The following is a 56,581-nucleotide window of genomic DNA, read 5'->3' as shown; positions in this document are numbered from 1 at the left end:
AGGACGCCGCCGAGCCTGTGCCGCTCGAATATTGAGTTACGTGGCCTGAGCTGCGGTTAAGCGGCGTGGTGGTATTCGCTGATCATGCCTGCAACGACGGGTTTTCGGCGGACGGTTCGCTGGCCGTTGAGTTTGGTCACGTCGCGGGTGGGCTGCGTTGCGATGTCCGGGGGACGTTGGTGCCGGGACTGGTGTGGCCGGTGCCCGTTGTAGTGGATCAGGTACTCCTGGAGCACGTGTGCCAGGTGGTGTTCATTGAGGATCAGGATCCGGTCGAGGAGTTCGCGGCGCAGGGTGCCGATGACTCGCTCGCAGATGGCGTTCATCCGAGGAGTCCGCGGCGGCGTGGTGATGATCCGCAGCCCTTCAGCTGTGAAGACCGCGCTGAAGGCGGAGGTGAAGAGCGGATCGCGATCGTGGATCAAGAACCGCAGCCCAGCGATGCGGTTGCCCAGGTCCATGACCAGGTTGCGGGCCTGCTGTACCGTCCATGCTCCGGTTGGGTGCGCGCTCACTCCGGCCAGGTGTAGTCGCCGGGTGCCGTGCTCGATGAAGACCAGCACATACAGCCGTTTGAGTAGCACGGTCTCGACCACCAGGAAATCGCAGGCGATGATCGCGTGGGCTTGAGCGGTCAGGAACTGCCTCCAGGTCGGCCCGGCCCGGCGGGGCGCCGGATCGATGCCGGCGGCGTGCAGGATCTCCCACACCGTGGAGGCCGCTGTCGAGTAGCCCAGGCGCGCCAGCTCACCCTGGATTCTCCGGTGTCTCCAGGTCGGGTTCTGCTGCGCCATCCGCACGATCAGTGCCTTGACCGGCCGGCGAGTGCAAGGCCGTCCCGGGTGTCGTCTGTCGGTGAAGGTCCACTTACGCCTCACCAGGGTGCGATGCCAACGCAATATCGTCGCCGGGGTGACCGGGAACACCTCCGCCCATCGGCAGCGGCGGATCAGCCGGGACAACGCCGCGAGCCAGAGCCGGTCGACATGACCCCACTGCGGTCGACTGCCGAGTTGGCGGCGGAGCACGTGGTTCTCCTGACGGAGCACCAGCAGCTCGACATCCTTGGACAGATCAGAGCGGATCAGCGCGGTCAGCAGGCCGAACAAGCCCCTCACTAACCGGTAGACAAGCGACAACAACACCTCAAGATGGTCGCAGCCACTGCCCTGATCATGCAGCAATACCCCAGCTCACAGCACGAAACCGTATTTTCGAGCGGGACAGGCTGCGTCTCTGCCTGATCACGGTAGAGGACGATGCTCCGCTCGATCGCCGCCAGGGCTTCGCGGCGTCGCAACTGCCCGGCTAGCTGCCTGAACTGAATCGTCAACCACTCAGCCAGTTCGAGCAGGAGGAACGTCGCGGCAGATCCCCGGCGCTCTCCAGGAGCTCCTCGGGCAGCAATTGGCTGCCCTCGTCCGAGTGAGTCTCGAGTGAGGTCAGGCTGCGGGCGCGATGGAGTGCGACGTGGGTGGGGACCGCCACTACGGTGCCTATTCCCAGGACGAATACCCACCCCGTTCCGCTCAGGGCCGCGACCATCGTCGCCGCTCCGAGCAGACAAGCGCTTCCGGCGGCTACAGGGGACCACCGGCGCCTCCCGGTCATCCTTTGATGGTGGCAGAGTCACCGAGCCCTGACAATGAGGCAGTTTGTGCCTGATCAGGGACGGAGACAGGCGGCGGTCAGACGCTGCACCAGCCGCATCAGGCGTGCTTCTGCTGCCAACGCGGACGGCAGGTCGCGACTGCACAATATCGCTTGAGCGCCCGCTTCAGAGATGATCTTCGCCTATTAAAGACTTGCAGGCGAGACTGTCGGACGGGGTTTCGGCACTCGCACCCTCACCGACCGGTAGACAAGCGACAACAACACCTTGCGAATGCTCCCAGCCGCTGCCCTGACCATGCAGCAAAACCCCAGTTCAGGGCACGAAACCGTATTCTCGAGCGAGACACCCGCAGCGTGATGAGGTAGAGCAGGCGGACAAGCACAAGACGCGATCTTGCTTGCAGGGACGGTCCCGTCAAACCACAGGTCAGAGCTATCGTGTCTGGGTTGTGACGCAGCACAGGCTCCGGCCTGGGCGTGCACCGCTGGGTGCCGAAAGCACGATAGCGCTGCACTGGGTCCGCCGTCTGCGCATCCGCTAGGAGATCCGCGACGACATCCACGAAGCGTTCATGACTCTCGCCGCCGCGATCATCTGCTGGCGACGCCTCGTCCGAAGGTCCTTTGTCAGGACCTCTAAGTGCCTTCGACCTCAAGCCGTCAGCAGGTCAAGCTCTGCCGTTGCCGCCTCAACCCCTGCTAACTTGGCTCGGATTCGGCGCTCCTGCTCACCCACGCGGTTTACGCTCTGGATCACTTTGTTGAGCGCGCTCTCAAGCGCCTGCTGCAAGCCACCGGAGTCGATGGTCTCGCGTGTCCAGGTGTCGAGGAGCTTGTCACCGTCCGCAAGGGCGATCACTGCTTCCCGGTTAGCGAACCTGCGCTGTACGAACGCGTCCATCTCGTCCAGCGACGAGAAATCGGCATTTTCTACCAACTCGGCGCAGTCTGGATCGACGCACACATATGCCCACGCGCTTCGCTCTTCGGTGGCAGCCGCCACTTGCGTAAAGAGGACGAGATGTCCACTGAGGCGGAAGGTTCCCGTTAGGGGGACCTCGTACTCGTGCCACACGTCTAGGTCGGAGGCTTCGGGTCGGGGACGCCAAGGAGGATGCCCACGCTTGATCATGGAGTCTAGATTCACCGCCCTACCTCCTCTCATCCCTCTGCCTATTGAAGCATTGGATGAAGCGTTCCGTCACGTCGAGATCCCACGGGATGTCCTGTCTCTGCACAGGGTCGTCTGCAGGCCAGATCACCGAGACGTGACTCAGCTTACCGTCGCAAGCTGCGGAAATGCGGCCTGGGGTATGCAGGATCGCGAAGTCGGCCTTCCTTAGGTCTCGCGCCGTTGTATATCGTACGCTGGCCCGCTCGATATCTCTGGGAAATACCGCCTTGAGCACGTAGCGGGCAGCCTGCTCGATCGTGAGCATGCCGGTTAATAAAGATATCTCCCGCTCTCGATCGTATCGCGGCTCATTCAGGTATTTGTCCGCTTTGCGTGCAAATTGGGTGAGCACTGTTTCGTCGCCTATGCACAGCCATGGTGTCTTGGTCGCGCGACAGGCGCGACTTCGCACATAGGACGAATCAGGCTCCGACATAGCTGCCGAGCCTATATAGGTACGTGCCAATTGTCACGTAGGGTTCAAATGTTTCGACGCGCCGCTTATTGTTGACGCCCTCTTAGGGTGATAGCGGACGTCCAAATAGGTAGTTCCTGTAGCGGGATAGTCCGAGGGGGTGTGTCATTGGCTGATCGCCAGTAGGGGTGACCTGCCCGGATCGCCGCAGCGAGCCTTGCACGAGCAGAGTGTCGGTGCTGGCGAGGCGAACGGGCATCCGTGCATGGCCGGCCTTCGCCGTGTCCCCGCATCGGTGGGTCCCTCGTGGCGGGCCGGCGAAGCGAAGGGTCTCGACACTGTCCTGCGAAGGACACAGTCTTCCCTCAACGGCGGCAGGAATCTCGACGTCGAGAAATCATCGTGCGGTGTGCGTTGTGTGGTGTCAGAACGCGTGCATACGCACTTGTCGGTCGACTCGCACTTGTAGGGCTTCATCGCGGGAGGGGCAAAGTGGTGTGCCGGAAGCCGATGTGTCGGAACGCAACATAAGAAATCGAGTGCAGCGTGCTGCTGACCTGCTAGGTGGCAGGCATGGCCTGGTCAGTGGCGTTACCAGATATCGGATCCATCTCAATCGCGTGGGAGAGATAGGAAGCTGGACATACGGGACATAAGCCCCGAAGGGTGTCAGAATTAGGACAAAGGCGCTGACCTGCGCATTCATGATGGCACCGTGTTCGCAGTGTGCCTGCCGAAACTCAGTGCGGACCAGTACTGTCAGCAAGCCGAACAAGCACCGCACCAACCGGTAGGCAACGACAACAACACCTCGCGATGGTCGCAGCCGCCACTCTGATCATGCAGCAAAACACCAGCTCACAGCACGAAAACCGTGTTTCCGAGCGGGACAGCGTACACCATTGCCAAGATCACGAACGTGATCCCAGGTGACCCAGACCAGCCATTCGTCGCCCCAGAACCCCTCCTTCCACCGGCCGAAGGGCTCTGCACTCGAAGTACGCGAGTTCTTGGGCCTCACACCCGCTCCCAGGCCAACCGAATGGCTCTCACTGGAACCGGCTGGCAACCCCATACCCGGTGCCGGAAGCGATCCGACCGTGCCAGAGTGATCCACATGATCCCCGCACACGTCCCTGACGAGCCGCCGCTCACCTACGCCGACAGCTTCGACGTGCCGGTCCTTTTCCGTAACGGGCCTGCGAGGAAGCCCAGGAGGCAGTGGCGGACGGCCGTGCTCAAGCCGTGGGCGGGGTCGGGCGGGTTCCCGGCGGCCGACGGCTGGTACGTCTCGACCACCACCTGGCGGGAGATCATCAAGGCCGCCATTGAGGTCGGCCGCGACGTCACCCCGCACTTGCGGAATCAGCCGCGGTATGCGCACGGGGAGCTCGTCGCCCGGGTTGCGCCGCTGTACGCCTATCTCGGCATGCACCCCTTCATGTCTCCGTTCCTCGTACCAGGCATCAAGGGCCGGCGCCTGACCCTGAACCCGGTGTACGCGTACGGCACCGAGCGCAGCGCGAAGAACGCAGCCGGCTACCGGCTGGGTATGACGATGGCCGAGTGGGCCTGCCGCGCACTGCTGGGCCTCGGTCAGACCGAGCACCTCGAACTGGGTGGCCCGATCTCCGCCCTGCGCAACACGTTCAAGGATCCGAAAGAGAAGCTGCCCGACCTGTGGGGGCAGCACCAGGCAGAAAATCTGTACTGGCTGATCGAGGCCAAGGGGGGCGACGTGGGTCTCGGCACACTCCGCAAGGGGTGGGAGCAACTGGCCGCCGGCAGCAAGATTCTCGGCTCGTACTCCCACCGCACCGTCCTGGTCGGAGCGTGTGTGCGGCCCGGTGACGACCTCTTCCTCACCATCGACCACGGCCTGCACTTCGGACAGCCGCCGCTCACCGCAGCCGGATTCGACATCGACGACGAGTCAGCGGGCGGCCCGGGCAATCTCGAAGACCGTCTCGGCGACAGCGACGACGCGCTCATCGGTGCGGCCCGCGCCCAGATGCTCGCCTACCTGGCGCTGCGCTCCGCTCCTGCCTCGCAGCTCCGCACCGTGCTCGTTTCCGCCGACCGCGCGTCCCGTCGTCGGCGCTCCGGGCTTACCACGCCCCTGGAAGGCGACGACTTCACCCGCGCCATGAGGGCCGAAGCCCGCGGAGTAGCGCCCTACACCGAGCGGCACACGCTGCGCGCCAGGGTCCGTTCCTGGGGCCTTGACGACTTCCTCACCTGCCGGATCCCCGGAACCGAGGTTCACCTCGGCATGTCCCGGAAGCTGTACGCCGCCTGCGAGCGCCTCCACGAGGAAGACCTGGCCATCGCTCAGCGCACCTTGGGGCTGCGCGCCGAGGACCTGCGGGCCGATGACCAGGAACTCAGCGACGACGCTCAGGAAGAACAGCGACTCATCCAGCGGCGGATCTTCCGCGAGCAGCAGGAGGAAGCCCGCCCCCGGCTGCGCCCTCGGCTCCGCGACGCCTTCGAGCGGGGAGCGACAAGCGACTGGAGTGATCTGCTGCGCCGTCCTCAGGAGCCAGAACTCGACCTGGAAGGCGACGAGGGGCTTCTCGAAGCGGCGACGCCGGAGACGTACCTGGCCGTCAGCCGCTACGGTCTGCCTCCAGCACGCGCCTAGCTATCAGGGGCCCATTCGATCAGGTGACCTCAGGTATCCGGGCTACAGGGGAAGCTCATCCGACGTGGATGACATGGCTACGTGTGCTACAGGCCTTGATGAGCGGCTGAGGAACTCATGCGTGTGAAGGCGTCCGGCGTGACGATGGGGATGCCATAGGCGCGAGCCTTACGTGCCTTTCCCGACATCGAGTCAGGGTCGGCGGCGACCAGCAACCGGACGCGTTTGGTGATACCGATGTGGGGGACATAGCCAAGCTGGCGCGCCTGCTCCTCCCATATTTCTCGCCCGCCCGCCATTTCTCCGGTGAAGACGACGAGATCACCAGGCTGGAGACGGAAGCCGCCGGCGGCGGAGAGATGGTGGGGTACGTGGCTCGATGCCAGCGCGGCTTCGACCGCTGCCGATGGGAGATCGAGCAGGGCGGCGACGAGGTCGAGCTCGTGGCGTTCGGTGGGTGTGACGATGCCATCGGCCTTGGCGGCTTGGGCCAGCGCGTTCAAGTACTCGTGGTGCAGGCGGATGGCTTCTGTACGGCTGAGATCCAGCTGGGCGGCCAAGGCGGTCAATGCGTCGGCTTCGGTGGCCGAGATGTGGTGGTCGAGCAGAACTTGGTCGAGCAGCGCGAAGTAGGGGTCGGCGCGGACGGTGTCGGAGGCGCGCGGTAGCCGGTCCAGGATCCGGGCGAGGAAATGGGTGTCGCGTTCGGCGGACACGCCTCGCCGGACGGGGGTGGAGCCGGTGCGTGGAATGGCTGGCCAGGGGAGTGCGGTGGCGTTGCGAAGGAGGTGGGTCCATGGTGAGTCGGGGCGGGCGAGGCTGAGGTAGTGGCGTAACAGCGCGGCAGTGGCTCGGGCGTCGATGAGCGCGTCGTGGTGACCGTCGAGCGAGATGTCAGCGACGGCGCAACAGCCGGCGAGGGTGCGGGGGGCGGCAGGCAGGAAGCGGACAGCCTCGGTCATCGTGCAGATGCCGATAGCGTCGAGATTGGGGATCGGGGCCCCGGTCCGGCCGAATTCGTACTGCAGGAACCCAAGGTCGAAGCGGAGGTTGTGGGCCACGGGGACGCGGCCCTGCAGCAGGCCGGTGAGTGTGCCCGCGATGTCCTTGAAGGCGGGCGCGTGTCGGACGTCGGCGGCGGTGATGCCGTGGATGTGTTGTGGTCCCAGGTCGCGTTCAGGGTTGACCAGGGTGCTCCATTCGGCGGTGACGTGTCCGATCGGGTCGAGCAGGACGACGGCGACCTCGATGATCCGGTCGTGCCACGACGGACGCAGGCCGGTGGTTTCCACGTCGATGACGGCGTATCCCAGTTGGGTGCTGTTCATCTCCTTGCCTGCGGGTGCCGATTAATCATCCGGCCAGGTCCAGCCGCATGCCGATACTCCTTCAGGATGCCTCCAAGCCGATCACGTCGATGGATGTCGAGCGCCGTGATCTGGGCTGGTGCGGCGTTGGGAATGGGAAGCGGTCGGAGCGGAGCTGCCTGGCGGAGAGCCCGATGCGGCCGGTGTTCGTTGTAGAAGGTTTCGAACTCGCGCAGAGCGTGCAGAAGGTGGTGCTGGTTCCAGATCAACGTCCGGTCCAGCAGTTCGCGTCGGCAGGTCTGGATCCAGCGCTCCATGATGGAGTTCATTCGCGGTAGCCGGACACCGCTCTTGACGATGCGTATTCCGGCATCGGCCAGCACCGCGTCGAAGGCCGCGGCGAACTTGGCGTCCCGGTCACGGATGAGGAACTTGGCCGAGCTACCCACATCTTGCAGGTCCATGGCGAGGTTGCGGCCGAGTTGGGTGACCCACTGGCCGGTGGGGTGGGCGGTGACGCCGAGGACGCGGATGCGGCGGGTGGCGTGCTCGATGACCGCCAGAACGTACAGGCGGGCGCCGGTGAGGGTGCGGACTTCGAAGAAGTCGCACGCCAGCAAGGCATTTGCCTGGCTGCGCAGGAAGGTGGCCCAGGTTGTGGCGGTCCGTTCGGGAGCCGGGTCGATGCCGTGTGCTTTGAGGATCTCCCACACGGTGGAGGCAGCGACCTTGATGCTGAGCGCGGCCAGCTCACCGTGAATGCGCCGGTAGCCCCACGAGGCGTTCTCCCGTGCCAGTCGCAACACCAGCAACTGTATGGGCCGGATGGTACGCGGACGTCCGCGCCCGCGAGGTGCGCTGGCTGCGGCGTGACGGCGCCGCAGCAGATCGCGGTGCCAGCGCAGGACGGTGTCCGGGCGGACCAGCAACACAAGGTGCCGGAGTCTCTCCGTGGGCAGGCGGTGAAGCAGCCCAGCGAGGAGGTACCGATCAGTCGGCGTGAAAGCGGGCTTGGTCACCTGCCGCTGCAGCACCATCAACTGGTGCCGTAACACCAGGATTTCGATCTCTTTGTCCCGGTCGGTTCGGGGGAGCAGCCCCAGGAACGAGAAGGTGGTCGTCACCGTGAGGTAGGCCAAGCGCAATAGCACGATCGACCATCATGCCGTGCGGGGCGCGCGCGACGGGAGCGGGGGAGAACGCATCACCTCCATGACCTGCACGGATGAATACTCGGCACCCGCAGCCCACGGCGCGGCTTCCGGCGTCCTACTAACCCACGGCCTCCAGCGGACCATAGAGGAACGACGTCGGCGGGCAACCACCCCGATTTTCAGCCCGGAACGGGCCTCCCGTCAGGGAGATCGGTTACTAACCCCGAGGCCGAGTACTTCACCTCGGATGCGCCGGTGCCCCCATCGTGGGTTCTGCCGGGCCAGCCGGAGCACCAGATCCCGTAGTTCGTCCGGGACCGGCGGGCGCCCGACTGTGCTCGGGTAACTCCAGTGCTGGGTGACCAGCCGGCGATGCCGGGCCAGCAAGGTGCCCGGCGTCACGATCCGATGGAGCCGAAGCCGCTTGGGCAACAGCCGTGCCAGCGCCGTCAGCAGCGCCCGGTCGGCCCAGTCCGGTCGCGGCCGGGCGACCTGACGATGCAGGACGGCGACCTCGTGCCGCAGCACCAAAATCTCCACATCCTTGGAGGCATCGCTTCGCACGAGGAGGCTCAACCAGCCGAACAACCGGACCATCAGCAGGTACAGGAGGCGTAGAAACACGAACGCTGAGCATAGAAGACCAGGTCAGATGCCGTGGACGAGTTATGGCACCGCACAGGCGTCTTCAGCACCGTAATGCCGATGGCGGCGAAGATCTCATTGAAGACGGTGGTGAATTTGGCGTCTCGGTCGCGGATGAGGAAGCGGAACGAGCCTGCTCGCTCGCCGAGGTCGATCAGGAGATTGCGGGCCTGCTGAGCGGTCCATGCGCCGGTCGGATGGCAAGTGACGCCCAGGACGTATACGTGTCGCGTGTGGACCTCCATCACGAACAACACGTACAGGCGCTTCAGAAAGATCGTGTCAACGTGGAAGAAGTCGCAGGCCAGGGGGCCTTTGGCTGTGAACGTAAGAAGGTCCGCCAGGAGGTGTCGAGATGTCGGGGCGCCGGTCCGAAGCGGCTCGAGCGCAGGATGCGCCGCACGGTCGCCGCGCTGACCTGGAAGCCGAGTCGCACCACCTCGAGGTGCACCCGTCGATTGCCCCACCCGGGATTCTCCCTCGCCAAGCGGAGGATCAGGTCACGAATCTCCTGGCTCGTTCCTGGACGCTCGGGCCGATGTGGGTAGGTAGGTCCAGGCCCGGCGCAACAGACGACGATGCCACGTCAGTAACGTCGCCGGGGTAACCAGCCGATGGGCGCGCAGCGCCGCCGGCAACCACCGGGCCAGCGCCGCAAGAAAAGCCCGATCAGCCCAACCCAGCTTCGGGCGTCCGACCTGACGCCGCAGCACCGCCACCTCGTGACGCAACACCATGATCTCCGCGTCCTTCGACGCCTGGCTACGGCCCAGCAACATCAACCAGCCGAACACTCGCAGCGTGATCAGATAGAGCAGGCGAACAAGCACAAGACGCGATCTTGTCTGCGAGAACGGAGCCCGTCAAGCCGCAGGCCAGCGCCATCGTGGCCACGTTTTGACGCGGCACACGACCATGCCTGCTGCCAATTCAGTGCGGTCTTAGCCTAGTTGACGCTGCAGATCCTGTGCGGATGCCAGCAGCTCGTCCGGAGCACGACAACCGTTCTCGTACGCCATTAAGACATCGGTCAGTTGGCGACTTGCCGCTGCAGAGTCGCCGAGGAGCAGATACGCGTAGGCCAAGTTCAGCCGAGCGCTCAGGGCGTCCTCGTTGTCGCTGCCGAGGTGCGAGGCCAGTGGGTCGACTAGGGCAGCCAGTTCGCGGGTGGCGCGGTTGACCTCGCCCTGGCGAAGAGCGACCGCCGCCGCCTGACTTAGGGTTCTCAAGGTGTCAGGGTGCCCCGTCCCCAGAACGTCGCTCTGCGCCTCAGCTAAAAGCCGCAGCTGATGCTCGGCGGCGGTGTCCTGCTCTTGCTCGAAGTACACGTCCGCCAGGTGCCGGCGCACCGAGAGCAGACTGGGATGGCCGGTGCCGTGAGAGGCGAGGACAGAGGTCAACAGGGACTGCAGCATGGCCTGCGCCTCGGCATGTCTGTCGAGCAGACGAAGCGTGTCGGCGTGGCCCAGGCGGGCGACGACTGTCTCAGGGTGAGTGGGACCAAGCGCCGCTGCCAATGCCTCGGCCGCTGCACGGAAATGTCCCTCGGCCTCGGCGGGCCTCCCCGTCGCGGAGAGCAACCCCGCGAGAGTGCCCTGGGCTCGATGGGAGGACGTGTGCCCTTGGGGGGCGATACGGGCCCACGTCGCATGGATGGCGCGCAGCTCTGTCTCAGCCTCGTCGAACCGACCGAGCTGTAGAAACGCGTTGCAGACGTTGTGTCGAGTGACCAGCGTGCTTGGATGGTCGTGGCCCAGCGTCCGTCTTTCCAGGCGGAGAGTCGCCTCGAACTCGTCGAGGGCCTGCTCGACTTCACCGAGTTCGAGCAGTAGGTCCGCCAGTTCGTGGCGGGAGGTTAGCGTATTGGGAGAAGCGTCGCCCAGCGCGTTCGCCATGTCGGGAACCAGTTGCTCGAACGAGTTGCGGGCCTCGGCGAGGTTTCCTCGGCCACGCAGCACTCTGGCGAGTTCGTGGCGCGCCGCGAGGGTGGTCGAATGCTCGGGGCCTAGGACGGCGATCAGATGCGGGACGAGTCTTGAGAACTCCGTGTGCGCGCCCTCGACATCCCCCCGGTCGAGGCGGAACCGGGCCAATTCGTGGCGAGCGGTCAACGTATTCGCGTGATCTGGACCGAGCGCCCGCGTCGCTGTGCGCAGAATGTCACCGAAGTCTGCCTCCGCTTCATCGAGACGATCCTGATCGCGTTTCAGCAGGGCGAAGTTGTGCCGTGTCGTCAGCACAGTCCTGGGGCCGTCATCGGGAGCGGTGTGGGCGTATGCAGTCAGGGCATGGCCAAACTGCTCCTCCGCCACTGACCACTGGCCTGACTGCTGCGCGTACACCGCCGCCCGATCTGCGAGGTCGCCTCGCATCCGGTGCTCCAGCGCGGCAGCGTGCGTCGTGTCTGCCGCGACGTGGACACAGTGCGGCAGCAGTAGCCGCCACAGAGGCCAGTTCGCCGGGACGACCGGGTCGAGCCCTTTCGCCACCATTGCAAGCAGGGCGGTCGACAGAGTCGCGTACACCGGTGCTGCCTCGATGGCGGGTGGCTGGGTACGGGTGATCTCCCTGACAAGCGGGTGGACGATCAGTGTCTCGGCCGTCGAACCGAGCCCCTCGAAGCGCCGACGGTGCAGCAGTCCGCACCCAAGCAGACCGCGTACCGCAGCTTCGAGCCCAGACGAGGACAAATTCTTGAAGTCGTTTGCGGCAGCGAGCACACTCCTGCGAAGCAGGGCGACCGGCAGTGGCTCAGGTGCGAAGAACGAAATCAGCCGGAACAGCGGCCGCGCGGCCACTGTGCCCCGCATCTCCAGCAGATCCAGCGACATCTCCCATGTACGGGCCAGCGGGCCGTGTGGATCGTGCGGCAGCGCTGTGACCGCCTCGGCGAACTCCGTGTCCAGCGACTCCCGATACGCAGCGAATGTCCGAGGCACCTCCGACTCGGGGAGCACCAGGTCACCGCTCGTCATCGCCAGATACTTGCCCACGAGCAGCAGAGCGAGAGGAAGGCCGCCCAATTGCCGCGCCAGGTGTACTGCATCGCCCTCGGAGCCGGCGTCGGGCGCCAGTTCACGGAGCATCTCGGCGCCTTCGGCCTCGGAGATCGGGGCAACGGCATGGATTGCCGCCGACGTCCACCAAGAGTCGGAGCGCTGGTCGCGGCTTGTCACTACCACCGTGTTCCCCGTGACCGGCTGCCTGATCCAGTCCCGCACCAGCGCCGGGTCGTCGGCGTTGTCGACGACCAGCAGCCATGGCGCAGTGGTCGACCTGTTTAGAGCGTCCCACAGCACATCTCGGGCTGCCTCGTGGTTGCGCCACACCTCACGCGCCTCGGCACGCTCCACCCCTGCTTGTACGGCGACCTCACGCAACGCCGCCACGAAGGCGGCCGGGGTCGCGGCATCGACCCACCACACTGTCCGCCGTACGGCGACTCGTCGGGCGAGCGCCAGCGCGACCGTGCTTTTGCCGGTGCCGCCCATCCCGCAAAGGACCAACCGCCCGCCGGCGTTCGCCACCCGCTCCTCCAACGCGGTCAGCAGCGCCTCCCGTCCGCGGATTCGGTGCTCGACCAAGTCCTCGGGCACTGCCAGCGACAGGTCGCCGATGGACGCGTCGCTGATACCCGGCAGCGGCGGAAGACTCAGATATCGCTCGGCCAGGAAGTAGAGTTCGGGCCTGGCCAGGAGATCTGTCAGAGCAACCGCATCGAAGATGTCCAGCTTGACCTGGTGGACATCCCGCGCCTCATCCTCCAGCGTATGTCGTGTGCTTACCGGCACCGGGGCCACTGTGAAGTACAGCACGTGTTGTACGGGACTGCCTTGGCCGCAGATCGAGGCCAAATCCCTTCTGATCTTGGCGGGGACGCGGTCCTTCTGGATCGTGCAGGCCATGACGACCTTCTCCGTCGAAGCTAGGCGCGCGAAAGCCGAGACCGGCGACGGAGCCGCGGCAAGGCTCGTCCAGAAACTCTCGGCGTCCCGACCCTGATCGCCCCCGCTGCTTACGGGGCCGGTCGCCGGCACCAAATTGCTCACGAGCACCAGACGGGCCACGTCCAGACAGAGCTGTTCGAACTCGTGGTGCGCATTGCGCTCCCCAAGAGTGTCCAGGGCGAACCGGATCAACAGACTGAACTGCCTGGGAGTGTTCACCAGTCGGCTCCTCACCTCGGCTCCCACAGGAATCACCGACAGTGTGCCGCACCCCGCTGACATTGGTGCTGATCGGCCGAGGTGCAAACCTGATCATCCCGCCACCATCGATCCGAAACAAGCTTCCCCTCGGGCTGATCAGGCGGCTGAGGCATGCGCGTCGCGCGAAAAATACCAGGTCACGGGCTGATCGCTGCCCTTCCAGCGCACAGTGATCGACCGAAACCACCGGTCCGGCACGGCACACACCGACAGCACACACAAAGGCGGCGGCGGCCGCGCACTCGTCAACCCGACCGACGCAGCCGCCGCTCTGATCGCGCAGCAAAACCCCAGCTCACAGCATGACACCGTATTTCCGAGCGGGACACCCTGGCCGCGGAGTGGGCTGGCCGCGAGCCGGACGCTGGACCGACGTTCCTGTGCAATCGCAGGCGCTTACTGTCCCATCAGCCCCTTATGCCACAACTGCCGTCTTGTCGCCCTCAATCCACAAGAATCATGCTAGGTCGGCATAACTCAGTCACTTTCCACTCCGTGTGGTCTGACCTCGGGCCAGGTTGTCTGTACCGTGTTGACTCCGGACCTGAATCATCCACATACTTGCTACATCTTGATGAATCAATCTGAATCAGAGTGCATAGCTGGCTCTGACGACGGAGGCAAGTTCCCTGTGGTGATGGACGACGGTGTGGATCCGCAGATCAAACGGCTGGTGCTTGGAGCAGAGTTGAGACGGTTGCGCGACATGGCCGGCATTTCCGGGCGAGAGCTCGCGGATCTCATCGGGATCAGCCAGTCCAAGGTGTCCCGTATCGAGGCCGGGGCGGCGATGCCGTCGTCCGTCCAGGTGGCGAAGTGGGCGGTGGCGGTGAGCGCCCCCGAGGATGCGCGGCAGGTGCTCGACTCGCTCGTCCAGGCGGCGTTCACTGAGGTGCAGACCTGGCGTACGGCATTGCACACCCGGCCTCACCTGCAGCGGGACATCCAGAAGCTGGAGCAGAGCACCCGCCGGATCTTCACCTATCAGCCGGCGCTGGTGCCGGGCCTCCTGCAAACGGCGGAGTACGCCAAGCGGGTGCTGACCCTGTTCCAGCCCGGCCATCCGGAAGGCAAGATCGCGAACGTGCTGGCGGCCCGGCTGGATCGCCAGCTCATCCTGTACGACGAGAGCAAGGAGTTCGAGTTCCTGATCACCGAGGCGGCGCTTCGCTGGCGGCCCGGCCCGCCGCGACTGTTGCTCGCGCAACTGGACCGGATCGCGTCGCTGAGCACGCTGGAGAACGTCTCCGTCGGGCTCATCCCGCTGTCCGCTCAGGCCGTGGCCAGCATGACGCACGCATTCGTCATGTTCGAGACGGACGACCCGGAGACCGCTCACGATGGCGCCGCCCGCGAGGAGGGGGAGGACGAAGAGCGTGACACCGTCGTCACAGTCGAGACGGTGCACGCCAACCTCGTTGTCAAGGGTGACGAAAGCGTGGGCCTGTATCGCACGCGCTGGTCGCTGTTGCGACAGATGGCGGTTTTCGACGACGAGGCCAGGGTGTTCCTGTCCGAGGTTGCTGACACCATTCGTGCGGGCAGATGACCCATGCCGATCACCTGCCCGCACGGAGGGGTATGCCGGGGCCAACCGGCCCCGGCGTCCCCCGGCCTCGGCCGCTCAGATCAACCGGCCTCGGGCCAGTCGGCCGGTACGTCGAACTCGCCGGACTTCACGGCCCCGGTGAAGTCACGCCACTCGTCCCGGTCGAACAGCAGCACGGGCCCCTGCGGGTCCTTCGAGTCGCGCACGGCCACCAGGTGGATCATGGCGACCTCGACGCACGTGCCGCCTTCGCAGGGGCTGCGGAATCGCACCGACGCGTCCAGTTTGATTCGGTCCATTTCGAGACTTCCTTTCTTGGTGGTGGGTTTTTCTTGCTGATTTCACGATCGCGCGCTGCGGGGGGAAAGAACCCGGTCGTCGGCCGGGTGCCCGCTGGGTGCGTTCTGGGTGTGCATACGCTGCTCTCCGGAGTTCACGGAGATTTCACGGAGGAAATTCAGAGGGAGAGAGATGACGGGAGAAATAGCGGTTCCCGGCGGCGCGCGACCGGTGCTGCGTCTGTTCGGGCCCGTAGAGGTCAGCGAGCGAGAGAAGCGCTGGTCGCTGGGCCCGCCGCAGGAACGGCGCCTGCTCGTGGCATTGGTGTTGGCCGAAGGAGATACGGTCGGCCTCGCCAAGATTGAGGAGTGGGTCTGGGACGGCGTGGAAAGCGAAAGGGAACGTTCCGACGCCATCCACAAGCTCGCCAGCAATCTCCGGCGTAGTTTACGCAGGGCGGGAATCCAGGTGGATCTGCCCGGAACGGGAATGGCGTACCGCCTGATCATCGACGACGACCTGGTAGATGTCCGGCGATTTCGCGCGCACGTGAAAAGAGCCGCGCGCCTCATGGCGGAGGGCGAGGAACACCTGGCCTCCCAGGCGCTCGCCGACGCGCTTGGCTGGTGCCAAGGGGCCCCGTTCGCCTCCCTGCCCGGCCCACTGATTGGCGGGGTCAGGGCGCGCATCGCGAGAGAGGTCCAGGACGCGCGGCTGCTCCTGTCGGAGGCCGAGATCAGGCAGGGCCGTCACCGTCCACAGGTCGCCCCGCTGATCGGCCTGCTATCAGAGGACCCCGGCAACACCCAGGCCACGTGGTTGCTCATGCACGCGTATTACCGGGAGGGCCGCCTGGACCTCGTGCAGCAGGTGCAGGACCGGGCCAACGCGTACGCACGGGAGGAGACCGCCACCGACATCCAGGAGTTGCGGGAGCTCGGCCAGCGGATGTTCGACAAAGACCCTGTCCTGCTCAATCCGGAGTCGGTCGTCTTCCCGCGCGAAGTGCCGCCCCGGTACGCCTCCACTGTCACCCGCGTGGACCGCGTGGACGATCCGGAGGACGACCCGGTCTCACACGGGTCCGCCGCTGCGGAGGAGGAGGCGCCGCAGCCAGGAGAGGACCCGGCACAGCCCTCCGCCGCTCCCGCCGGTTCCGCCCGCGACACCGTCATCAACCTCGGCGAGCGCGTGAAGACCTACCACGCCGACACGATGTACTTCGGGAAGCAGCCATGACCACACATGAAGTGGAACTGGCGGCGCCCGAGCCGCCGGAGAGAGGCAAAGAGCTCGCACGCGCACCCATGCCGGAGGACCCGAAGGCGGAAGAGGCCGAGGGAAAGCCGGATGCCCCTCCGATACCGCCGCCGCTCGACGAGCCCGGTAGCGAGGAAGAGCAGCGAAAGGTCGACACCGAACGCGATCGACGCGCCCAGGGCCTGCGTTACTTCCTCGGCCCGGACTATTACGCGGGCACCGGCCGGGCCGCCCGCGATCGCACGACGTCATTCGCCGCGGGGGACGCCCACAGCTACCACGCGGACGACATGCACTTCACCCGCACGTACAACTACTACGTCGCCTCGGAATTCGACACCCCACCCCGGTTCGGTGGCCTGACGAGAGCCCATCTGAACCTGCGGCGGCAACTCCACGTCGACACCGGGTCCGACGAGCTTCTGCGCGCTCGGATCCGGATGGGCGCTGTCGTCCTGAGCGGCGACGATGGCAACGGCAGACGTGACAGCGCCCTCTGCGCTCTGGCGGGAATCGTTCCCGTCGCACGCCCGGCGGACGAGGCACACGACTTCCCCGTGGAGATCGCCGAAGTCGACACCATCGGAGCCCTCTTTCCCCGGCCTCCGGGCGACGGGCCGCCGGGCTGGCAGCTGAAGCCCGGCCGCGGCTACGTGTTGGACGCCTCCGGCCTGCGTGCCCGTATCAACCGGGCGCAGCTCGACGCACTGCGGGGAGCAACGGGCAATGAATCGTGGGTGATCGTGCTGGCCGCGCAGTTCGCCCTGGCCGAGGACCTTACGGGCCATCCCGACGTGGTCCCGCACAAGCGCCCGATCGTGATGGCGGTGCTGGAGAAACACCTGTGGGCGCGGCTGCAGCATGCCCGTCCCGAGGTTGTGCGGAACGCGCAGGGGCTGCTCGATTCCGCAGCCCTCGACGATGAGGTGGCCCGGCTCAGGTATCCGGCGGAGGCCGTCAGGCTGGCCGGGGACCTTGCGCTCCAACTCCTGGACAGCGCGACTGCGGAGGAGGTGCTCACCTGGCTGCCCGGCCGTCGCAGGGAGGAGTTGCGCGGGACGTTTCGCGGCGTCGATCCACGACACCAGGCTCTGCCGCTGGTCGCTGCCAGCGTGTTCCAGGGCCAGCCGGTGGGCAAAGTCGTCCGCGCCAACGAGCGGCTGCTGCGGCACGTCCCGGGCAAGCGCCTGCGGCAGGACCCGTTCGAGGACCCCCTGCCCGAGGCACTGGACGGGTTCGTCAAGGGATTCAAGGGGCTTGACGAACCGGAAGCGATGCGGGGCGACGATCCGCCGGTGGTCCTGCGGCCGGAGTCATTGGGTCGTGACGTGCTGACTGTGGTGTGGCGTGACATGCCCGGTCTGCGTCCCACTCTGCTCGGCTGGCTGGAGGCCATGGTCGAGGGCGACGACCCGGCCATGTGTATCCAGGCCGCGCAGGCGGTCGGCATGTTCGCTGTCCTCGACTTCGACCACGTCGCCGACACGACGCTCCGACGCTGGCGTGGCTCGGCGGAGAATCGGCACAAGCAGGCATTCCGCTGGGCCCTCGAAGCCGCCGCGGGCGCCGATGAGCGGACGGCGGAGCAGGTGCGGCGCCTGCTTCGCGCCGGTGCCGGTCGCTCCTTGCTGGCTCGCGGCACGCTGGTCGACGCGTACGGCACCCGCATCGGCGCCCTGTTCCCCGACGACGCCCTGCACGCTATCGACGTCCTGCTTCGCGACGCCGCCAGGAGGGCCGACACCGTGAAGGACTCCATCCTCTCCGTGGACAGCGTGCGCTTCCTCGTCGACTACCAGCAGATCCAGGTCTCGACCACGCTTGACCTGCACAGGATCGCGGCGATCGTCACCGAGATCTTCGCGAGCGGCGCCACCCTCCCCGTGCTGAAGAAGCTGCACGACTGGACCGGCGGGCCGTCGCAGAAGAAGGAGGAGGCCGAGACGTTCGTCAAGCGCATGGTGGCGGCCCGCGCGATGGCCCGCGTGGCGCGGCTGCCGGCCCCCGGCATGGCCCATCCGCGCCCGCCCGCGCTACTGGTCATGCTCGCCAACCGCGAAGTGACCGAGGAACGCCTCCAGCCGATCTGGCGGACCGCGCTCGCCGACAAGGACGTGGGCAAGCGCGCGTGGGACGTCCTGCGTCTGTGGGTGGAGGCTGCCGACGGCGACGAGGCGCTGATAGAGCCGGTCCGCGCCGTCATCGTACCGATGGCCACCGACCACGGCGGTCTGGACCTGCGGCGCTTTCACCATCAGATCCAGCAGTGGAAGAGGCGCCGTGGAGGCACCTCCTTCCGCGCCTTTCCCCTTATCTGAGCTTCTCGATGGGAGTCGAGCACACCATGACCGCAACTTCCACAACGCTCGGGCGCACGCGGCCGGGCCTCGGGCGGCGCGTGCTGGGCTGGTTCCGGCGCAACCGCTGGCACCCCCCCGAAGTGCCTCCGGTGAACGTCGTCGGTGGCTTCACCTTCACCACCCCCGCCCGCGACGACGCGTTCTCCTTCAGCGTGACCGTGAGGTGCTGCTGGTGCGCCAGCGGAGGGTACGACAGCGCAGCTCTGGAGCGGCTCATCGCCGAGCGCAGGCCACTAGACGAGCGCGTCATCCGCCGCGTCGTGCGCGGTGCCGCACGGGCGTACGAGCCGTACGACGCCAAGAGGGCCGAGGACGATGCGAACCAGGCCCTCGAGGACGAGGTCACCCGTTCGCTCGGCGCGGTGTCCAGAGACGACATGGCCGCGACCTGCTCAGCCTGGATCGAGCTCGATCTGGCCGAGCCGGTGCGCACCTTCCAGCAGCGAGAATGGCGGGCCAGGCTGGGCCTGGAGGCGCACCGCTCGACGTCGAAGCGCACTATTCAGACCCTTTCGGAGCTGCGCGACAGATGGCTGGTGTTCCTCGGCGCGGACCCCGCCGCTCTCACGAATGATTGGCGGGTCCCATTCGCGATCCGGCTGGCCGAGCAAGGGCAACAAGTAACCGAGACGGTGGCCAGCATGCACTGGCGGCGCCGGCGGGACGTCACCTTCGCGGTGAGCTTCTACAACGACGTCATCAAGCAGTACCGCAACGCCGGTCAGTACGAGTTCGCCAAGCAGGTCGAGGACACACTCAACAAGATGATCCAGGCATACAACCTGCCCCGCTACGACCTCGTGGGGGAGATGCTCCAGAGGGAACTCCTGCCGTACACCGAAAGCGATCCCATGGCGCACGTTTTCGGCCTGCGAAACGATCAGCACCCGGACGCCTCCGATCCGCAGCCCGAGATGTTCGGCACCAACTCGGGCGACGGCCGGACCAGCGGGGACAGGCCCGCGGACTTCTGGTATGAGGGCGAGGAGCTGGCAGAGGAACCCGACGATCAGGACGCCGAACAGCACGACGGGCCGCAACAGGGCGAGTCCGAAGAGGCGCCCGGCAGCCCGCCGGAGCAGGACGACGCCGACGACGGGCCCCACACAAGCCCGCTACCCCCTCACCCCACTGGGCACCCCGGCAACGGCCACGTGCCCTCGCCCCGACCGGACGACGAGAGCTCGTGAGAGGAAGATGATGACCGTTCAGCAAGCCTGGTGGCGCGGGATCTACCCTCCACTGGCCGTGGCCGCGATGGCCACGATGTCCCTCAGCGCCTGCGTGAGCACGGAGCCGAACCTTCTGAACGCGGGTGGCGACTCGTGCGGGGTCATGGCGAAGCCGACGGCCGCACTGCCGACGGCCACGATTCACGCCATCCTGATCGATCGGTCCGGTTCCACGGAGGCCGATGACCCCGCCGCGTTCGTCCCGGACTGGGCGGCCAGCCTGCGCGCGGTGATTCCCATCGGAGACGGTGCGAAATACCTCATCGCGCCGTTCGCGAGCGGCCGTCATCTGTCCTGGCCGGACACACCGCTGGTCGCGCCACAGATCAGGGGCACCAGCAGGAAACAGGCTCCGATCAGGGCTGCCGTGACGGATTGCCTCGCTGAGCAAATGGAGCGCACGGTGCTCAAGCCCGGGGTACGGAAAAGGACCGACATCCTGGGGGCGCTCTACGCGGCCGGTACGCAACTAGTCAGCATGCCGGGCACGGCCAAGCACATCTACGTGGCCACCGACGGCTACCCGAGTGAGGGCTGCGCACAAGTGAAGATCGGCCGGGAGCTGACCGGCGACGACATCGCCCGGATCGTCGAGGGCTGCCGCTCCGAGCTACCGCAGAACCTGCGCGGTATCACCATCACGATCGTCGGCCTCGGTACGTCCTCCAGCAAGATGCACGCCGCGCGGCCCGGCGCCATCGCCTCTCTCGCCCGGCTCTGGGACGCGCTCTGCCGTCAGATGACCCAGACCTGCACAGTGCGAACCGGGGCTCCGACCGATGACGTCCCCACCCCGGCCGCCAAGGCCGCCGGCTAGCTGGATCGGAGAGCAGAACCAATGGTCATGATGGACGAGCATTCGCGTTCGGCGGTGCCCAGGGACCGCACGCGAAAAGCCGCTCCCGCCTACTGCAGCGACGGTTGCCGCTGTGCGCTGTGGGAGAACCTTCAGGACGACCCCGTTCCGGGCGCCGAGCAGCCCGCCGGACCGCGCGAGCACCACCCTGACCCGGCCGTGCTCAGCTACGCGGAGACGTGCGCGCTGATGGGCGGTACGCAGACCGGCCTGCGGCGCCTGCTGGAGGCGGCCGACACCATGCGTGAGCGCAGAGACAGCCTCATCAAGGCCCACCACGGTGCCACCATGGCGTTACACACCTACGAGACGTTCGTGACCGAAGGGCGGCATGCACACCTTGTGGGGCGTGCTTGCCAGGCCGAACGGGCGCGCACCGAACGGATCACGGCGGCGCCTCCTGTGTGGCTGCGCATCTGCCGCTGGCCGGCGATCGTAATGATCGGGGCATTCGATGTGTGGTTCTTTCAGCAGTACTTCCTTGACATCGGCTACAACGGCACGGACGGGGATCCCGGCTGGGTACAGAGCGCAATCGCACTGGTGCCGGGCCTAGCAGTGGTGTTCATGATCCTGCTGAGTGCCACCCTGATCGGTGGTCTCACCCGCAGACTCGCTAGGCAGTCCGGCGGAGGTGACCGGCTCCTGAGCCTGCTGCGTTGGCTGGTGCCGGTGGGCTACCTCGCGGTGGTGCTGGCCATGATCGGCTACTTCGCCTATCTGAGGGCCTACGAGTCGTTCTCTTTCGAGCTGGGCGTGCGCGTGACGGCGGAGCAGCAGGTCCTGCTGATTGCAGGGTTGATCGGTCTGCTCACACTGACCTCCATCCTGATGAAGATCAAGGGGGACGATCCGGAGGCCGATGCCGTGCTCACGGCCAGGCTGCGCAGACGCCGCAGCGACCGGTTGTGCACTAAGGTCCAGAACGAGGTGAAGGCCGCCCTGGCCAGGCTGAGCGGAGCGTACTCCGACCTGCGCGCGACGCGAGACGAAGGGCTCAGCCGCTTCCGCGAGGAGATGCTGGAGGCTTACCGGCGTGGCATCCTCGAACCCCGGGCGCTGCACCGCCCCGGAACTGAGGTTCCGCCCGCGTTGACCCTGCCCCCCATCCTGCACGACACCACGCGGGCGAACGGGTCGAGTCCGGCCGGGGGCGCCGCGGCCCGCGAGTACGCCCTGCTCCTGGACGACTCTCTTGTGGACGGTGCGGGGCCGCTGCTTCCCGAGTTCGAAGACATCCGGCAGCCCCGGCCATCGCTGGGACCTCTCCCTGAGATCTGCCGGGTGCTGGCGGTCTCCGATCCCGGGCCGCTGCTGGAGCAGTGGACACGGCTGGATGAACGACTCAACACCGACATTGCCCGGCTTTCGGCCGTTCAGAACGGGTGACGCCGGTGGGGGAGTGGGCCAAGCTGATCGAATCGCTCGCTGGGCTGGTGACTGCGGTCGCCTGGCCGGTCGCAGCTGTCATGGCAGTGCGACTGCTTCTCAGCAGGCACCGCGCCGCGTTCGAGCGGTTGCTCGACCGGATTCAGGCCGTCTCGTATCCGGGTGGGCAGATCGACCTGGCAATCACGGAGGCCGATCAACGAGCGCAGGTGGAGGAATTGGCTGAGCGACTGGCTGCGCCGGAGACCGACGTGGCCCGGCGCCGGCTACTGGCCCGCCGTGCCGTCGAACAGGCCGAGCATCTCGGCAGGCTGCGGGAAGCCACGTGGTGGGGAGCAAGATATCTGGAGGACAGTACGCCGTCGCTGCGAGTGCGGCAGGCGATACGGGCCGCCATGGGACGACGATCTTAGTAGTCTGTCCGTGGGCATGGTCAGGAGCGGCGTGCATGTGGTGAAGGGCGTGCGCGGCTGGCGGGCACAGCGATCCCGTGGCGTGCGGGATGCCGCCGTGCTCGGTGCGTGCTCGTACGCCCCGGCACGTGTCGTCAGCACCTGGCACTGTCTGACACACAATGTGCGCGGATGCGGCAGGAATTACCACCAACCGGCACGGTGCGATACTAAAGGATCTTGCTTCTAATCCGACGGTCGCAGGTTCGAATCCTGCAGGGCGCGCTTTGATCATGTCCTGACCTGCGGTGATGCGGGATCGGATGCGTTCTAGAATTTTCCTCTGGCGTTTGTGTGCTCCGTGCGTGCTCGGTTGCACCAACCCCGCACATACCATGATCCATTCGGCATCTCCGACTGCTGCGGGAAGAGCAGCGGCCCCGCCTCGCCGCGAGCAGGCGGCGAATGCGGGGCCGGATGCTTAATCCGACTGTCAGCTCCTCAGCGAGATGAGTTTCCCTGGCTCGGCCTGGTCTTCCTCGCCGAACAGCAGGGCAGCGGTCTTCTCGGCCGCTGCCGAGGCCACCTGCGGGTAGACGGAGGTGTAGGTGTCGGCGGTGAACGCACTCGAGGTGTGGCCCAGCGTTTCCTGCACCACCTTCATCTCCACCCCTGCCGCCAGCATCAGCGAGGCGGCGCCGTGGCGCAGGTCATGCAACCGGATCGGCGGGAGCCCCGCAAGGTATGCCAGCCAGAGAAACTGGTCGGAGACGTGCTGGGGATGCAGGCGGCTGCCGTCGGGCTGGGTGAACACGAAGTCGGTGTTCGTCCATGCCTCGCCCATGGCCAGCCGTTCCTGCAGTTGCTGCTGCCGGTGGACGCGCAGCACCCGGGCGGTGTCGGTGTCCAGGGCGATGGTCCGTACCGAGGCGTCGGTCTTCGGAGTGCCCTCATGAACCTGCCAGGCCAGCTGCACGAGCTGCCAGTTCACCGTCAGGGCATGGCCGTCGAGATCGACCTCCTTCCAGCGCAGCCCGCACGCCTCGCCCCGGCGCAGCCCGCGCAGCGCGATCAGCTGGTAGAGGGCGAACAGACGGTGAGCCTTGGCTTCTTGGAGGAACCGGCGGGTGTGCGCGGGCGTCCACACCATGACCGGGGAGGGACGCGGCACGCTGGTGTAGGCGTCGATCGGATCGACCCGCCGCCCGCCCCGGCGCTGCTTCTCCGTCTCCCGGGTAGCTGCGGTAGTCCTGCTGCCAGGCGCGCACCCGGTCCTCGGTCCACACCACAGGTCTGGGCCGGGTCTTGGCTGGCATCTCCAGCACGGCGGCGGGGTTGAAGTCGATCAGCCGGTCCTGCCGCATCGCCATGTTCAACGCGTGGCGCAGGGTGGCGCGGATGTTGTGCATCGTGGTGACGCTGATCGGCCGCCGGTACTTGACGCTGGCGCGCACCTGCGGGTCGGAGTCGGCGCGGCCTTCGGCGATGGTGTCGTTGAACTCCTCGATCTGCTCGAACATCAACGCGATGTCACTGACCTTGAGCTGCTCCAACCGTAGCCGCCCGAGATAGGGGGTGAGGTAGAGGCGGATGTGGCCCTCGTAGGAGCGGCGGGTGGTCTCCTCGATCTTCCGCTTGCGGTTGAGGAACTCCGTCAGCCACTGTTCGACGGTGATCTCCTGGGTCAGATGCTGCCCGGTCTTGATCTTGCGGCGGATCGTTTCCGCGTTCGGGAGCGTGTCAGTCTCGGCCAGCGTGCGTTTGATCAGGTCGGCGATCTGGGTGCGGGTGGCGGGTTCGCGCGGGTCGGCCAGCGCGAGCAGGTCGCGCACCTGGCCGAGTTCGTCCTTGGCGGCGTCCTGAGTGGCGAAGCCGCCGCGGCGCAGCGGGCCGCGCCGCTTGCCGTCGGGTCCGGGTGGGAGTTCGATCTGGTAGTTCCAGATACCGTGCCGGTAGCTCCACCCGCCGTCGGCGCGGCGCAGCTTCGGGCATTGCTGCCCGAGCGCCTTGCCGTCGTCGTCCCGGCAGGAGCAGCGTTTGAACGCGCGTCCTTCAGCCATCGTGTGTTCTGTCCTTTTCTCTTTGGTGCTTGTCGATGGGGATCGGCGGGGCGGTGAGCGAGATGGCGCTCGGCGCAGGGTGCTGCACCTGGTCCCGAAGCGGCGGGCGAAGGAACTGGTCGCTCCGGCCGAGGGCGGACCTTGGCCGGTTCTGTTTCGAGCGCTTATCCCGCGATTCCCTGTCGGCCACGGCCCCGGGCGATCGCTGAATGTGGGTCACGCACGGCCCTGTCGCCCATGCCGCCGTGCGTACGGCGTGAGCCCAGGGATGGTCGTGGCCCTGTCCGGCGCGGCGCGTTGCGGCGGGCGCGGTCAGGCGAGCACGCGCGTGGTCGTCATCCGTCGCATCGATGGCCGTGCCGGACAGGGGGTATCGACACCCACCTGGATGGCGATGGTCAAGCCGAATCCGACGGTCAACGCCGGGCCGGGGCACCGGCGGCCTCCGAACGGTGTCGCCGCCATCTCACCGCGCATCGCCTCTCGCAGGCGCCGCAGAGAAAGGCGGGCCCGACTGTGCAGGTGTGCACCGGAGCCGTGGAGGCGAGATGAGGCAGCCGTTTCCGGCACGTCGGCCCGGAATGGCCGCGCGGTTGCTGCTGATGTGTTTCATCGGTCGGCGGTTGGGCGCCGTCGGCCGTGTTGGGCGGTATGGCTCGCGGTCGCGTTGCACAGCGGACGATGTGATTCGGTCGTGTTGTGGTGAGGTGTGTCATGTTGGTGCGGCCCGATCACCCGGCCACCTGATCCCTGTCACCTTTCTAAATACCTGTGACCAGGCACGAATTCGGACAGCAGGCTAAGCAAAGGATTGACCATGCTTGCCGGACAGGGCATACGTATCCGGTGCGCACTCATCGTCCCCGACCGGCGGTCGGCTGCCTCTGATCTGGGAAGAGGCCACGACCAGGCATGCAAGTTGGAGCGATGAGGGTGGGGAGTTGGCGCCTGCGGATTAAAAGGTGACAGATTCAATGCCGATCCGTGCTTAGAAATGTTACATCGTTCCACTGTAGCCGTTTTGGGCGCTTTCGAAATGCCCAATAATGCACCCCCGTGATTGCGCGTGCGGAGGCCGAGGAGCACCACCGAGCAACCGGTACGGGAATTGCATGACCATTCAATTTGTGACGGTTTTGACGACTCAGCTTTGCCTATAAAATGCGGCCGGGAGAGGCCTCTCGCCCTTCGCGGCCAAGGACGAACTGGCCATCGACCTGCCCGGCGAGGCCTGCGCCGACGACGTACGCCTGGACTTCGTGGGCCGGAGACGAGGTCTACGGCGCCTGCACCCGGCTGTGCACCTTCCTGGACGAACGCGGCCAGGCCTACGTCCTGCGCATCCGCGCCACCTTTATCCTCGGCGGCGGCACCTGCCTGACCTGCGAACAGATCGTGGCCAAGTACGTACTTGCGGCAAAACGCAAGTGGACCGTCCGCTCGGCCGGGGCCGGTTCCAAAGGCGAACGCACCTACGCCTGGGCCTGGATTGCCTCCGCCAGCCCCGCCCACTACCTGCTCATCCGCAAGCACCGCACCACCGGCGAACTCGCCTTCCACTACTGCTTCGTCCCCGACGACCAGTCTGCCAGGCTGCCCCGCCTGATCGCCGCCGCAGGGCGTAGATAGCGGTGGAGGAGAGTTTCGAGGCCGGCAAGAGCCTGTTTGGCCTGGATGAATCCCAGGTCCGTCTCTATGAGGCTCTCATGCGGCACCTCGTGCTTGTCATGGCTGCCCTGCCCGTCTGGTGACCAGCGCCGCAGTCGCCCGGCACCGCACCAATACCCAGGCCATGGCCCCAGCCACCCCAATGAACAGCCGCCCGAGGGTCCCGGTCTGATCCCGCTGACGGTCGCCAAGATCAAGCACCTGTTCAACGCCGCCACCACCCGTACGCCGTCACCGGAACACGCCGCGCATTGGCCAGCCTGGAGATGACGTCATCAAGCACGTGCCCGATGGTTCCATCATCGAGCCCGCCTGACCACCGCATATATCCAGGTCAGCTAACAAATGGCGGTTGCCTACTAGGCGGCTGCCCATTCTTCCATAACTATCGCAGTCGCCCTTATGCATCGATTTACAGTCTCGTTGAACGTAGCGGTGTTGTGTGACGGAAAATAGATGGGAATCAGGCCAAAGAGCGGCTCAGATACATCAATCTTCGCAACTTCGACGCGCGAATCCAAACTATAGTGGGCAAGGATATTGCGGAACGGCCTTACGGCAGGGTCAAGAATCAGTTCCACTTCTGGAGTTTGTGTTATTTTGTTTATAGACCTCGCGGATCGTTCCGTGAGATCGCGAGGTCTCTCATCGGAAAGAATCCGTAGGCTGCGCAGTACGTGATACAGAGTCAGGTACCGTATTTTAAATACGGTGTACTCGATTCCTCGAGTGTCATCGCTAGCGCCAATGACCGAATCGACAAAATTTATCATCCCGCGAAATACGGTCAATAAGGCGTTAAGGTCTGGGGTGTCTTCACCATTGAAGACGCGACGGTAGTATCTGTCTGCCCGCACGTCATCAGGCCATCTATTGAAATTCTCGGAGTCCAGGCAACTGACGAAAGTATCGATATGTGCGCCAGTGTCTGCCTCTGAAGCTCCGAAGTAACGTCCATACTCCTCATAGATTGAGTGCAGGTAGACACCTGATCCATCTGTGAGAAGCGTAACCGGATCCACGCCTAGATGAAATGTAGCGGAATGTGTTGTGGTGATAAGTTTCCCGCCATAGCTAAAGAGTCCCAAATCTGTCTCGAGGAAGAGCGCCAGCTGCGGCTGTGCATGGCCGAGAAATAAGTCGGAATGGGCGGGAAATATTTTATCACGAAAGTAGTCTAGTTGTCCCTCGACCTTTCGCTCAGTGTCTTCGAACAGCTTCAAGCTATGACGCGAGCGTTCCACGATCGACCGGGCGTCCTCCGAAAACAACGAGGGCAGTGTCGGGTCGAGTGCCCTGATCTTCTTGTACGACTCGTGTACAAATAGAGATAAGTAAGGGGCCATGCATAGAGCGATGACTCCCTGAAATGCTGTAGATCTCAGACTGTTCAAATTACGTGCGAAACGCACAGAGTACTTTAAGTCGTTTGTTATTCCTGCCCTTAAAACGTCACTTTCCATACTCATGGCCTATTCCTCACTTCTCTGACGTTCTTGCCTAGCATCATGTGCTTCGTATTAATCATGAACCATGGAAGGGTCCGAGTCGCCGAACCATAATAAGTCTAGTAGCGCGCGGCACGAGGTCGGAGCGTCACTGGATGGCGGGGTCGATAAACAACCTGCCGTGATTCATCTCAGATGCGACCCGTGACTACGTGGCGACAATGCATCCACTACGTCCTATCGTTCGGATGGGCTTGAGCTACTCCACAGGATCGCCAACATCCAGATACACCTGATGGTCTTCGGTTAGGCGCCCCTGAATGCCCAGGCGACCCCACGCCTCGACGATGCCCCGCCCGCTATCTTGTAGCGCTCGGTCCACGTCTCCGAACTCCGCCAGCGGCGGGATCATCACGGCGCCCTCCAGGACGCGGCGTATGGGAGTCCACATCGGGGCGAGATAGCGTTCCACTGCGGGGTGAGCCCGGAAGCGATCAAGCGTGGGAGGCTGCCCGCTCGCCAGAGCGACGGCCTCTGCATGGCCGATCAGCGTCAATACCTGATCGGCCTCATTCACCAGCTTGCCGAACATTGCACCCAGGTCGATCTTCCAATTGCGATAGGCCTCGACCAGGTCAGGCCATCCAGGATGTACTCTACTGTCGAGAATCCCGGCAAGCGCGTCAAAGTAGCCATCCCCATATGCATCTCCTAAGTGCATGGGCCTGCGCGAGCCATCGACGTCCAGGGTGACTGTGTTGAGCACCACGTTGGAAAGCAGGTCACAACGGAATTCATCCGCAGCTTCAAAGGCGAGGATGGCAGCCGTCTCCTCGGGCGTCTGATCCCGGGTAGGTCGAGCTGGACGAGTACCAGCAGCGGTCCGGAGACGGCCCTGCAGCACGTGGCCATATTCATGGGTGGCTAGATGGACTATATCCACAACGTCCATATCGGCCGCAGCATCCAAAATGACCACGGTATTGGAGTAGTCACGTACCTGAGGAAGGGTTTTGCCTGCGACCATGCCTCCGAGCCGTTCGGCGTGAAATCCGGGTTCGCCGTATCGGGCAATGGACGCGCTCATATTGCAGGACAACACCACGGTGAGTGAGAACGGGGGAACCGACAGTTCTTCCGCACGCTCCGCCACCAACGCGTGGATTCGCTCGATTACGGGAAAGTAATGGGCCGCCGGACCGTACTCGTGAAGGAGGGTGAGTTGATAAGCTTCAGTCATCACCAGTTCGGCCTCTCGATGATCAGCTTCAGCGGGTTATAAGGCTTTGGCCTTGATCAGTTGATCCTTGGTTTCAGCTCGGCCGTTCGTGGGCGCTGGACAAAGCTTTCTGGCTAGCAATCAGAATTGCCCGCGAAGTGGGTCAGCGGGTTCTCCAGCTACCGTGAGGCTGATAGAGGCAGTCGACTGTGGACAGCGGCCCAGGCCGAGGTTCGGGAGGCGGGACGGGAGTCGGTTCCCGGGACCCGGTCTGAAGAGGACTGGTCTCGGTGAAGTGTTCCCCGAGCTGGCGAAAAAGTAGCAGATCATCCGTCGTACCGTCTGCGGTTCTCGATCGCTGGGCTAGGTTCCACAAGCTGAGCACTCGTAGCGGAGACCGATCCTGCCGCGTCGGTCCCGCTCGTAGCGGATCAGCATGCGGCGGCAACGGCCGCAGTCGTCACCAAATTGCCCGCTGCCTGGAGCTCCGGCGCCAGGACGGCGACGCTGTGCCCGTCGTGCGGCATCCGCGAAGGCGCGATGCTCGGTTCGGAGCACCACTCCGGGGTTCGATCCGAGCAGCGACTCCGATGAGGACCAGACGACATCGCCGACGATAGCGCTGGATTCGAGGATAGGCAGACAAGCGCGGATGTTGACGCCTTCCCTCCTGGCCTGAAGGGCTTCAACGGGTAGGTAGCCATCCTTATCAGGCTCAACCCAGATCGTGGCTCTTTCCGCAAGAGAGGAGAGCTCGGGCAGGAGCGACGGCAGGGCACGCAAGGAGCCGCGGGGCAGCCACATATCGACCGTGGCAGCCTGTTTGATGTCGTCTCGCAGTCGCTCTACCAGCTCATCTTCGATGAGCTCGGTCCTCTCTCCGCAAAGGGTCGCACGCCATGGCAGGAGCGTTGCCTGATCAAGGAGATTTGAGAAGAACGTCCACACCGGATCGCGAGCAGCGGCCCGCTTGTGGAGAGTCTCCAGCGCACCGATCACCACAAGGTGGTCACGTGCCCGGCTTGCGGCCACGTTGAGCAAGCGCGCCCCTTCGCTGCCGGCGTGGCCTTCGGTGAACCACCGGTTGAGCGGGGTAACTCCACGCCCGCTGTCCACTGTGTCGTAGACGACGATGTCCCTTTCGCCACCTTGGAAGCGATGAACTGTGGAAGCCGCCCAGTCCTTCAGGCGAGTCTCGGGCAGGAGCGATTCCAGCAGGCGTGCCTGCGGGGCAAAGGGCGTGATGAGGCCAAGATCCTGGGCCGTCGCAGTGGCGTCGGCTGAGAGCCCCGCGATCAGCTGGGCGTGGGCGAGGTTGTAGCGAGACAGGCTGCCCTGCCTCCGCGCGGTGCGGCTCCTCATACGCGAGGTGTCCACGATCATGAGCTCTGCCTTCGCCCACGACGCCTTGCTTCGCGTGGCTCTGGCCGCCGTGGCGGGCGCCGTTGAAAGCCGCCTGTCGTAGAAGGCTGTGCTGACGAGGTCGCCGATGCTCTGGCGCATTCGATACTGTTCAGTCAGGGTGGCCAAGCGGGGCGGGTCCCTTCTCTCCGACACAGCCGCAGGGATGCCCGCCTTCTCGAACGGGCTGCGGCACAGCCATTCCTGTACCTCTTCGGTGTCGGCGATGACGACCGGTGGTAACTGCCGGAAGTCACCCGCGATGATGGTGTGGCCCCTCCCGGCTCCGGCGACCAGCATGGTGAGGGCGGCTGTGGTCATGCTCGCCTCGTCGAGAACGACGACGTCGAAGGTGAGGTGCTTGAGGGTCTCCAACGCGAGCTGGTGAGCAGTTGCCGCCACCACAGTGGCTTCCCGGCAGACCTGCCGCCGCACTCGAACGAGTTCGCTGTCCAATTCGCGCAGGAGCGCCTGCAATTCAGCGATCTGTGTCTCCAGCCGCAGCCGTCTGGTCTCCTCCGCCCGGTCCAGGTCTCGCCGCTTGAGCGTGTCCAGATCCTTGCGGTGTTCACGCAGTTGGCGGCCTGCCTCAACACGACGCTGGGCCAGAGGAGCACCCCGAGCGGCAGCGATCTCGTCGACGAGAACGCTGCGGACAAGGGAGGGGTCGGCCGGTTGGCCGATACGGGCGAGCCCTCCGTCGGTGAGGGTGGGCAGGCGCCTGAGCACGGCCTGGATGGCCACGTCCAGAGCGGCGTTGGTGGGTGCCGCCAGCAGGACGCGCCGCTTGCGAGCACACAGCTCGGCGATGAGGGCGGCGATGGTCGTCGTCTTGCCGGTGCCCGGCGGGCCCCAAAGCCAGGTCAAGCCAGGATCTAGTGCGATCTGAACGGCTGCTCGCTGCCCCTGGTTGAGGCCTGGGGGGCCTACTGGTTTCGTAAGGGAAGCGGGTGTTCCGGGTTCGGGTGGGGTCACCGCCGCTAGAGCGGCCACGGCGTGGAAGCCGGGCCCACCCTGGACCAGTTCGTTGAGCCGCTTGCTCTGCTCGGTCAGCAGCCAGGACAGATCCATGCGGAGGGTCGCCTCGGCTGTAACCGGCGCATCCGATGGCATGGACAGAGTGACGACGCTGCCGAACACTGACACGATCTCCACCTTGAACGGCTGGTTCTTGATGATCAAGGTGGCGGGAGTGCCTTCGGCGGCGCCTATCTCACCCTGCGCTTCGAAGCGTCTCAGCCGACCCGCGGACTCGGCGGTCGCGATCAGCGGTACGTCCGTCTGGACCCTGCGTTTGGAGACCGCTGTCAGCTCGTGGCGGAGCGCGGTTGCCGCTTGCCTGGCCGCCTCGGGCCATCCCGGCGGTACCGGCCCTGCCGGAGGCACGGGCTCGTACGCGGGCAGGCCAAGCGACATGGCGAGCCGCTTCGCCTCGGTGGCGGCCCGGTCTTCAATCGAACCCCAGAAGGCGGGGCGCTCGGCCTGCGGCTCCGCCCATCCTCGCGGCACCCACATGTCGTCTCGCAGGTCGGCGAGGCCGTGGGTGGCACACGTCTCCCATAACACCCCCTTGTCGATCCGGAGCCCAGCCCGATGGACGATCTCGAGAAGCTCGTTTCCGGACACAGGTCCATTCGTCAGAGCCGCCTGCACGACGGTGACGACGTTGGGTTTTCCACGTCCTGCCATAGGTGAACTCCAGTCAGTTGGTGCGGATATCGGCATGGCGTCGCCGAGACAGCGATTCAGGTCGTGCGCGCCAGATCATCGCAGCGTAGGGATCGGCGGCCAGATCAGGTAGAGGGGAGTGGTCAGCCAGCCGGGCAGTGGCGGCTCCGTGGAGAAGGCGTCGTCCGCGGTGTCCAGGACGATGCCGTGGGCCCTGAGGGCCCTAAAGCGCATTTCTGAGCCTAGCGGTCACTTATCTGTGAATCAAGCGCACAGTTAAAGTGCTGCTGTAGACGTGGAGTGGTGAATGGCCGTAGGCTCCGGTGCACGCGTCCTGAGGCGAGGGCGTCCGGTGAAAATTGCGGCGTGATCGTCGATGATCACGACAAGGAGTGAGCGGTGACGAGTGTGACGTCAGAGAGGCCGATCATCGGTGCGTTGGTCGCTGTCCGCGGGCAACGCTGGGTGGTCAGCGATATCGAAGCGGCTGAGAGCAGCACGCTGGTGAGCCTGCAGAGTGTGGAGGACGGCCGTTACGGCCACACCCTCGACGTCATCTGGGAGGTTGAGCCCGGCAGCCAGGTCCTGCCCAGCGGCTCCCTCCCTGAGGTCGCGGACTTCGACGCCCCGTCCAAGCTGGGAGCGTTTCTTGATGCGATCCGCTGGTCGGCCGTGACGTCGGCAGACGTAAAGACCCTGCAAGCGCCGTTCCGATCCGGTGTGGCGATCGAGGACTACCAGCTGGAGCCGGTCGCGCGCGCCGTCGACGCACCCAGGGTCAACCTGCTGCTGGCCGACGATGTCGGTCTAGGCAAGACCATCGAGGCGGGACTGGTCGCCCAGGAGCTGCTTCTGCGCCACCGCGGTCGGCGCATCATGGTCGTCTGCCCGGCGGGTCTGACGCTCAAGTGGAAGGACGAGATGGCCGAGAAGTTCGGCCTCGACTTCACGATCGTCGACACGGAGCGCTGCGCGGTCGTCCGCCGCACCCATGGCAGCGCCGCCAACCCGTTCGAGGTCTACCCGCTGACCATCGTCAGCTTGCCGTGGCTGCGTGGGCAGAAGGCGCAAAGACTGCTCAACGAGATGCTGGATCCCGAAAAAAGAGTCTTCGACCTGCTCATCCTCGACGAGGCGCATCACGTCGCACCGGCCGCCCCCAAACAGGTCTACGCGGTCGATTCCCAGCAGACCAGGCTGATCCGGATGCTCGCCCCGCACTTCACGCACCGGCTGTTCCTGTCGGCTACCCCGCACAACGGCTACCAGGCGTCCTTCACCGCGCTGCTCGAAACCCTCGACGACCAGCGGTTCGCCCGCGGTGTCGACCCTGATCCGGCCGCGGTGAAGGAGACGGTCGTACGCCGGCTGAAGCGCGACATCGTCAACGACGACGGCACCAAGCGGTTCCTGGAGCGCAGCGCCCGGTCGATTCCCGTGCACTATCCCGAGAATGAGCGGGAGGTGCACGGACTGCTCAAGGAGTTCGCCGATGCCCGCCGCAAGCGCTTGTCTAAGGCCAAAGGCCGCAAGGCGGCCGACCTGGTCACGCTGCTGCTGAAGAAACGGCTCTTCTCCAGCCCCGCCGCCTTCCTGCACACCGTCGGCGTCTACCTCGAGACCGTCAACAGCAGGGCCCAGCTGGTCGAAGGACCAGACGAATGGCTCGAAGACTACGAGGACTACGTCGCGACCCTCGACGACGAGGCGCTCGCCGAGGCCGAGGACGACGCGGTCAACCGGGCGCATCCCCTCCAGGAGGGCGCCACCGAGCACGAGATCGAGCTGCTGAACCAGATGCAGCGCTGGGCGCAGCGCCACGCCGTGCGCCCGGATGCCAAGGCCGGCGAGCTCATCGACTATCTGAAGGCGGTGACCCGGCCCGACCATCACTGGACCGACGAGCGAGTCGTCGTCTTCACCGAATACCGCGACACCCAGACCTGGCTCGCCGAGTTGCTTCACCAGGAAGGCCTCGACCGGGTGGAGCTGCTGCACGGCGGCATGTCGGCGGAGGAGCGCGAGCGAGTACGGCAGGCGTTCCAGAAGGATCCCGGCGAATACCCGGTCCGCATCCTGCTGGCCACGGACGCCGCGGGCGAGGGCATCGACCTGCAGAATCACTGCCACCGGCTGATCAACTACGACATCCCGTTCAACCCCAACAAGCTGGAGCAGCGCATCGGCCGCATCGACCGGTACGGCCAGCGCAACGCCCCCGACATCCGCCATTTCGTCGGTGCCTTCAAGGGCGAGAGCGTCGATTCCTACGAAGCCGACCTGGAGTTCCTCTCCCGGATCGCCGAGAAGGTCGCCCGGCAGAAGAAGGACCTCGGCCCGGTCAACGCGGTGATCTCGCAGCGGGTCCAGCGCCGCATGCTCGGCGAGAGCGTGGCCATCGACGACATCGACGAGGTCGCGCCCAAAGAGGACGTACCGGTCGAGAGTAACGTCGGCGACCAGGTCCGCAGGCTTCGCTCCAACCTCGACGAGACGATCGGCGAGCTGCGGATCACTCCGCGGAGCGTGAAGCGGGTCGTCGACACCGCGCTCGACCTGGCTCGCCAGCAGCCGCTCAAGCCGTACCTCGACGAGAAGCACCTCACTGAGGGGCTGTTCGAAGTGCCGCCGCTCACCGGTTCGTGGGAGCGGGCCGGCGCCGGCCTGCTGGAGAAGATCACCCGTGAGGGCGAGACTCCGAAACAGCGCCCGATCACCTTCGACCCGCTGGTCGTCAAGGAACTGCGCGACGACGTGGTCCTGGCGCACCTCAACCACCCGCTGGTCGCCATGTCCACCCGGCTACTCCGCGCGGCCGTGTCCAACCCCGACATCGGCCTGCACCGGGTGACCTCGGTCGTGAGCGACGACCCCGCCCTGGAGACGACGCTGATCGGCGCGTACGCCAGATACGTCCTGGTCGGCGGCGACGGCGTGCGCCTGCACGAGGAGGTCCTGTACGCCGGAGGCTGGGCACAGAGCAGCGGCCGGTTCCGCCGCCTCGACACTCTCAGCACGCTCGGCCCGATCCTGGATCGGGCGCTGACCAGCGGTCTGCCCGCCGCGCCGCACCTGCAGAGAAGCCTCGTCGAGCTGTGGCCGAGGATGCGTTCAGGCGTGGTCGACGCGATCGAGGCCAGGGCCAAGACTCGTCGCGAGTCTCTGGAGAACCTGCTCGCCAAGCGCCGCGAGTCCGAGCAGCAGCGGATCACCGCCAATCTCGACCAGTTCGCCGCCACGCTCCGCGCCAAGCTCGCCGAGGACGAGGACGACGACGCCCTGTTCAGCCGCATCGTGGCCACCAAGGACAACGATGGGCTCAGGCAGTACAAGAAGGACCGAGAGTCGTGGGAGAAGCGACTCGCCCGGCTGTCGGAGGAGCGTGACCGCGAGCTGGAGGCCATCGCCGCCCGCTACCGCGACCCGCAGGAACACCTTTTCCCCGTCGCCCTGATCTTCGTTGTGCCCGCGCAGGAGGCCTCCCGATGAAGTACACCAAGCCGATCGACTCGGGCCGCGTCCACCAAGAGTGGCTGAGCCTGGTCGAGGTCTCCGGCCCGTTCTTGTCCCTGCCCGTGCTCAGGCGTACCTGGCCGTCGCTGGACCCGCTCGACAAGCAGGTACGCGAGAGCCTGCGCCTCCAGCACGGCACCTGGCAGGCCGGCGGCCCGGTCATGGACTGGGTTCTGTACGGCCTGCGCGACCTGCTGGGCTGGGGCGACGCGCTCCACACCGAAGGCCTGGACGTGCTCGCCCTCGAAGTCCCTCAGCACGACACCACGTTGGTGCCGAGCTTCGCCCTGATCGAGCCGGGCGCCGAGGCCAAGCCTGACACCACCCGGCTGATCGGCCTGATCAGCGACGGCCAGCCCACCGCCAGGGTCAAGGGCGAAGACTGGTCCGCCACCCCCGTCGACCGGGTGGCGCAGCTCTGCCGTCACCACGGCGTCGAGCTGGGCCTGGTGACCGACGGCCGCTGGTGGGCGCTGGTCTGGGCGCCCCGCGGCGGGGTCACCACCAGCGCGGTGTTCGACGCGATCTCCTGGCCGGAGGCCGCGGAACGCGATGTCGTACGTGCCTTCGTGTCGCTGCTCAACCGGGCGCGCTTCTTCTCCTTCCCGGAGGGGGAGACGCTGCCCGCGTTGCTGCGGGCCAGCCTGGACAGCCAGGAGGACATCACCGAGGCCCTCGGCGTCCAGGTCCGACAGGCCGTCGAACTGCTCGTGGCCGCCATCGGCCGCGCCGACACCCGCGACCGCGACGCGGGTGGCGAGGGCGTCGGCGACGCCACCGCGCACGAGGTCTACCGGGGTGCGGTCACGGTCATGATGCGGATCGTGTTCCTGCTGTTCGCCGAGGAACGCGGGCTGCTGCCCGCCGACAACGAGCTCTACGCCAACGCCTACTCCGCGGGCGGGCTGTACGCCGAGCTGGAGCAGATCGCCCTCGAAGGCTCGGAGAACGACCTGGAGCAGACCCAGGCCGCCTGGCACCGGTTGTTGGCGCTGTTCAACGCCGTTTACGCGGGTGTCGATCATCCGCGACTGAAGATGCACGCCCATGACGGCTCCATGTTCGACCCGGACGTCTACGCCTGGCTGCCCTTGTCGATCGACGACCGGACCGTCCTCCACATGCTCAATGCCGTGCAGTACGTCCAGCTCGGCACCGGAAAGACCCGCGAGCGACGCAAGCTCAGCTTCCGCGCGCTCGACGTCGAACAGATCGGCTACGTCTACGAGGGCCTGCTCTCCTACGACGGCACTCGCGCCACCGACACGGTCGTCGGCCTGGTCGGCAAGCCCGGTCTGGAGGAGGAGGTGAACCTCTCCCACCTGGAGCGGCTGCTCGCCGGCTCCGGTGACGGGTTCGCGGCGAAGCTGGCCGATGACTACAAGGCTTCTGGCATCGGTACGGCCGCCGCCGTCACCAAGCGGCTCGTCCCCCTCGGTGACGCCGAACAGGTGGAGGCGTTGCGCCTGCTGCTCGCGGTCACCGGGGGAGACCGCGACCTCGCCGAGCGGCTGCTGCCGTTCTACGGAATCATCCGGACCGACCTGCGCGACCTGCCCGTGGTCATCCTGCCGGGCGGGCTCTACGTCACCGAGTCGTCCCTGCGTAAGAACACCGGCACCCACTACACGCCGCGCTTTCTCGCTGAGCAGGTCGTCGAGGGTGCCCTTGAGCCGCTGGTCTACCGGGTCGGGCCGCTGCAGACCGCGGACCGCTCCGAGTGGGTGCCCAAGTCGGCGGACGAGATCCTGGCGTTGAAGATCGCCGACATCGCGATGGGGTCTGCGGCGTTCCTGGTGGCTGCCGCCCGCTACCTCGCCGGTCACCTGGTCGAGGCGTGGTCCCGTCAGGATGATCCCCGCGCGGTCGCCTATCTCGCAGCGGATCGTACGGCCGACGCCGACGAGGATCCGCTGATCATCGACGCGCGCCGGACCATCATCGAGCACTGCCTGTATGGAGCGGACATCAACCCGATGGCCGTCGAGATGGCGAAGCTGTCGCTCTGGCTCGTCTCCATGGACCCGAGTCGCCCCTTCACCTTTGTCGATGACCGTCTGGTCGCCGGCGACGCGCTGCTCGGCATCACCTCACTCGACCAGCTCGAAGTCCTGCACATGGACGCGCGCAAGGGCCGGGAGATCCACGAGAAGCGGGCACTCCAGAACTTCGCGACCGGTGCGCGCACGGTGGCCCACCAGGTGGCGGAGGCACGGCGCGAGCTGGCCGAGATCCCGCTCGGCGACGACCCGCTCGGCGCCCTCCGCAAGAAGCGAGCACTTCTGGCCGACGCCGAACTGACCACCGCCCAGGCCCGCCTGTTCGCCGACCTGACCGTGGGCGCCGCCCTGGCCCATGCTGGGCGAGGGGTCGTGGGCTTGCGGGACGGCTCAATCCTCGCCGCCGACTACGTGCGCCGCATCGGCGATGGCTCGGCCATGGCCGAGGTCGAGGCGCGACAGCAGCGCCGTGAATGGCTTGACACCGACAAGGTTCGCGGAGGCTTCGAACGCCACCCGATTCACTGGCCGCTGGTGTTCCCCGAGGTCTTCGAGGGCAACCTTTCCGGTGGGGCAGATCCGGGCGATGTCGTGGTTCGCCCGCGCTCGGACGGTCCGGGCTTCGACGCCATCATCGGCAATCCGCCGTTCCTGGGCGGATCCAAGATCAGCGGCTTCAACGGATCGGCCTATCGGGAGTACCTCGTCCAGGCGAACGCCGGCGGAGCAAAAGGAAACGCTGATCTCGTGGCATATTTCGTGCTCCGCGCCCATCAAATGCTCAACCAGACCGGGCAGACTGGCCTGATCGCCACCAATACTCTCGCCCAGGGCGATACTCGTGAGGTTGGCCTAGACCGGCTTGCTGCGAGCGGGATTGAAATCCGGCACGCAGTTAAGAGTAAGCCGTGGCCATCCCGGAGCGCGGTGCTGGAGTACTGCGCGATTTGGACCAGTCGCATTAGGCCAGGAGAGAAATCCGAGCGCTTCCATGATGGGGTGGTCGTGACAGGCATCACTCCATCGCTCGATCCTGAGTCGAGGGTCACTGGCAACCCGGGGCGACTGGATGCCAGTCAAAGAGTTGCGTTCCAGGCATCGAAGATCGATGGAATTGGCTTCACGTTGTCGGAGCACGCCGCATCAGCGATGATCGAATGGGACCCACGTAACGCAGAAGTTCTTTCCCCATTCATCAATGGCCAGGATGTCAGCTCCCGCCCCGACTCGTCTGCCAGCCGATGGGTTATCAATTTCCAGGACTGGCCGATGGCCAGGGCAGAGACGTACCGTGAGCCGTTTGACCAAGCCCTTCGCCTGGTTAAGCCCGAACGTGACAAGAACAATCGTCAAGTTCGCCGTGAGCGATGGTGGCAATACGGTGAACGAGCTTCCAAGCTGTATGGGGCCATTGCCCGCCTGAAGCGGGTCATTGTGATCACGCTGGTGAGCAAGGTCGTGATGCCGGTGATGGTGCCGACCGGGCAGGTGTTCATGCACACGCTCGGCGTGTTCGCCACGGATGACACGGCGATGCTGGCGCTGCTGTCGAGCGCCCCGCACTACTGGTGGGCCCGAGCCCGAGCGTCGTCGATGAAGGCGGACCTCCGCTACACGGCGTCAGACGTGTTCGAGACCCTGCCGCTCCCCGAGCTCACCCAGGAGATGCGTGACCTCGGCGACCGGCTCGACACCTTCCGCCGCAGCCTCATGCTCTCCCGCCAGGCCGGTCTCACCGCCACCTACAACCTGGTCAACGACCCCAAGAACACCGACGACGACATCGAAGAGCTCCGTACCATCCACCGCGCGATCGACGAGGCCACCCTCCGCGCGTACAACTGGGACGACCTGATCGGTCAGCTCGACCACGGCCATCACCTCATCGGCGGCCGGGAGATGCGCTACACCGTCGGCCCCGCCGTACAGAGAGAGCTGGTCGACAGGCTCCTGGAGCTCAACCATGCGCGCTACGCCGAAGAGGTCGCCAAGGGCCTGCACGACAAGAAGTCCAAGAAGTCCGCATCCCAGGGCGGCCTGTTCTGATGAACGCACGCTCCGTGGCGGACAGAGGACCGAGCGATGTTGAGGAGCTTGACCGGTGATGAGTGACCAGGAAGACCTGTTCCCCGACCTGGGCGACAAGCAGCAGACCCTGGAGTTGAAGCCCGAGGCCCCGTCCGCCCAGGAAGAGGAGCCTCCGGCGCCGCTGGATGTGCCGCAGGAATTCGCGGAGGCCACTTCCTACCAGGTCAGGGACGAGTTTCAGGAACTGGTCTGCCGTGACCTGCTCGGCCCGTGGGATGGGCGGTTGGAGGAGTTCAAGCCGGGCATGCGCGGTCCCCGCGAGCGCTACCTGGTGGGCATGATCGGGCCGAAGCGCTCGACGACGTCCACCCTGAGGGAAGCCGACGCTGTCCCGGACACGGAGACCGGTGTCGAGGGCGACGCCACCGAGGCGGATCTGCCCGACGTGATGACGGCGCAGAACCTCGGCAGCATCTGGGCCTCGTCCATGGGCCTGTCGTTCGCGGTCCCCTCCGATGTGAACACGATCGCCGTGACCGCGTCCTGGGGACGCTACGGCAAGAGCGAAGTCGAGCAGGAGGACGGCAAGAAGGTCCGCACCTGGTCCCGCGAGCCCGTGAGCTACGACAAGGAGATCCCGCTCGACGGCGAGTCGAACTTCTGGGTCCCTCTCACGGTCGCCAAGCGTGACGATCCCGGTGTGCACCTGGCCGTCACGGTGCGCGCGGCGAACGGCCACCGCGTGGTCGAACTTTCGCTGATCAACACTCAGCAGGAGCCGGAGAAGAACAAGGACGAGGGCTGGCTGTTCCAGGCCGAGCTCCGGGTCCGGGCGCTCGACGGCAGCGCATCGATCTTCCTGCCGATCGACGACCCTCTCGACGGCGGCGGCCCGGTCCTCGACGAAGAGGACTCCCACCTGCGCCTCCTTTACCGGAGCGAGAGGCGTTACGCCTCAGGCCGCAACACGGCAGTCCACGCCAAGCTGCACGACCGCGAGCGGTGCGCGTACGAACTGACCACCACTTGGCTGCCCGTCTCCAACGTCCCGGCTACCACCGCACCGCCGATCCCGGGCGTAGAGCTGTCGATGGACGCCCTGGCGGAAGCCGACCTGCCCGGGCTGCGAGCCGGGCTCGCCCCGCTGGCCGACGGCTACGCCGCCTGGCTCGACCAGCGCAAGGCGGACATCCCGACGCTGCCTGAAGCGTTGCGCGCGGCGGCCGAGAACGCCGTGTTCAAGGCCAGACGCGCCGCCGAACGCCTGCGCCTCGGCATCGAACTGCTGGAAACCGACCTCGACGCGCTGCGCGCGTTCCGGTTCGCCAACCAGGCCATGGCCGATCAGCGCCGGCACTCCGCGATCGCGAAGAAGCGGCAGGAGGAGGGCCTGACCTACGAGCAGGCCGACGCGGTGGTGCTGGCCAAGGGCGTGGAGGCCGCGTCCTGGCGCCCCTTCCAGCTGGCCTTCGTGTTGCTCAACCTGCCCTCACTGAGCGACCCGGCACACCCAGAACGAGCCGCCGACCACGCAGCCACCGCCGACCTGCTGTTCTTCCCGACCGGTGGCGGTAAGACCGAGGCCTATCTCGGCCTGACCGCCTACACCTTCGCCATCCGCCGACTGCAGAAGGTCGTCGGCACGGCCGAGCAGGCCCGCAGCGGGCTCGACGGCGTGGCCGTACTGATGCGCTACACGCTGCGCCTGCTCACCGCCCAGCAGTTCCAGCGCGCGTCCGCGCTGGTCTGCGCGGCGGAGATGATCCGCAGGGCGGACGAGGGCACCTGGGGAAGCACCCCGTTCCGCATCGGATTGTGGGTCGGCGGCTCGGTCTCGCCGAACTGGTTCGAAGGCGCGGCGAAGGAGGTCGGTGACGCCAGGTCCGCCCCCGAGGGAAAGCGGCCGAACGTCCTGCAGACGCTCACCTGCCCGTGGTGCGGTGAGGCTCTGAAGGGTCACCAGGACCTGCACATCGACGACGACCGCCGCAGAGTGCTGCTCTACTGCTCCAACGGCGAAGGCCAGAACGCGTGCCCCTTCTCCCGGCGCATGTCGCCGGGCGAGGGCCTGCCCATCCTCACCGTCGACGAGGAGATCTACCGGCTGACCCCGTCCCTGGTGATCGCCACCGTCGACAAATACGCCCAGCTCCCGTGGCGGGGCTTCGCCGGTCACCTGTTCGGCCGGATCAGGGAGCAGTGCCCCCGCCACGGATACCGGCACGAGGACCTGAACGCCAAGACCGGCTGCACGCCCAGGCACAACGCCAAGGGCGCGCTGCCTGCCAGCCAGGCACAGCCGGTCACCAGGCTCCGGCCTCCGGACCTGATCATCCAGGACGAGCTGCACCTGATCTCAGGCGCACTCGGCACCACGGTCGGCCTGTTCGAAGCCGCGGTCGACGAGCTGTGCACCTGGGGTCAGGGCTACGGCCCGAAGATCGTCGCATCCACCGCGACCACCAAACGCGCCGACGCGCAGGTGCTCGGCGTTTTCGCCAGGGACCTCGCGATCTTCCCGCCGCAGGTCCTCGACGTCGCCGACACCTTCTTCTCGCGCCAGGTGCCGCTCACGCCCGAGACCCCCGGCCGGCGTTACCTGGGCGTGTGCGCGCACGGCGTCCGGCTCAAGTCGGCTGAGATCCGGCTCGCCGAGATCCTGCTCATCGCCGGACAGACCATGTTCGACCGGTACGGCAAGGCCGCCGACCCGTACATGACCATGGTCGGCTACTTCAACGCCACCCGCGAGCTGGCCGGTATGCGGCGCTATGTCGACGACGACGTGACGACTCGCATCCGCACCCACGGCAGGCGCAAGGGCCTGTCGGACCGGCTGGCCACCAGGCTGGAGATGCTCACCGTCCAGGAGCTGACCTCGCGCATCTCCTCCACCGACATCAGCGAGGTCCTGCGCAACCTGGAGGTCGGCTTCGTTCCCGAATACGAAACCTCCCAACGCAAGCTCGCGCTACGCACGGAGCTGGCTTTCGCACGTCGCGACAAGCGTCGCGAGCATCCGCTGGCAAGCAGGTGGCTGGGCCGGAGACTTCCAGTGGACGTGGTGCTGGCGACCTCCATGCTGCAGGTCGGTGTGGACGTCTCCAGGTTCGGGCTGATGGTCGTGGTCGGCCAGCCCAAGAACACCGCGGAGTACATCCAGGCCTCCTCCCGCGTCGGTCGTGAGGCCGAGAAGCCCGGGCTGGTGGTGACGCTCTACAACTGGTCCCGGCCCCGCGACCTGGCCCATTTCGAGGACTTCGAGCACTATCACGCCACGTTTTACCGGCAGGTGGAGGCGCTGTCGGTGACGCCGTACACGAGAAGGGCCCTGGACCGTGGTGTGGCCGCCGCCTTCGTGGCGGCGCTTCGCAACGCCGAGGAGAACTACTCCCGCAACACCGACGCCCACGACGTGCCGCTCGACGGGGAGGTCGCAGACCGGATTCGCCAGCGGTTCCTGACCCGCGCGGAGGCGGTCGCGGGCGAGCGGGGCCGCGACTACCTGCTCGAGCGGCTGAACGTGGTGACCGACCGGTGGGCCAGAGAGCGGACCGGCCAGATCAGGCTCGGCTACCAGGCCAGCTCCTCCACCAAGCAACCTCTGACGGGTCTGCTCAGACCGGCCGGTGACGGACCCTGGGACACCATGACGGTCGGCCAGTCAATGCGGGAAACCGAGAGCGAGATCAATCTGCTCGTCCCCCGACTGGAGGAGATGTTCGCCCCCGCGTACGGGGCGCCGGCCTGGAGTTTCAAGGCCGGAGTGGACGAGGACGACGACGCGCCCGAGGGCGACGAGCTTGGAGAGAACCGTGGCTAAGCCCGAAGGTCACCGCCGCAGGGTCGGCGCGGTCCGGCCCAGCCACCTGATGTTCACCGGTGGCGTCGGCGCACTCGTCGACCTGCCCAACTTCTCCGTGCTGGTGAAGGGGCTCGACGACTGGGAGCAGGAATACCGGAAGATTCCAGACTGGGAGCCGCTGGCCGAGCCGCGGCTGCTGGCCGCGGTGCAGACCCTGGTGGGCAGGACTATCACGCAGCTGCGTCCCGCGCCCTGGCTGCCGGACCGTGACGACAGCGGCGCCGCCGCCCAGGTGGGCGTCCCGACGATGCCCTTCCCGGCATGGATGCGCTGCACGGCCTGCAACACACTCGCGCCGACGGAGTCGCAAGTCGTCTTCGGATTCGAGAACCCCAAGGCGCACGCACCCCATGAGGCCCGGTTCTTCCACAAGACCTGCGGGCGCAAGAAGGCCGGCCCGAGGCCGCTGGCGGTGGCGGCGCGCTTCGTGCTCGCCTGTACGGCGGGCCACTTCGACGACTTCCCCTACGTGCCGTTCGTCCACCGGGGCGGCGCCTGCGAAGTAGAGTTCCCGCCCCTGACCATGTACGACCGCGGCGGCAACATGGGCGCCAACGTCGAGATCAAGTGCGAGCGCTGCGACCAGAAGCGCAACATCACCGAGGCCATGGGGAGGCGCGGCGAGCAGAACCTCCCCGGCTGCCGAGGCCGCCACCCGCACCTGTCCACCTTCCAGTCCTGCAACCGGCCGGTACGCGTTCTGGTGGTCGGCGCCTCCAACCAGTGGTTCGCCCAGACTCTGTCCTCGCTCTGGGTGCCTGAGGCGGGCGGCAGCGTGCTGGACGCCAAGGTCGCCCAGCACTGGGATCCCAGCCTCCACGGCATTCCGGGGCCGAACATGCTTCCCTTCATCCGGGGTGCGGTGCCGGCACTGCGAGAGTTCGAGCAGTGGGACGACCAGACGCTGTGGGCGGCGATGGAACGCCACCGCGCCAAACTGGAGGGCGCGGAGCTCGCGACGAACGACGGCTATCCCGATCTGCGAACAGCGGAGTGGGAGGTGTTCGCCGCTCAGGAACTCCCGGAACCCAACGAGGACTTCACCCTGCGCCGCGACCCCGACGGAGTGCCGGGACCGCTGCGCGGCATCTATGCCGACGTAGTCCAGGCCGAACGGCTTCGTGAGGTCCGCGCGCTGATCGGGTTCACCAGGCTGGACGCCCCCGACCCCGAGGACCCTGAACTGGTGACCCGGGCTCCGCTGTCACGCGACCGGCCCACCTGGGTGCCCGCCAGTGAGGTGCGCGGAGAAGGGATCTTCCTCAAACTCCCCGAAGACCTCATGTCGTCGTGGGAGAAACGGGTGGAGAACACCCTGGCCCTGCGCGAACACCAGGACGCCTACGCGCGTTTTCGCAGACACCGCTACAGCGACCGGATCCGCGGCGCCTTCGACGAGATGCAGCACTGGCCCGGAGCCCGGTTCTACGCCCTGCACACGCTGTCGCACCTGCTGATCCGGACGATCGCCCTGGAATGCGGCTACAGCGCGGCGAGCCTGTCGGAACGGATCTACGCCGGCAGCCACGACGATCCCCGCACCGGCATCCTGATCTACACCGCCGTCCCGGACGCCGAGGGCACACTGGGCGGCCTGGTGTCCCTGGCCGAGCCCGCCAACCTGACACGACTGACCCGGCGGGCGCTGCACGACGCCATGCACTGCTCATCGGACCCGCTCTGCGCCGAGCGGCTACCCCAGGAGCCGGCCGACTTCCTGCACGGCGCGGCCTGCCACGTCTGCCTGTTCGTCTCCGAGACGACGTGCGAACGCGGCAACCGCTTCCTCGACCGCCGGTTCGTCGTTCCCATCGACGACCCCGATCTGGCGCTCTACCCCGAGCTGCCGTGAGCGGACACCCACGCTTCGAGCGGGCGGCGGCTGAGGCCGCCGCCCAGCTCGGCCCCGCCAGGCTCAGGACTCTGGCCGACAGGATCGGCGCGGGCTGGCCGCGGGCGGCGATACCGGGCGCGGTGCCGGTACCCGGATTCGCCGAGCATGCCGCGGCCATTCTGGACGCCCGTGACGCTGAGTCGATCTCTGATCTGGAGGTGGCGGCCTATCTGCGCGGGGTGGCGGACGGGCATTCTCAGCACTCGGGCGCGTTCCGGGTCGACGTTGTCTGGAGCGGCCCGAGCAGCCACGCCGTTCCCGTTCGGGCGACGGCCCAGGTCCTGGTGGACGTGGTGGGGGAGTCTCAGCGGGAGCTGATGCTGATGACGTACTCGGCCAAGCCGTACCGCCCGCTTCTGGAGGCCCTCGGCTTAGCGGTGAGTCGTGGTGTGAGTGTGGCGGCGATCGTGGAGACGCTGCAGGGAGCGGGTTCGGCGTTGAGCGGCGCGGAGCCTGCCACCGCGTTCGCCTCCGTGCCTGGGCTCGAGCTCTGGCATTGGCCCACTGCCGGCCGAAGCACGCAGGGATCCAAGATGCACGCGAAGCTCGCTGTCGCCGACAGGCGAGTACTGCTGGTCTCCAGCGCCAACCTCACGCATTCGGGAGTCTCACGGAACATCGAGGCGGGCTTGCTCATCAGAGGCGGGACGGCGCCCCAGCGGGCAGCCGAGCACATCGCCGAACTGCGCGCCCGCGGGGTGCTGGAACGGCTCAGCTAGGAGGAGAACGACATGCACGACGACGCCACAGTGGCGGCGGGCGACATCGCTCGGATGGCCGGCGTGGGCCGGCCCGCTGTCAGCAACTGGCGCCGCAGGTTTCACGACTTTCCTGAACCGGTAGGCGGAACCTCCTCCAACCCGCTCTTCTCTCTGGCCGAGGTTGAATCGTGGCTGCGCGACCAGGGAAAGCTCGAGGAGCTTCCGGAGGAAGAACGGGTATGGCAGCAGATCCGCAACTCTGCCGACGACCTCCAACTCGCCGCGCTCGTCGCCAGCGTGGCGGGCGCCATCACCGGTACCGCCCCGGCTGCCTCCGCTCCCGCACCGCTGGTCGAAGCCACCGCCGCACTCGCGGCCGAACGCGGACTGCGAGACACCGTCGAGCTTCTCTACCGCCGTTACGTGGAGACCCACTCGCGCCGCGTGCAGGTCGTGTCGGAGGAGGTCGCCACGCTCATGGCGAGCCTGCTGGGCGAGTGCGAGACCGTCTTGGACCCGCTGTGCGGCTTCGGAGCGCTGCTGCTGGCCGCGACCCAGGCCCGCGTCGTCATCGGCCAGGACCGAGATGAAGCCTCCGCGTGCCTGGCCGGTGCCCGTCTGACCGCACGCGGCATCGCCGCCGACATCCGGGCGGGCGATGCTCTCCTGGCCGACGCGTTCCCTGATCGGGAAGCCGACGGGGTGCTGTGCGTCCCGCCGTTCAACGAACGAGGCTGGGGCTACGAGGAGCTCACCAATGACACCCGCTGGCAGTACGGGTTGCCGCCCAAGGGGGAGTCGGAACTCGCCTGGGTGCAACACTGCCTGGCCCGGGTCAAACCTGGCGGGCAGGTGGTCGTGCTGATGCCCCCCGCCGCTGCCAACCGTCGTTCAGGGCGAAGAATCCGGTCACAACTACTGAGGACGGGAACACTACAGGCCGTTATAGGTCTCCCCGCCGGGTCCGCGCCACAGTCCATCCTTCCACCTCACCTGTGGGTGCTGCGCCGGCCACAGGACTCGGACGCCGTCCCCTCACACGTGGCCATGGCGGAAGGCAGCCTGGAGTCGGGGCGACCGGTGCCGATCATCGATCTCCTGGACGACGAAGTCGACCTGACACCGTCCCGGCGCCTTCCCAAGGCATCGGCCATACCGGAAAAGGATCTCGACACCATCCGCGTAGAGCTGACGGAACTGTCGGAGGCCCTGACCACACTGCTGCCGAAGGTCAATCGTCAGGGCCGGGACCTGACCATGACCACCGTGGGAGAGCTCATTCGCGCCGGAGCCGTACAGGTGGAGCAGACACCCATGCGGATGGAGACCGACTCCGGCACGGTGCCGCTGCTCACCACCAAGGACGTCACACTCGGCCGGGGACCCTCCGGCCTAGGTGAGGTGAAGGCGGAGTCGGTGGTCGCGAGACCGGGAAACATCGTCATCCCGGCGGTCAGCCGCTCATCGGTCGCCCGGGTGGTCACCGAGGAAGTGCTAGTCGGTCCCCACCTCTATCTCATCCGGCTTGACCAGGGCGTTCTGGACCCGGACTTCGTCGCGGGCTTCCTTCGTGTGTCGGCCGCGCGCGCGGCCGACACCCTTTCCGGGAGCTACCGCGTGGATGTGCGCCGCTCGCAGGTGCCCCGCCTGCCGATCTCCGAACAACGGCGCTATGGCGAGGCGTTCCGCCGGCTCGAATCGTTCGAGTACGCCGTGCGCACCGTGGCCGAGACCGGCGGTGCGCTCGCCGCGCAGATTTTCGAGGCGCTCGTCGACGGCGAGATACAGCCGGAGGCCGAGCCCGGCGCCGAAGGCCTTCCCGCACATCATCTGGAACCAAGGGGTTCCATGTCTCGATGATCATTGGGATGATTCTGTAATTTCTTCGGTAAACATTGCCTGTGTTTGAGGGAAGGCGGCCGGGGTGGACAGGCGAACGATCGATGGCCGCTATGCGCTCGATCCGATGTCACGTCGCGCCGGAGGGATGGGCGAGGTCTGGTTCGGCTGGGACACCCGCCTCGACCGGCCGATCGCGATCAAGTTCATCAGGGTCGACCGCCTCTCCGACGGGAAGCCGGACAAGGAACTGACGGATCGTTTCGTCAGGGAATCTCGGATCACCGCCCGCCTCGAGCATCCGGGCGTCCCGACCGTCTACGACTGCGGCACACACGGAGAAGAGCTCTACCTGGTCATGCAGTTGATCGAGGGCTGCCCTGTGGGCTTCCTCATCGATGAGACGGAGATCCCCGTCGCCTGGGCCGCGGCGATCGCCGCCCAGGTCTGCTCCGTGCTGGCTGTGGCACACGAAAAGTCGCTGGTCCACCGGGATCTCAAGCCAGGCAACCTCATGCTCTGCCCGGACGGCACCGTGAAGGTGCTGGATTTCGGGATCGCGGCTGCCACCTCCCCGACGGCGACGAGGCTCACGAGCACCGGAATCGTCGTAGGCACGCCTGAGTACATGGCGCCTGAGCAGGCGATGTCCGGCTCAACCGGCCCACAGAGCGACCTCTACTCGCTGGGCGTGATCCTCGACGAGATGCTCGCGGGCGACAACCAGTTCTGCGGCCCCACTCCTCTGGCGACCATGCACAACCACATGGGCCAGGAGCCGGAACCATTGCGTCAGCGACGCCGCGAGGTGCCGGAAGGCCTGGAGCGGCTCGTGTTGTGGTTGCTCGCCAAAACACCGGACAAGCGACCGTCCTCGGCCGAAACCGTCTACGCGCGACTCCTGGATTTCTGCCGGGAGTTGCCGTCGTTCCTCGGATACGTCGATGTGAAAGCGCCCCATCCGGTCCGGATGTACGCCCAGGTGGTCGGCCGGATCGGAACGACGCCCCGATCGTCCGGCGAACTGGCACCCGTCCAACGGCCTGCTCCCGCCCCGGACACGTTCCGGCACAGCGACATGGCATTGGCCAAGAAAGACGCGCACCTGCTGAAGGCCGAATCGCGCTTCACTCAAGCCGCCGATGTCCTTGCCGAGGCGGTGGAGCCGGCCGCGCGTGCCCTCGGTGCGGCGAACCCGGACGTCATCTCGCTGAGGATCGAACTGGCCGACGTCCTGTTCCTCGGAGGTGCCTACCGACGAGCGGCCACGGAGTTCGCCGGGCTCGCCGTAGACCTCGCCGAACGCGAGGGTCACGACAACGATCTCGTCCTGCGCTTCCGGCTGATGGAGGCCAACAGCCACGCCGCCGCGGGTGAGACCACAATCGCCCTGACACAACTCGGCCGCCTGCTGGACGACGAGCGCCGTTTCAAGGTTGACGAAGATCGCACCCTGGAGCTGCGACGCCAGATCGGCCTGCTGGAACTGGGCGCAGGAGACCGCGTGGGCGCCAGGAAGACGCTCTCCGCGTTGTTGCCCGACCTGAAAGCCCGCTACGGTCAGGCGCATCCCAACGTGACCAAGGTCCAGGAAATCCTGGACGAGCTGAACGGGGACAGCTGACGTGGCCAAGCTGGGAATCGACAAGGACTTCCTGCGCGACTTCGCGAAACTGGAACGATCCGTTCAGGACCGCGTCTCTGAGGTGTTCGCCAAGTTCGAGCAGGCCACCCACGCGGGAATGCACCTGGAAAAGGTGAACAACGCACGCGACGACCGGTTCCGGACAATCCGGATCGACAAGTTCTGGCGGGGAGTCGTGCTCGCGCCCGAGAGCGGTGACTCCTTCACCCTGCTGAAGGTCCTGCCACACGACGACTCCTATACCTGGGCGCAGCGCAGGCAGGTCTCCGTCAACGCCGCCACCGGCCGGATCGAGATCACTGACTGTGTGGCGATTGAGGCCACCCTGCCAGAGCTGGTCAAGATGGCCGACCGGGCGCCTGCTCTGCTGTTCGAGGCCATCAGCGACGTCGATCTGACCAGGCTCGGAATCGACGACCAGACTCTGCGCTTCGCCCGTGTGCTCACGGACGTTGTCCAGCTTGACGCGTCACGCGCATTTCTGCCACAGAACCAGTGGGATGCCCTTTACGGCCTGGCCGCTGGGCTCACCCCTGAAGAGGTATGGGCCGAGCTCGGGATAGCTCCAGGGCACGCGCCGTTCGACACAGGCGATGTCGGCGCAGCCGTCGAACGGACCCTTGACCGAGTCGTTCTGGTCGACGGGCCAGACGAGCTCATGGAGATCTTCCGCCACCCGTTCGCGTTGTGGCGGGTCTACCTGCATCCGGCGCAGCACCAGGTCGCCCACACGACGTTCAGTGGTCCGGCGCGGATCACCGGCGGGCCGGGCACGGGAAAGACGGTGGTCGCGCTGCACCGGGCGCATCACCTGGCCGGCCTCGGAGCCGGTCCGGTGCTCGTGACCACCTTCACCTCGACATTGTCATCGTCACTGGAGGCCGGGCTGCGGCTGCTGACCGGCTCGGCCGAAGTCCGCGACCGGATCGAGGTCCGGCATGTGGACCAGCTCTCCTACCAGATCTTCTCCGAACGGCACGGCCGCGCCGCCATTCTCCGAGACAAGGAGGAGAAAGATGTATGGAAGAAGATCGTCAAGCGTCTGGAGCTGCCGTTCACCGAAACCTTCCTGGCGGAGGAGTGGCGGCAGGTCGTGCTGGCCCAAGGCGTGACCAGTGCCGCCGAATATCTCGCCGCCAAGCGTGCCGGACGAGGACGCCGCTTGGGGACGCGGCAGAAAGCCCAGCTGTGGCAGGCGATGTGGGAGTTCGAGGAGGAGCTCAAACGTCGCAAGGTGTGGACCCACGAGACGATCTGTGTTGAAGCGACCCGCTTGCTGGAGGAGCGGCCCGCGAAGCCGTACCGGCACATTGTCGTGGATGAGGCGCAGGATCTGCACCCTGTGCAATGGCGGCTGCTGCGAGCGGCCGTCGAGGAAGGGCCTGACGACCTGTTCGTCGCCGGAGACACTCACCAGCGCATCTACGGCAATCGGGTGTCGCTGCGCGACGTGGGGATCAAGATCGCGGGTCGGTCCTCCCGTCTCACGATCAACTACCGGACGACCGCCGAGATCCTTGCCTGGAGCCTCGGCATGCTGCGGGGCGAACCGATCGACGACATGGACGGTGGACTCGACACAGTCGCCGGCTACCGTTCGCAGGTCCATGGACCTGGGCCGGAGCTGAAGGGATTCACGACACAGCGCGCCGAGCTGGACGGACTTGCGGCCAGGGTCCGCGAGTGGCTGGCCAGCGGGGTGGAGCCGAGGGAGATCGGCATAGCGGCCCGTTCCAATGTGCTGGCCGACACGGCGATCGCCGTTCTGGAACGCGCGGATGTGCCCGTCCGTTCGCTGGCCAAGGCCGGGCAGGACGACGACGTCGTGCGGGCGGGAACCATGCACCGGATGAAGGGGCTCGAGTTCCGCTGTGTCGCGGTCATCGGGGCAGGCGAGCATGTGCTGCCGCCGCCGAGCGCGATTACGCCGGTGGCGGAGGACGAACTGACGCACGCGCACGATCTGCAACGGGAGCGCTGTCTGCTTTTGGTGGCATGCACAAGAGCTCGCGAACGCCTGTCCGTGTCTTGGCACGGCGCACCAAGTATTTTCCTTTCGGGATTTACCTCATAACGTTAAGTTACTGACCTTCGTGATACGTGGAGCATGATGGCTACCCTCTCGGTACTGCTGCACCAGATCGACAACGGCACAGTGTTGTTGCCTGAGTTCCAGCGCGGCTATGTCTGGAATCGTGATCAGGTGCGCGGGCTCATGAGGTCGCTCTACAAGGGCTATCCCGTCGGCGGGCTCCTCCTGTGGGAAACCGAGCCGGACGCCGCCTCCATCCGCAACGGAGCAACGGACGGTGGTGTCCGCCTGCTGTTGCTTGACGGCCAGCAACGGATCACCTCGTTGTACGGAGTGATCAGGGGCAAGGCTCCAGATTTCTTCGAAGGTGACGCTTCGGCGTTCACGGGGCTCCGGTTCAACGTCGAGGACGAGACATTCGAGTTCTACGGGCCGGCCAAGATGCGGGACGACGCCCGGTGGGTGGACGTCACCAGGCTCTTCAGCGACGGTCTTGAGCCCTTCATCAAGGAGTTCGGCCAGTTCCCCGACAGGTTTGCCACCTATCTCGCGCGGCTGAACCGGCTGAAGAACCTGGAGAACCGGGAGTTTCACGAGGAGAAGATCACCGGTCCGGACAAAGATGTCGACGTGGTCGTCGACATTTTCAACCGGGTCAACTCCGGTGGAACGGCGCTCTCCAAGGGAGACCTGGCTCTCGCGAAGATCTGCGCCCAGTGGCCACCCGCCCGCCAAGTCATGCGTGACCACTTAAACCGGTGGCAGCGCGCCGGGTTCGACTTCTCGCTCGACTGGCTCCTGCGCAACACCACGGCAGTGGCCACGGGCCGGGCGGTGTTCACCGCGCTCGACGCGGTATCCGACCAGGACTTCGAGATCGCGCTGAACAAGTCGGTCGGTTACGTCGGAAGCCTGCTGGACGCCGCTTCCGGCCGGCTCGGGCTGGATCACGACCAGGTCCTGATGGGGCGCTACGCCGTCCCCGTCATCTCCCGGCTGCTCCATCTCACCGCAGGAGGACGATTCGCCGACGCCGCGCATCGGGACCGCGTGTTGTTCTGGTACGTGCACTCGGCGCTGTGGGGACGTTTCGCCGGATCTACCGAGACCGTGCTCGCCCAGGATTACGAGATCGCCGCCCGATCCGGGATCGACGGGCTGATCTCGTCCCTGGAGCGCTGGCGGGGCGGCAACCTGGAGATCCAGCAGCACGACTTCGAGGGATCCACCCGAGGGGCACGCTTCTACCCGCTGCTGTACATGCTCACCAGAGTCAAGGGGGCGCGGGACCTCGGAAGCGGTCTCGAGCTCCGGGCCGAGATGCTCGGTAAGCTGACCTCGCTACAGGTCCACCACATCTTCCCCAAGGCCCTGCTCTACAAGGCGGGATACGAACGCGCTCACGTCAACGCCATCGCCAACTTCTGCTTCCTGACACAGGACACCAACCTGCAGATTGGCAAACGTTCCCCGGAAGACTACTTCGCCGAAGCTGAGGCCAGGCACCCGGGAGTGCTGGCGTCCCAGTGGATCCCCACCGACCCGGATCTGTGGCGGGCCGAGCGCTACATGGACTTCCTCGCTGCCCGTCGTCAGCTACTCGCCGACGCCGCCCAATCGTTCCTCACCGAGCTCCGAGATGGGGCGACGGCGGTCGCCGCCATCGAGCTCCAGCCCGTCGGTGTTTCGGGACCTCAGGACGATGTCCGGACAGTCCAGATCAAGGGCATGGTGGAAGAACTCCAGCGACTGGGCTACGCGGAGCCGGCGCTCGACAGCGAAATCGCTGACCCCGCTACAGGCCGGGCGCTCGCGGTCGCGGAGGCCTTCTGGGCGGACGGCCTCCAGCCTGGTCAGGGCAAACCGGTTCTCCTGGAGCTGGACCCCGAGTCCTCCGACATTGCCCGGCTCGAAGAACTCGGTTACGAGGTCTACACCTCAGTCGATGCGCTGCTTGGCTATGCGCAACGACTGAACAAGGCAAGGGCCGGCGATACCGAGACCGAACCTGCCCCGATCGACACGCCTTCGCCCGATGCGTTCGACAGAGCCATGCGCTCGATCTACGATCGCGCGCGAAACGAGGCCAACTACCATGCGACGTACTTCCTGAGCATGCTCGCCGAGCATGGCAGTCTCGCGACCGCTCGGAAGTTGCTCAACACGCCTGCTGTTTCCGATGGATTTGCCGCGCTTTGGGAACGAGGGAGGCTGGATCTCACCGTAGAGGCGCTGGTCACCCAGCCGCAGTTCGCGCACCTGTTCACACCGGCGGAGATCGACGTTGCTCAGCACCGCTTGGGGCAGTTCGGTTACGCATAACGATAGTCACAGCACTGAGGGGACTCCATCCCGAAGTGCGGGCACATCTGCACGACCATCTCGCGCAACGCGTCGGGCGACGCCGAGGGAGAGGGCCTCGTCCGAGTTCGCCGCGCGACCACGCCCTCAATGGCACCGATCACCGCACTCATGACGAGCAGAGTGCGCCTGCCGATAATTACATCCGCCCAGGTCATGACTCTGCGAGGGCTTCGCGTGGCGGCGCGAGCTCTGGCCGCTCAGGAGACGGAACCAAGTGCGGCAGGATGGTCGGCCGTGCTCCTTCGCCTGGCCTACCTGACCGTCACAAACGCTTTCGCCGCGCTGCGGCTGCTGCCCATGGGCGATCGGGACAAGGACGTAGAGATTCTCATCCTGCGTCACCAGATCACCGTTCTTGAACGCCAACTCGGCGCTGACTCCAGAGTCAGATTCGCGCCTGAGGACCGGGCCTTCTCGCCGCGCTCCTGGCCTCGCTGCCCCGCGAGGTTCTGCGCCGGCTGCGGCTTCTCGTCCGGCCGGACACGGTCCTGCGCTGGCACCGCGATCTGATGAGACGTCGTCATGCCCGTACCTGCCGGCCGAAGCGGCCCGGGCGTCCGCCCACGGTCCGCTCCATCCGTGCCCTCATTCTGCGCCTGATCCGGGAGAACCCCGGCTGGGGCTATCGGCGAGTCCACGGTGAGCTCGCCACGCTCGGCATCGAGATCGCGCCGTCCACGGTGTGGGAGATCCTCAAGCAGGCAGGTCTTGAGCCGGCGCCCGAGCGGGCTTCCACCACGTGGGCCGACTTCCTGCGTTCGCAAGCCGACGCCTTGCTGGCCTGCGATTTCGTCGAGACCGTCACCTTGAACGGGCGGCGCCAGTACGTCCTGGCGGTCATCGAGCACGCCACCAGGCGCGTCCGTGTGCTCGGCACCACCGCTCACCCGACCGCCGACTGGGTCATCCAGGCGATCAGGAATCTGGTGATGGACCTGGAAGATGCGGGCTGCCAGGCGCGCTTTCTGATCCGCGATAGGGATGGGAAGTTCTCGGCGCTCATGGACGAGGTCCTCGCCGAGGCGGGCATCCAGACGGTGCTCACCGGTATTCGGATGCCACGGATGAACTCGATCATGGAGCGGTGGGTGCAGTCGTGCCGCCACGAACTCCTGGACCGCTGCCTACTCTGGAACGAACGCCACCTGCGGTACGCCCTGCGCGAGTACGAACACTTCTACAACCAGCACCGAGCCCACCAAGCCCTGAACCAAGCCGCCCCACTGCGCCCCGCCCCGGACCCAATCACAGATCCAGAGCGAATCTGCGCCTGCCGAAAATTCCATACATGCAGGTCAAGCGGCATGTGAGTACTCGTGTAGGACGCCGCCGAGCCGGTCTCGTCGGCGTATGTTCAGGTCGATGATTCGCCCGGGGTCTGTTATCGGATCGGGGACGGTGCGCAGCGGTGCTGCTTGGTTTAGGGCTTGGTGGGGGCGGTGCTGGTTGTAAAACCGTTCGTACTCGCGCAGGGCGTGCCGCAGGTGGCGTTCGTTCCATACGAGGCAGCGGTCGAGAAGCTCGTGACGGCACGACTGCACCCACCGCTCCATGATGGAGTTCATCCGCGGCATCCGAATACCGGTGAGCACCGTCTTGATGTGGGCCTCGGCGAGGACCTCGTCCATAAGGGCCGGGAACTTCCCATCTCGATCTCGGAGCAGAAAGCGCGCCCGGCAGCCCGCATCGTCCAGGTCCATCACCAGATTCCTGATCGTCTGGGTGACCCAGTCGGCGGTCGGGTGTGCGGTGGTGCCGAGCACGCGGACGCGTCTGGTGGCGTGCTCGATGGTGGCCAGGATGTACTGGCGTTGCCCGTTCAGGGTGATGGTCTCGATGAAATCGGCGGCCAGTAGGGCGTCGGCTTGCGAGCGCAGGAAGTCGGCCCAGGTGGTGGACGCCCGCTGGGGTGCCGGGTCAAGGCCTTCTTGCTTGAGGATCTCCCACACTGTGGACGGTGCGACCTTGATGCCGAGGGTGGTGAGCTCGCCGTGGATCCGCCGGTAGCCCCAGCCGGGGTTCTCCCGAACCAGACGCAGGATGAGAGCGCGAATGGACTGGACGGTGGGTGGACGGCCGGGCCGCTTCGGCCGGCAGGTATGGGCATGACGCCGTTTCATCAGATCGCGGTGCCAGCGCAGGACGGGGTCCGGGCGGATGAGGAGCCGTAGCCGGCGCAGGACCTCGCGGGCAGCGAGGTCAGGAGCGCGGCGAGAAAGGCCCGGTCCTCGGGAGCGAATCTGACTTTGGTGTCGGCGCCGAGTTGGCGTTCGAGGACGGTGATCTGGTGGCGCAGGGCGAGGATCTCGATGTCCTTGTCTCGATCGCTCATGGGCAGCAGTCGCAGTGCGGCGAAGGTGTTCGTGACGGTGAGATAGGCCAGGCGAAGGAGCACGGTCCATCATCATGCCGCACGCGTTCGCCCTCCTGGTGGCTGGAGCTCGCGTCGCCACGTGAAGCCCTCACATGGTCATGACCTGGGCGGATGTGATTATCGGCAGGCGCACTGTCGGAGACGCTGCCGTGGGACGCTCCACGGCACTGGCTGATCCTGCGCTGCTACCTCAACCCGGCGCCCCCGCAGCGTCATGCGACGGCCCACCCAACCGCGTCTGGGACATTACGGCAAACCGCGGAGCTGCTCACACAACCCAGCCCACTGAAGAATCAAGGTTAACCAGCAGAGTCATTGAGCACAGCAAACCTCACAGCAAATGCTGTGACACAATATTCGGTACCCATCCGCTGGATGAACAGT

37 protein-coding genes are annotated in these 56,581 nt (G+C 66.0%); 19 read left to right on the top strand and 18 right to left on the bottom strand.

Annotation, left to right across the window (positions count from 1 at the left end; genetic code table 11):
- Window positions 1–56: 56 nt before the first annotated feature.
- From ACFPZ3_RS31955 to ACFPZ3_RS31945, 3 genes are all read right to left on the bottom strand, one after another.
- Window positions 57–1,145, bottom strand: a complete 1,089-nt coding sequence (locus ACFPZ3_RS31955) for an integrase core domain-containing protein (protein WP_379518003.1) — start codon at window positions 1,143–1,145, stop codon at window positions 57–59.
- Window positions 1,146–2,266: 1,121 nt separating this feature from the next.
- Window positions 2,267–2,746, bottom strand: coding sequence for a hypothetical protein (locus ACFPZ3_RS31950; RefSeq protein WP_379518002.1), 480 nt, complete (start codon window positions 2,744–2,746; stop codon window positions 2,267–2,269).
- Between the two features lie 19 nt (window positions 2,747–2,765).
- The gene (locus ACFPZ3_RS31945; protein WP_379518001.1) at window positions 2,766–3,053 is read right to left on the bottom strand and encodes a hypothetical protein; all 288 of its coding nucleotides are present in this window, start codon (window positions 3,051–3,053) and stop codon (window positions 2,766–2,768) included.
- Between the two features lie 1,267 nt (window positions 3,054–4,320).
- Here ACFPZ3_RS31945 and ACFPZ3_RS31940 point away from each other — a divergent pair.
- Window positions 4,321–5,847 carry a hypothetical protein gene (locus tag ACFPZ3_RS31940; protein WP_379518000.1) on the top strand — a complete coding sequence of 509 codons (1,527 nt, stop codon included), beginning with the start codon at window positions 4,321–4,323 and terminating at the stop codon, window positions 5,845–5,847.
- Between the two features lie 86 nt (window positions 5,848–5,933).
- On the opposite strand, the gene ACFPZ3_RS31935 is transcribed toward ACFPZ3_RS31940, so the two are convergent.
- The 6 genes from ACFPZ3_RS31935 to fxsT form a co-directional block, all read right to left on the bottom strand.
- On the bottom strand, window positions 5,934–7,175 hold the full coding sequence (locus ACFPZ3_RS31935; RefSeq protein ID WP_379517999.1) for an exonuclease domain-containing protein: 1,242 nt from the start codon (window positions 7,173–7,175) through the stop codon (window positions 5,934–5,936).
- Window positions 7,172–8,293 carry an integrase core domain-containing protein gene (locus ACFPZ3_RS31930; protein WP_379517998.1) on the bottom strand — a complete coding sequence of 374 codons (1,122 nt, stop codon included), beginning with the start codon at window positions 8,291–8,293 and terminating at the stop codon, window positions 7,172–7,174. The genes ACFPZ3_RS31935 and ACFPZ3_RS31930 overlap by 4 nt, the downstream gene beginning before the upstream one ends.
- Window positions 8,294–8,509: 216 nt before the next feature.
- On the bottom strand, window positions 8,510–8,932 hold the full coding sequence (locus ACFPZ3_RS31925) for a hypothetical protein (protein WP_379517997.1): 423 nt from the start codon (window positions 8,930–8,932) through the stop codon (window positions 8,510–8,512).
- Window positions 8,905–9,420 carry a hypothetical protein gene (locus tag ACFPZ3_RS31920; protein WP_379517996.1) on the bottom strand — a complete coding sequence of 172 codons (516 nt, stop codon included), beginning with the start codon at window positions 9,418–9,420 and terminating at the stop codon, window positions 8,905–8,907. Before ACFPZ3_RS31920 ends, ACFPZ3_RS31925 begins: the two co-directional genes overlap by 28 nt.
- Before the next feature lie 33 nt (window positions 9,421–9,453).
- Entirely contained in the window at window positions 9,454–9,783 is a 330-nt protein-coding gene (locus tag ACFPZ3_RS31915) for a hypothetical protein (protein WP_379517995.1), read from the bottom strand.
- A gap of 111 nt (window positions 9,784–9,894) precedes the next feature.
- Window positions 9,895–13,119: an FxSxx-COOH system tetratricopeptide repeat protein gene (gene fxsT / locus ACFPZ3_RS31910; protein WP_379517994.1), complete on the bottom strand. Its 3,225-nt coding sequence runs from the start codon at window positions 13,117–13,119 to the stop codon at window positions 9,895–9,897.
- A 571-nt stretch (window positions 13,120–13,690) separates the two neighbouring features.
- On the opposite strand from fxsT, the gene ACFPZ3_RS31905 reads away from it, so the two are divergent.
- Complete coding sequence (locus ACFPZ3_RS31905; protein ID WP_379517993.1) at window positions 13,691–14,710, top strand: helix-turn-helix domain-containing protein; 1,020 nt, start codon at window positions 13,691–13,693, stop codon at window positions 14,708–14,710.
- Between the two features lie 80 nt (window positions 14,711–14,790).
- On the opposite strand, the gene ACFPZ3_RS31900 is transcribed toward ACFPZ3_RS31905, so the two are convergent.
- A complete protein-coding gene (locus ACFPZ3_RS31900) occupies window positions 14,791–15,009 on the bottom strand; it encodes a DUF397 domain-containing protein (protein WP_379517992.1) in 219 nt (72 codons plus the stop codon).
- A 172-nt stretch (window positions 15,010–15,181) separates the two neighbouring features.
- On the opposite strand from ACFPZ3_RS31900, the gene ACFPZ3_RS31895 reads away from it, so the two are divergent.
- Genes ACFPZ3_RS31895 through ACFPZ3_RS31870 form a run of 6 tightly spaced genes read left to right on the top strand, consistent with a single transcriptional unit; the run spans window position 15,182 to window position 22,499 of the window.
- Entirely contained in the window at window positions 15,182–16,228 is a 1,047-nt protein-coding gene (locus ACFPZ3_RS31895; protein WP_379517991.1) for an AfsR/SARP family transcriptional regulator, read from the top strand.
- Window positions 16,225–18,567, top strand: a complete 2,343-nt coding sequence (locus ACFPZ3_RS31890; protein ID WP_379517990.1) for a hypothetical protein — start codon at window positions 16,225–16,227, stop codon at window positions 18,565–18,567. Before ACFPZ3_RS31895 ends, ACFPZ3_RS31890 begins: the two co-directional genes overlap by 4 nt.
- Window positions 18,568–18,593: 26 nt before the next feature.
- Window positions 18,594–19,799 (top strand): hypothetical protein, encoded by a 1,206-nt coding sequence (locus ACFPZ3_RS31885; RefSeq protein ID WP_379517989.1) that lies wholly within the window; start codon window positions 18,594–18,596, stop codon window positions 19,797–19,799.
- 10 nt (window positions 19,800–19,809) lie between these two features.
- Window positions 19,810–20,658: a vWA domain-containing protein gene (locus tag ACFPZ3_RS31880; protein WP_379517988.1), complete on the top strand. Its 849-nt coding sequence runs from the start codon at window positions 19,810–19,812 to the stop codon at window positions 20,656–20,658.
- Window positions 20,659–20,685: 27 nt separating this feature from the next.
- Window positions 20,686–22,086, top strand: a complete 1,401-nt coding sequence (locus ACFPZ3_RS31875; protein ID WP_379517987.1) for a hypothetical protein — start codon at window positions 20,686–20,688, stop codon at window positions 22,084–22,086.
- A 5-nt stretch (window positions 22,087–22,091) separates the two neighbouring features.
- Window positions 22,092–22,499 carry a hypothetical protein gene (locus tag ACFPZ3_RS31870; protein ID WP_379517986.1) on the top strand — a complete coding sequence of 136 codons (408 nt, stop codon included), beginning with the start codon at window positions 22,092–22,094 and terminating at the stop codon, window positions 22,497–22,499.
- 472 nt (window positions 22,500–22,971) lie between these two features.
- Here ACFPZ3_RS31870 and ACFPZ3_RS31865 read toward each other — a convergent pair whose 3' ends face one another.
- Window positions 22,972–23,535, bottom strand: coding sequence for a site-specific integrase (locus ACFPZ3_RS31865; protein ID WP_379518009.1), 564 nt, complete (start codon window positions 23,533–23,535; stop codon window positions 22,972–22,974).
- Entirely contained in the window at window positions 23,429–24,538 is a 1,110-nt protein-coding gene (locus tag ACFPZ3_RS31860; RefSeq protein WP_379517985.1) for a tyrosine-type recombinase/integrase, read from the bottom strand. Before ACFPZ3_RS31860 ends, ACFPZ3_RS31865 begins: the two co-directional genes overlap by 107 nt.
- A 1,161-nt stretch (window positions 24,539–25,699) precedes the next feature.
- On the opposite strand from ACFPZ3_RS31860, the gene ACFPZ3_RS31855 reads away from it, so the two are divergent.
- On the top strand, window positions 25,700–26,167 hold the full coding sequence (locus ACFPZ3_RS31855; protein WP_379517984.1) for a hypothetical protein: 468 nt from the start codon (window positions 25,700–25,702) through the stop codon (window positions 26,165–26,167).
- A 398-nt stretch (window positions 26,168–26,565) separates the two neighbouring features.
- Here the strand turns inward: ACFPZ3_RS31855 and ACFPZ3_RS31850 are convergent, their stop codons facing one another.
- The 4 genes from ACFPZ3_RS31850 to ACFPZ3_RS31835 form a co-directional block, all read right to left on the bottom strand.
- A complete protein-coding gene (locus ACFPZ3_RS31850; RefSeq protein ID WP_379517983.1) occupies window positions 26,566–27,429 on the bottom strand; it encodes a hypothetical protein in 864 nt (287 codons plus the stop codon).
- Window positions 27,430–27,913: 484 nt separating this feature from the next.
- Window positions 27,914–28,897: a hypothetical protein gene (locus ACFPZ3_RS31845; protein ID WP_379517982.1), complete on the bottom strand. Its 984-nt coding sequence runs from the start codon at window positions 28,895–28,897 to the stop codon at window positions 27,914–27,916.
- A 339-nt stretch (window positions 28,898–29,236) separates the two neighbouring features.
- On the bottom strand, window positions 29,237–31,963 hold the full coding sequence (locus ACFPZ3_RS31840; RefSeq protein ID WP_379517981.1) for a DEAD/DEAH box helicase: 2,727 nt from the start codon (window positions 31,961–31,963) through the stop codon (window positions 29,237–29,239).
- 75 nt (window positions 31,964–32,038) lie between these two features.
- Window positions 32,039–32,176 (bottom strand): hypothetical protein, encoded by a 138-nt coding sequence (locus ACFPZ3_RS31835; protein ID WP_379517980.1) that lies wholly within the window; start codon window positions 32,174–32,176, stop codon window positions 32,039–32,041.
- Window positions 32,177–32,341: 165 nt separating this feature from the next.
- On the opposite strand from ACFPZ3_RS31835, the gene drmD reads away from it, so the two are divergent.
- From drmD to ACFPZ3_RS31785, 10 genes are all read left to right on the top strand, one after another.
- Window positions 32,342–35,431: a DISARM system SNF2-like helicase DrmD gene (gene drmD / locus ACFPZ3_RS31830; RefSeq protein ID WP_379517979.1), complete on the top strand. Its 3,090-nt coding sequence runs from the start codon at window positions 32,342–32,344 to the stop codon at window positions 35,429–35,431.
- Window positions 35,428–39,501: an Eco57I restriction-modification methylase domain-containing protein gene (locus ACFPZ3_RS31825; protein WP_379517978.1), complete on the top strand. Its 4,074-nt coding sequence runs from the start codon at window positions 35,428–35,430 to the stop codon at window positions 39,499–39,501. Before drmD ends, ACFPZ3_RS31825 begins: the two co-directional genes overlap by 4 nt.
- Before the next feature lie 58 nt (window positions 39,502–39,559).
- The gene (gene drmA / locus ACFPZ3_RS31820; RefSeq protein ID WP_379517977.1) at window positions 39,560–43,306 is read left to right on the top strand and encodes a DISARM system helicase DrmA; all 3,747 of its coding nucleotides are present in this window, start codon (window positions 39,560–39,562) and stop codon (window positions 43,304–43,306) included.
- Entirely contained in the window at window positions 43,299–45,200 is a 1,902-nt protein-coding gene (drmB, locus tag ACFPZ3_RS31815) for a DrmB family protein (protein ID WP_379517976.1), read from the top strand. Before drmA ends, drmB begins: the two co-directional genes overlap by 8 nt.
- A complete protein-coding gene (drmC, locus tag ACFPZ3_RS31810) occupies window positions 45,197–45,961 on the top strand; it encodes a DISARM system phospholipase D-like protein DrmC (RefSeq protein ID WP_379517975.1) in 765 nt (254 codons plus the stop codon). The genes drmB and drmC overlap by 4 nt, the downstream gene beginning before the upstream one ends.
- Window positions 45,962–45,973: 12 nt before the next feature.
- Window positions 45,974–47,803, top strand: a complete 1,830-nt coding sequence (locus ACFPZ3_RS31805) for an HsdM family class I SAM-dependent methyltransferase (protein ID WP_379517974.1) — start codon at window positions 45,974–45,976, stop codon at window positions 47,801–47,803.
- Between the two features lie 106 nt (window positions 47,804–47,909).
- The gene (locus tag ACFPZ3_RS31800; RefSeq protein ID WP_379517973.1) at window positions 47,910–49,406 is read left to right on the top strand and encodes a serine/threonine-protein kinase; all 1,497 of its coding nucleotides are present in this window, start codon (window positions 47,910–47,912) and stop codon (window positions 49,404–49,406) included.
- A gap of 1 nt (window position 49,407) precedes the next feature.
- A complete protein-coding gene (locus ACFPZ3_RS31795) occupies window positions 49,408–51,501 on the top strand; it encodes a UvrD-helicase domain-containing protein (protein WP_379517972.1) in 2,094 nt (697 codons plus the stop codon).
- Window positions 51,502–51,537: 36 nt separating this feature from the next.
- On the top strand, window positions 51,538–53,781 hold the full coding sequence (locus ACFPZ3_RS31790) for a GmrSD restriction endonuclease domain-containing protein (RefSeq protein WP_379518008.1): 2,244 nt from the start codon (window positions 51,538–51,540) through the stop codon (window positions 53,779–53,781).
- Window positions 53,782–54,503: 722 nt separating this feature from the next.
- A complete protein-coding gene (locus ACFPZ3_RS31785) occupies window positions 54,504–55,133 on the top strand; it encodes an integrase core domain-containing protein (RefSeq protein WP_379517971.1) in 630 nt (209 codons plus the stop codon).
- Here ACFPZ3_RS31785 and ACFPZ3_RS31780 read toward each other — a convergent pair.
- Together ACFPZ3_RS31780 and ACFPZ3_RS31775 are read right to left on the bottom strand one after the other, a co-directional pair.
- Complete coding sequence (locus tag ACFPZ3_RS31780; protein WP_379517970.1) at window positions 55,119–55,943, bottom strand: integrase core domain-containing protein; 825 nt, start codon at window positions 55,941–55,943, stop codon at window positions 55,119–55,121. The two genes, ACFPZ3_RS31785 and ACFPZ3_RS31780, sit on opposite strands and share 15 nt — an antisense overlap.
- Window positions 55,943–56,218, bottom strand: coding sequence for a hypothetical protein (locus tag ACFPZ3_RS31775; protein WP_379517969.1), 276 nt, complete (start codon window positions 56,216–56,218; stop codon window positions 55,943–55,945). Before ACFPZ3_RS31775 ends, ACFPZ3_RS31780 begins: the two co-directional genes overlap by 1 nt.
- Window positions 56,219–56,581 lie beyond the last annotated feature (363 nt).

It is taken from the genome of Nonomuraea insulae, from assembly GCF_042656245.1.
The sequence above is the reverse complement of the archived record's forward strand: the minus strand, read 5'-3'. Positions and strand labels throughout refer to the sequence as shown.

Excerpts from the sequence above, each read along its gene's own strand:
- ACFPZ3_RS31860 (WP_379517985.1), bottom strand. The coding sequence starts at position 24,538 with ATGGCTGAAGGACGCGCGTTCAAACGCTGCTCCTGCCGGGACGACGAC.
- ACFPZ3_RS31805 (WP_379517974.1), top strand. The coding sequence starts at position 45,974 with ATGCACGACGACGCCACAGTGGCGGCGGGCGACATCGCTCGGATGGCC.
- ACFPZ3_RS31880 (WP_379517988.1), top strand. The coding sequence starts at position 19,810 with ATGACCGTTCAGCAAGCCTGGTGGCGCGGGATCTACCCTCCACTGGCC.
- ACFPZ3_RS31940 (WP_379518000.1), top strand. The coding sequence starts at position 4,321 with ATGATCCCCGCACACGTCCCTGACGAGCCGCCGCTCACCTACGCCGAC.
- ACFPZ3_RS31890 (WP_379517990.1), top strand. The coding sequence starts at position 16,225 with ATGACCACACATGAAGTGGAACTGGCGGCGCCCGAGCCGCCGGAGAGA.
- ACFPZ3_RS31885 (WP_379517989.1), top strand. The coding sequence starts at position 18,594 with ATGACCGCAACTTCCACAACGCTCGGGCGCACGCGGCCGGGCCTCGGG.
- ACFPZ3_RS31900 (WP_379517992.1), bottom strand. The coding sequence starts at position 15,009 with ATGGACCGAATCAAACTGGACGCGTCGGTGCGATTCCGCAGCCCCTGC.
- ACFPZ3_RS31945 (WP_379518001.1), bottom strand. The coding sequence starts at position 3,053 with ATGCTCACGATCGAGCAGGCTGCCCGCTACGTGCTCAAGGCGGTATTT.
- ACFPZ3_RS31825 (WP_379517978.1), top strand. The coding sequence starts at position 35,428 with ATGAAGTACACCAAGCCGATCGACTCGGGCCGCGTCCACCAAGAGTGG.
- ACFPZ3_RS31800 (WP_379517973.1), top strand. The coding sequence starts at position 47,910 with ATGTCACGTCGCGCCGGAGGGATGGGCGAGGTCTGGTTCGGCTGGGAC.
- ACFPZ3_RS31855 (WP_379517984.1), top strand. The coding sequence starts at position 25,700 with ATGCGGCCGGGAGAGGCCTCTCGCCCTTCGCGGCCAAGGACGAACTGG.
- ACFPZ3_RS31895 (WP_379517991.1), top strand. The coding sequence starts at position 15,182 with ATGACGGGAGAAATAGCGGTTCCCGGCGGCGCGCGACCGGTGCTGCGT.
- drmA (WP_379517977.1), top strand. The coding sequence starts at position 39,560 with ATGAGTGACCAGGAAGACCTGTTCCCCGACCTGGGCGACAAGCAGCAG.
- ACFPZ3_RS31780 (WP_379517970.1), bottom strand. The coding sequence starts at position 55,943 with ATGAAACGGCGTCATGCCCATACCTGCCGGCCGAAGCGGCCCGGCCGT.
- ACFPZ3_RS31935 (WP_379517999.1), bottom strand. The coding sequence starts at position 7,175 with ATGAACAGCACCCAACTGGGATACGCCGTCATCGACGTGGAAACCACC.
- ACFPZ3_RS31950 (WP_379518002.1), bottom strand. The coding sequence starts at position 2,746 with ATGATCAAGCGTGGGCATCCTCCTTGGCGTCCCCGACCCGAAGCCTCC.
- ACFPZ3_RS31875 (WP_379517987.1), top strand. The coding sequence starts at position 20,686 with ATGATGGACGAGCATTCGCGTTCGGCGGTGCCCAGGGACCGCACGCGA.
- ACFPZ3_RS31835 (WP_379517980.1), bottom strand. The coding sequence starts at position 32,176 with ATGCGCTTTAGGGCCCTCAGGGCCCACGGCATCGTCCTGGACACCGCG.
- ACFPZ3_RS31790 (WP_379518008.1), top strand. The coding sequence starts at position 51,538 with ATGGCTACCCTCTCGGTACTGCTGCACCAGATCGACAACGGCACAGTG.
- ACFPZ3_RS31840 (WP_379517981.1), bottom strand. The coding sequence starts at position 31,963 with ATGGCAGGACGTGGAAAACCCAACGTCGTCACCGTCGTGCAGGCGGCT.